Source organism: Bacteroides finegoldii DSM 17565 (assembly GCF_000156195.1).
Lineage (GTDB): Bacteria > Bacteroidota > Bacteroidia > Bacteroidales > Bacteroidaceae > Bacteroides > Bacteroides finegoldii.
Genome location: NZ_GG688326.1, coordinates 105,019 through 162,689, shown reverse-complemented (window position 1 = coordinate 162,689; position 57,671 = coordinate 105,019). Strand labels below are relative to the sequence as shown.

Sequence of the window (57,671 nt, the reverse complement as noted above, 5' to 3'; positions counted from 1 at the left end):
TCAAGTTCGACAGCGAAATCACCCTGCTCACCGTTACCCAAAAGAACGGTCCTACCCTCTTCTGCCCTCCCATCGGACACGTGCAGAAAGGTGGCGATTATCGTGAAAGTTTCCAGCCCGCACATATTGATCCCGCCCATTTGAAAGAAGCGGAAGAGATGGCCGAAAAAGTAACCCGTGCATTGACAGGCGCAGGACTTTGGGGAGTTGAGTTCTTCCTAAGCCACGAGAACGGAGTTTATTTCTCCGAACTTTCTCCTCGTCCGCATGATACTGGTATGGTGACATTGGCGGGTACACAAAACCTGAATGAGTTCGAGCTACATTTACGTGCCGTACTCGGTCTGCCTATTCCCGGCATCAAACAAGAACGGATAGGCGCAAGCGCTGTGATCCTTTCCCCGATTGCCAGCCAGGAACGCCCGCAATATCGTGGCATGGAAGAAGTGACGAAAGAAGAAGATACCTACCTCCGCATATTCGGCAAACCGTTTACCCGCGTCAACCGCCGCATGGGAGTAGTGCTTTGCTATGCTCCGCTGAATGCCGATTTGGATGCCCTGCGTAATAAGGCCAAGAGAATTGCCGAGAAAGTAGAGGTTTATTAAAACCGGAAGGAAAATAAGGAATCATGGAGAATTAGAAGAATAATAGAGAAAATAAAAAGAGGGTGTCAACGGATACCCTCTTTTATTTTCTCTATAAAAAACTACCGCCTATCGTTTCTTGCTCAAAAAACGCTTTGCCAAATACTTACGTAAAGGTTCGTCATAGAATTTCAAGCTTAGATAAGCTAGTACAATACACAATGCATAAACACATAAAGCTACCTGCCAAGTCTCACCCAGCGTATAGAGTTGATTCTTAATCAGCCATGCATAGAACAGATACATCAACGGATAGTGTATCACGTAGATCGGATAAGATATATCTCCCAAGAACTTACATATCTGCGTTGACTGCTTATCCGTCGTACTTCCCGACGCACCCAGCCACACAAGGATAGGGAAAGCAACGACAATGCAAAACGCTTCATACACACCGTTCGTACAAACCGGCTCTGCACCCTCCAAATAAGGAACGGAAAACAGGGCAATCAATGCAAGGGTACATATCCAGAAAGCGCCTTTCACTTTCACAGGTTTGAAGTTGCGGGATAAAAGCATACCTAAAGAGAAAGGGAAAAGCATTCTCAATGATCCGCCCAGAAAGTTCACGCCATCCAACGTCCATCCTACCCCAATGTTTCCATAAGTGGAGACATCAAAGATGGCGAACAACGTCAACGCCACCCCCAGCAATACCACCATCACAGCCAACGCCTTATTAGACAGACGGCGAATGAATAACGCATAAAGGATATTGCCTATATACTCGAAAAACAACGACCAGCACGGCCCGTTCAACGGAAACATCTCGCCATTGCCACGAACCTCATAGCCCGCACCCGGCATGGCAGGAATGAAAAATACCGTGCAAAGAAGAGACAACATCACCATGGATATGGCAACGTGCGTTCCATCCCATTGCACAGAACCCTGAATGCAGAACGTGATAGCTCCCAGAACAGCCCCCAGAACAACCATAGGATGAAGACGTATCAACCGGCGTTTAAAGAAATCTTTCATGGTGAGACTCTTACCCCAACGGTCATCGTAAGCGTAACCGATCACAAAACCCGAAAGGATAAAAAAGAAATCCACGGCTAAATATCCGTGATTCAGAGTTTCAATAGCACTATTACCGGCAAAAGCGAAGCCCTCGAATACGTGATACCATATCACCATAAGAGCTGCCACACCGCGAAGTCCGTCAAGAAGTTCATAATGAGCCTTGGTATCTGAAAAGGCTGAAGCAGAAATGTTCGACATTTGTTTTTCTATTAGTAAGTTAGTATTTTCAGAGGGCAAAGATACGGTTTGCGCTACGAAGTTTCTTTGCTCTAAAGCAAAAAAGCCCGGCTAATCGCTATTTTTTAGCACGTACCCGGCTAAGGGTATAGATGGAAATGCCCAGAAAGGCAGCCACATATTTCAGTTTCACCCGGTTTATCAGTCCGGGATAGCGACGGTTGAACTGTTCGTAACGTTCTTTGGGCGAAAGTTGAAGGCGCTCCACAAACATATGGCTAAGCTCCTTATTCACATTCTGATGCAGGATTCTTCCCCAGTTAGCTATGTCGATATATGTTTCGTAAAGGGCATTCAGCTTGTCGATGTGGATGACGTAGATTTTGCAATCGGAAAGCGTTTCAACGCTTTCTACCGATGGTTGCTGATAGTAGAGCGAATCCATGCCGAACGTAACGTCGCCCTCCTGACTGAACCACGTAGTGGTGTCCTCTCCGTTGTGGTGGAATACGGAACGGGTGATACCCTCTTCAATAAAATAAACCAGACGGTCTGTGACACCTGACTGAACGATACGGGTATCTTTGGGATAATACCTTAATTCCATATTCGCCTGAAGCGCCTGAAGTGCTTCATCGGAAACCGGATAGATTTGCTCGATTTTACGAATGATATTTTCCATTTGGGGGAATGGTGTATTGGGAGTTAATGACGTACTTTAGGATATTTATTATTAAAACGGAAACCAAGACCGAGCATCAGATAATTAGGGGTCTGGAAATTCTGGAGATTGTAGCCAATGTGAAGGAATGAATTCCGGGTGACATTGATCTTCAACGCAAAGACCTGATACAGTCCGCGTAAATCGCCACGCCCCAGCACATTCGTTCCCAAGCCGACACCGATGGTAAAAAACGGCATCACGTATTCGGCCCGTCCGGAAAGTCCCAACGCAAGCTGATGCTGGATGCCCGGCACAAGAAATTTACGACGGGAGGAACCGCTGCCTGCATCGTACTCCACCAGCGCATCTTCGGTGTATACATTGGCACTACCGTCATAGACACCATCCAGCGAAATCCCGAAACGCAACTTATAGTTGAGGTTATACATCGGAGCAAAGTTGAATCCCGCTACAGGATAGCTGCCCGGTGATGCAATCTGTTTCTCGCCTACATAGACACCTTTGCGGCGCCACGAGCCGAACAACACAAGGTCATAACTGATGTGTCGCGGAAAACGGGGAACGTAGGGATGAACCAATGATTTAGTGAGGTCGGCTTCTTCCCGGTTGAAGTTGTACACCAGTCCGATTTTCGCTCCGGTGGTGTTGACACCTGCATTAGGAAACTTGGTGTTGCCGTTGGAGAAATGCGTGAAGTCTCCGCCGATGATAAAGTCGAAATAACGGGAAAGCGACCAGTTAAGGTAGATACCTGCGTTGAGGTAGGCATTCACCCGTGAGCCTACGGCTCCGTTGTAGGAATTGTAATCGTTGTCATAAGGCTGCCATCTGGCAGAGATACCGAAGTTCCATTCGTAATTGAGTGAAAGGCGGGGATGGAAACGGGCAATGCGTGCACCTTGAAAGACGTAGAACGTCATCGGATCACCCAACTGCTTTTTATCGCCAAAAGTGGTGAAGGCCAAGCCGAAACCTTGATAGGCTCCGCCATAGATGCGGTCAGCACAGGTGTTGGGACGATACTTGAAAGAATATTTCAGATGAGCGGCAAATGAACTCTGGATGGGTTTCCACCGTTCGTTCTCACCTTGCAGGAAAGGATTGGTGGGGAATACGTATTGTGGCCGCGCCTCTATCCCCAACCGGTGAATGAAAGGTTGGTCTGCCTCCTGCGCACAAAGCGAAGTAAAAGGGAAAAGCAAGGCGGAACAGATTACAACGATTTCCCATCCGGGTATCTTCACTCTCATAAATAGTCTGGTTAGTCTTTTCTGAACGGAAGTTACAAATGGAGCTTCTCAATAAACTGTGCCACATGATAGCCGTCCATCAATCCATGATGGCAAGTTACGGAAACGGGCATCATCAGTCTTTCTCCGTTGCGGAAATACTTTCCGGTGGAGATTTTGGGGACACTGTCGCCCGAGCGCATATTAGTGGGGTGCTTCATGTCGGTAAATGAGAGCCACGGCACTGCCGAATAATGTATGGCATTGGGATGGAAAGTACCTCCCTTGTTGAGTCCCGTAGTGGCTTGCAAACGTTCCATCTCTGCTTTTGCCCGGCGGATAAAGACGAGTTCGTCCGGATCGTATTCAAAGGCGGCAAAAGAAAAAGTATGGTCGGCACGACTTACAGTGGCTTCGGGCAGAAGGCTGTCATAGCACACCACTTTATCGCCTTCGATGCGGTAACGGAATTCTTCTACCGCAGCAGCGGCAGTCGTTATCCGGTGGAGGACTAACAGGGAAAAGGATATACCTTTGGCTTTGGCTTCCTGATACGTGCGCGTACAGTCTACCTGAACGGTCACTCCGAAAAACGGATCGTCAAAAGCACTGAAATGTTCGTAATGTTCTCTTCTGTTCCAAGTAGCAATATCGATGATCTTCTCTATTTGATTCATTCTAAACACTCTTTTTTAAGTTTCACCACAGAGGGCACAGAGGACACTGAGATTTTATAGAAATTTTATAGAACTTTTTCACCGGATTAATGCAATTGATTCCATTGCTTCCGGTCTTACCTTACCGAAAAAACTCAGTGTCCTTTGTGTCCTCTATGTGAATAAATTACTGATGTTGCTCACGCAACAGGTCGTTCACTGTTTTTACCGGGTTGAAAGTGGAAAGCGGCACTTCTACAAAAACAGTGTTCCAATCACTCATCGCACCATTCCACAAACCGGGAAGTTCAAGAGCTTTCAGCTCCTTGCCGTTTTTCGACTTGTAAGAGATAAAGCCGGTCGCCTTGTCTACGTATTTCACCAAATCGAACTTATGACCTTTATAATCACGTACGGCACATACCAAGTCCACCGGATTGAAGTGCGTACCCTTCTCGAACATTTCCTTTTTCTGCGGATCGTTCATGTCGATCTGCGAGCTCTCAAGAATTTGAAGAGAGATCGTTCCGTCACTGTTGTATGCCAGGAACGGACCGCCACCCGGTTCACCCACATTCTTCACCATTCCGCAAACGCGCATTGGACGGTTCAATTTGTTCTTCAAGTAAATAGCAAGCACTGAATCTTCGAGATCTTTCGTTTCCGGATTCTTGCAAAAAAGTTTCTTTTGCAAGAATTGCAGCATTTCCATCATCTGTTCGTGCGTATATTTTCCGCTGTCGAGCAGTTCGAGATATTCGAATGCCTGTTTCTGTAAGGTAACGAGTACACCGGCAATCAGTTTTTTATAAGTAACGGTGTCCGCTTTCAGTTTATCGGGAACTACATTGTCGATGTTCTTGATGAAGATAACATCCGCATCGAGATCGTTCAGATTCTCGATCAATGCTCCATGACCACCCGGACGGAACAAGAGTTTGCCGTTATCACGGAACGGCTGGTTGTCCATATCAGCGGCAATCGTATCGGTACTCGGCTTCTGTTCGGAGAAGGTGATATTATAATCCACTCCATAACGTTTGGCAAACTCACCGGCTTTCTCTTCCACCAGTTTCTTGAAAAGTTCGCGGTGTTCGGCAGACACGGTAAAATGTACGTTCACTTTGCCACTCTTTCCGGCTGCATACATGGCGCCTTCAGCCAAATGTTCCTCTAATGGAGTGCGTGCGCCTTCGGGATATTTATGGAATTTGAGCAGACCTTTCGGCAGTGCACCATAATTCAAGCCGGCAGTTTCGAGCAATGCGGATACCACAGCTTTATAATTGCCTTCTTCCATCAACCCGGCGATATTCTTCCCGGTAATGCGTCGGCAAGCTGCATCGAGATCGTCATAAAAAGCAAAATCCTTGATACCGGCAAAGAATGCTTGTTCAAACTTGGTTGTCGGTTTGTCATAATCAGCAGAAAGGAACTCGAATAGGTTCTTGAACATACGACTTGCAGCACCCGAAGCCGGTACGAACTTCACAATTGTCTTATCCGTGTTTGTATATGCGTCCCACGCTACCAGATAAGCTTTCTGTTCTTCTGCATTGGGAGCCAATATACCTCTTTCAATGGAAGCAGCCGCATCCAGTTTCAGATAAGGGAAACCTGTCTGGAAGCAAGCCAGTTGCTCTGCTATTTGCGCTTCCGTAATGCCTTTCTTGGCAAGCAACTCTTTGTCCTGTGTCGTTATCATAATATCTAATTTTATTAATTGATGCCCAAAAATACAAAATGTTATTTACTTCTTGCCGAATAACCAATAAAAAAAGTAATTTTACATCGAATTAACAAGATTGAATATGAACGACTTTTTTACATCAGAGGAAAAAAAGGAGCTTTTTTCACTCTATCGGCACTTGATGCAATCTGCCGGAGACAGTATTTCCTGGAAGGATTGCCAAAAATTAAAGAATCATCTTATCAAAGCTGCCCAATATAACGGGCTGCAACGCAATAACTTCGGGATGAATCCCGTTATCAAAGATCTGCAAACGGCAGTCATCGTAGCCGAAGAAATCGGAATGAAAGGTTCGTGCCTTATCGGTATCATGCTGCACGAAATTGTAAAAACGCATATTCTGTCTATCGACGAGGTAAGCGTGGAATACGGAGAGGATGTGGCAAGTATCATCAAGGGATTGGTGAAAACGAACGAGTTGTATGCGAAGAGCCCGGCAATAGAGTCGGAGAATTTCCGTAACCTTCTGCTCTCCTTTGCCGAAGATATGCGTGTGATCCTGATTATGATAGCCGACCGTGTGAATGTAATGCGCCAAATCAAGGATACGGGAAACGAGGAAGACCGGATAAAGGTAGCCAACGAGGCTGCTTATTTGTATGCTCCGTTGGCACATAAGCTAGGGCTCTATAAGCTGAAATCGGAATTAGAAGACTTATCGCTGAAATACACACAACGGGATACTTATTATTTTATAAAGGATAAGTTGAACGAGACGAAGGCGTCACGCGACAAGTATATCGCTGCCTTTATCGAACCAATCAAGAAGAAAGTGACGGAAGCGGGCTTGAAGTTCGACATCAAGGGACGTACCAAATCCATTCATTCGATATGGAACAAGATACAGAAGCAGAAAACCCCGTTTGAGGGTATTTATGATCTGTTCGCTATCCGCATTATCCTGGATTCGGAACCTGACCCGGCAAAAGAAAAGCAGGAATGCTGGCAGGTATATTCTATCGTGACGGATATGTATCAGCCTAACCCGAAGCGTCTGCGCGACTGGCTGTCGATTCCGAAAAGCAACGGTTACGAGTCATTGCATATCACCGTAATGGGACCGGAAGGGAAATGGGTGGAAGTGCAGATACGTACCCGCCGCATGGATGAGATTGCCGAACGGGGACTGGCCGCGCACTGGAGATATAAAGGTATCAAAGGAGAAACGGGCCTGGACGAATGGCTGACTTCGGTACGGGAGGCGTTGGAGAATGCAGACAACGACTCAATGAAGATGATGGATCAGTTCAAGATGGATCTTTACGAAGACGAGGTTTTCGTGTTCACTCCTAAAGGGGATTTGTTCAAGTTGGCAAAAGGGGCTACGGTACTCGACTTTGCCTTTCATATCCATAGCAAACTGGGATGCAAATGTATCGGCGCTAAAGTAAACGGCAAAAATGTCCAACTGAAGCAGAAGTTGAACAGTGGCGACCAGGTGGAAATCATGACTTCAAATACCCAAACTCCGAAACAGGACTGGCTGAACATCGTAACTACCTCCAAAGCCCGCACGAAGATACGGCAGGCGCTCAAAGAAATGGTGGCACGCCAACATGACTTTGCAAAGGAAACACTTGAACGAAAATTCAAAAACCGCAAACTGGAATATGATGAAGCGACCATGATGCGCCTCATCAAGCGTTTGGGCTTTAAAAACGTGACGGAGTTCTATCAAAAGATCGCTGATGGTGCGCTGGATGTAAACGAGATTCTGGACAAATATGTGGAGCAGCAGAAACGGGACAACGACACGCGCGACGAAATAGTCTACCGCAGTGCTGAAGGGTACAACCTGCAAGCGGTACAGGAAGAGACTACCTCCAAAGAGGATGTGCTCGTAATCGACCAGAATCTAAAAGGATTAGAATTCAAATTGGCGAAATGTTGTAACCCTATCTATGGCGATGATGTATTCGGTTTCGTAACGGTAAGCGGCGGGATAAAGATTCACCGGGCAGACTGCCCGAACGCCAATCAGATGCGTGAACGTTTTGGTTATCGAATTGTGAAAGCCCGTTGGGCAGGCAAATCGGAAGGGACACAGTATCCCATTACGCTGCGCGTTGTAGGGCACGATGATATCGGCATTGTGACGAATATTACTTCTATCATATCTAAGGAAAATGGAATCACACTACGCTCCATAGGAATCGATTCAAACGATGGACTGTTCTCCGGTACACTAACGGTCATGGTTAGAGATACAGGTCGCCTGGAAGCGCTAATCAAAAAGCTAAGAACCATAAAAGGAGTGAAACAAGTGAGCCGGAACTAATTTTTTTCACCACAGATTAACACAGATTCTCACAGATTAAAAAGACAAGATACAGTATAGCCGCTCCGAAGGGACTGAGTTCAAAATAAATTGCATTAATTTCACAATCCTGCATTTTGCCTTTTCTTTCTTTAATTTGTGAAAATCTGTGTTAATCTGTGGTGAAGAATTCTATCGCACTTTCTTCCTTTTATAATAAGGATAAGTCACCAAAACAAAGAATATCAAAGCTATCGAAGCTGCTATCTGACCGATATGAAGCATTTTGTCTGTATCCAACTCCATACAGCAGGCAGCTGCGATACCTAAAGAAATCCCCATTTCACTAGCCAATAAATGAGTGGTATTTGCAGTTCCCCGTTGACAATGATGGGATAGCTTCACGAACATAATCAGGAACTCCGGCATGACAAAACCTAATCCAAGTCCCAGGAGCATGGAAGAAACGCCTATCGGAGTACTATTCAACAATGATATGGCAAGAATCTCTAGTCCAAGCCCCATAATTACCAGTCTCAATGTTTTTTCTTTCAAGAAAAAGAGACGAGCAAGCAAGAGAGATACCAAGTAACCGCCCCCCACTCCTACAAAGAAAGGCACTGAAACACCTGTGTTTCCCAATATGGAATCATTCAGGAAAGGATGTACAAGAGGCATCAGCAATCCCGGAACAAACGTAATCAGAATCATATTAATAGCCGGAATCCAACTACGCAACAGTAGAAAACGGTCAAAAGAATAAAGTCTAGTGACAATCGGTGCACGGAAAGGTACATATATTCCCGATACGACAAGAATCCCTAACACTCCGGCAATAACGGATACATACAGCAAATTCCGGATTGGATAACTCTGATAAAGCCAAACTCCGAGAACGATACCTAGAATCATTCCCAAACGGGCTACCCACGAAAAACTGACATTCCCTGCGCTACGGAGCGTAGAGTTGGTGATGTCGATAGCCAACGTGATACTCGCAGTAGTGGCTACACCGAACGCCAATCCTTGTACAGTGCTTAGCAGGATAAGTTCCGTAAGGTTCGTCACAAACGCATAGCCTACCGTCGCTGCCACCATAAGAGCGAAAGCATATATACATACGTGCTTCCGTTTGTAAGCGTCCACCAAATAGGCATGGAAAGGACCGATCAGGAACATTCCCAATGTAAAAAAAAGAAAGATTACTCCTGTCTGTGCCACCGGCACTCCGAGACGGTCTGCCATCTCAACGGAGAGTACCGGAAATAACACATACAAGGACACAAACAACAGCAAATTAGCTATACATATCCGTATAAAATGTGCTGTCCACAATGTAACTGCCATATATTGCTTTAATATTGTTCCTTCTCGTTGGGGAAGTAGCAGTTCTTAACGTCGGACACATAACGACTGATAGCATCGGTCATCACTGTGTACAAATCGGCATAACGACGCAAGAAACGGGGACGGAAACCATTATTCATGCCCAACATATCCTGAATCACCAACACCTGGCCATCTACATGTCCACCGGCACCGATACCAATAATAGGTATAGTCAACTCACCGGCTACACGTTCTGCAAGGGTTGCGGGAATCTTTTCAAGAACAATAGCGAAACAACCTGCTTCTTCCAGCAAATGAGCGTCACGAATCAATTTCTCCGCTTCGGCATCATCTTTGGCGCGCACGGTATAGGTTCCGTATTTGTTGATAGACTGCGGCATTAATCCCAAATGTCCCATCACCGGAATACCTGCACCGACAATGCGTCTCACCGTATCGATGATTTCTTCTCCGCCTTCCATCTTCAAAGCGTCAGCATGACTTTCTTTCATGATGCGGATAGCGGAAGCAAGACCTTCCATCTCATTGCCTTGATAGGAACCGAAAGGCATATCCACCACCACCATAGCACGTTTTACACCACGCACCACAGATTTTGCATGATAGATCATCTGGTCAAGCGTGATAGGCAATGTAGTCACGTTACCTGCCATTACATTGGAAGCGGAATCGCCTACAAGGATTACGTCTATCCCCGCACCGTCCACAATCTGCGCCATCGTGTAATCGTAGGAAGTAAGCATTGAAATCTTTTCGCCTCTCTGTTTCATTTCAACCAAGCGATGTGTCGTCACCTTTCTTGTGTCATCTGATATATAACCAGCCATTTCTTTCTAATTAAAAATTATAAATTAAAAATTAAAATCGAGGCAGCATTGGCGCTACCCGAAAATCGAGGGCAAAGTTATAACATTTAATTCATAACAGAGAAGGAAATGCAAAAAATCCTCTCAATCCCTTGTCAGAGACAGCAATTTTTCATAACTCATTCCGGTAAAGTCATCCATTATATAATGTGCTTTTCCGGTAATGGCTTCGCGGGAATTGGTTGTAGCGAGACCGATCACGGTTGCACCGGAAGTCATTCCCGCCTGCAGACCATGAAAAGAATCTTCAAAGACGTATGTGCTTTCTGGAGTAGCTCCAAATACTTCCATCCCTAGAAGGAAACAATCGGGAGCAGGTTTGGAACGGGCAAACATCTCTCCGGTAAGAATACGGTCTACCATTGCCGGAAACTCGGGATGAGCATTGTAGACGTTCTGCATCTTCTCTTCATTAGAGCTGGTTACTACGGCTATCTTCACACCATGACGGCGGAGTTCGGCGATAAAAGCTTCTACTCCGGGAATATATTCATAGGACATCTGTTTCTCAAAAACATTGAGGTCTGCCGTGATTTTCTGCCGGGCTTCCGGAAGAGCTGAAAAGTATTTCTCGTAGATTTGCGTCAGCGTCTGCCCTTTGATACGGCGTCCGAAATCTTCCTCATTCAGATATTTACGTCCCTGCTCGTCCCAAAAGACGGTGTACTGTGTTTCCGTATCCATAATAACACCGTCGAAGTCGAACAACGCTGCAATTGTTTTCGTTGTATTCATATGAAACTTTCTTTTTACCTAAAACGTTAAACCTTGTGTATCTATGCCTGCAAAGTTCCGAATAATCATCGAATCAGACAAATAATTTGTACCTTTGCAATGCTAAAAAAAACGTAACGGACGTTTTTATCCAACAAATCGACTTTTATTTATCCAACGAATCGACCAACGTATGAGCAAGAACGACCCACATATCTTAGGAAAGGAAAGCATCGGCAAGTTACTGCTACAATATTCCATTCCTGCCATTATCGGAATGACAATTACTTCTATCTACAACATTATTGACAGTATCTTCATCGGACATGGTGTGGGGGCAATGGCCATTGCAGGACTGGCTATCAGTTTTCCTCTGATGAATCTCGTAGTCGCTTTCTGTACATTGGTATCGGCAGGCGGATCAACCCTTGCCTCTATCCGATTGGGACAAAAGGATCTGAAAGGTGCTACGGAAATTCTGTCACACACGCTTATGCTTTGTATCACCAATTCTGTCTTCTTCGGAATATTGTCCTTTATCTTTCTCGATGATATCCTGCTGTTTTTCGGTGCCAGTCACGACACACTTCCATACGCACGCAGTTTCATGCAGGTAATCTTGTTGGGAACTCCTATTACTTATACAATGATAGGATTGAACAATGTGATGCGCGCTACCGGGTATCCGAAGAAAGCAATGCTTACATCGATGGTGACGGTAGTTACCAATATCATCCTCGCTCCTATCTTTATCTTCCACTTTGAATGGGGAATGCGGGGAGCTGCTACGGCAACGGTTATTTCACAGCTCATCGGCATGATATGGGTGGTAAGTCACTTCATGCAGAAAGAGAGTACAGTGCACTTCGAAGGAACAATCTGGAAGATGAAAGGGAGAATCGTAGAGAGCATTTTCGCTATCGGCATGTCACCCTTCCTAATGAATGTTTGCGCTTGCATTATTGTCATTATTATCAATAATAGTCTACAGGAACACGGAGGAGATATGGCTATCGGCGCGTATGGTATCATCAACCGGCTGCTGACTCTTTACGTAATGATTGTATTAGGATTGACGATGGGAATGCAGCCGATTGTCGGCTATAACTTCGGAGCACAGAAACTTAATCGCGTCAAACAGACTTTACGACTGGGAATTCTTTCAGGAGTGGTTATCACTAGTAGCGGATTTCTGATTTGCGAACTATTCCCTCATGCCGTATCAGCTCTCTTCACAGACAGTGACGAATTGATTGATCTGGCAGTAGAAGGGCTTCGCTTGGCAGTACTTATGTTCCCATTCGTAGGAGCACAGATTGTTATCGGTAACTTCTTCCAAAGTATCGGAAAAGCGAAAATAAGCATTTTCTTGTCCCTGACGCGACAGTTGCTTTATCTTCTGCCCTGCCTGTTGCTTTTCCCGAATTGGTGGGGATTGAAAGGTATTTGGATCAGTATGCCGGTGTCGGATGCATTAGCCTTTATCACAGCAGTAATCAGCTTGATGATATATATTAAAAAAGTATCGAAACAACAGCCGATAGCTGAATAAAGAATAGTTACTGTTCATTTTCTCATTTTTATTGTTCAATCAGTCCTAATTAGGGATTTATCAATTGCCCATCCGATTGTAAACTCTATATTTGCATAAAGTTTTCAAAACTACAAACGATTAAACTATGTTGAGAAAGAATTTATATTGGCTTTTATTGTGCCTGTTTCTCGCAGGATGCGGTATGATAGATTACCATCCGTACGATGTCCACATCAGTGGTGAGACAAATGTCAATGCACATAATATGGAAAAGATAGAAGCAAATTGCAAAGGCAAAACTAAAATCTGTTTTGCTGTAATGGGAGATTCACAACGCTGGTATGACGCAACGGAAGACTTCGTAAAAGAGATCAATAAACGGGATGATATTGACTTTGTAATTCATGGAGGAGATATGAGTGATTTTGGAGTGACCAAAGAGTTTCTCTGGCAACGGGATATCATGAACGGGTTAAAAGTACCTTATGTAGCCCTTATCGGAAATCATGATTGTCTGGGAACAGGAGAAGAAACTTATAAAACAGTGTTCGGTCCTACCAACTTCTCTTTTATAGCAGGCAACGTGAAGTTCGTCTGTCTCAATACAAACGCTTTAGAGTATGACTACTCCGAGCCCATTCCAAACTTCACCTTTATGGAAGAAGAGATAACAAACAGAAGTGATGAATTTGAAAAAAGCGTAGTATGTATGCACGCACGCCCATTTACAGGCGTATTCAATGATAATGTGGCAAAGGTTTTTCAGCACTATGTCACTCAGTATAAGGGCCTACAGTTTTGCACGGCTGCACATACCCATCATTTTCGGGATGACATACTCTTTGATGATGGAATACATTATATAACCAGTGATTGTATGGATTACCGTACTTATCTGGTATTCACTATAGCTCCGGAAAGCACCTCTGAAAATCCTGATTATGAATTGGTTGAATACTAAATATATTTTATGGACGGGAGTATTATCAATACTTCTCTCTATCTCCGGTCCAGTCTCGGCTACTTACAGAACAGATACAATTATCAACACGTATAAAGCCGATTCACTGCGCTTCATCATCAAGGCTGACTCAATTATCGCCTTCCAAACCGGAGATTCTTTATTTACGATTATTAAAGCAGACTCCGTATTGCCCGCTGCATCGAAAAAAGTTAAACATACCCGTTACGATAAACGGGTTCACCGTTTCCGCAGAAATTGGGAACGAATCATTCCTACCCACTCTAAGATACAGTTTGCCGGCAACATGGGATTACTTTCTTTTGGTACGGGAGTGGGATTACGGAAAACATAATCAATGGGAGACTGATTTATTGCTTGGATTTATCCCGAAGTATTCTTCAAAAAAGGCTAAAATAACCATGACTCTTAAACAAAACTACATGCCGTGGAGTATTAATATAGGAAAAGGATTCTCTACAGAACCCCTTACTTGTGGCCTATACATGAATACCGTATTTGGGGATCAGTTCTGGGTAAATGAACCGGACCGCTATCCAAAAGGTTATTATGGTTTTTCAAGCAAAGTACGTTTTCACATTTTCATGGGACAACGCCTGACTTACGATATTGACCCGCAACGCAGGTTTCTAGCCAAGTCTGTAACATTTTTCTATGAGATCAGTACTTGTGATCTTTATGTGGTCAGTGCTGCTACTAACAGCTATCTGCGTCCTCGCGATTATCTCAGCTTGTCTTTCGGACTAAAGTTCCAATGGTTATAAACCAAATTACAATGACTTATAATGATGATACATACCCTCACCAACAATCTGCTATTTCGGGGAATTACTCCGGAAAAGCTCTCTGCCAACCTGGAAGAAGTTAATTTTCACGCCCGTTCATATAAGAAAGGGGAAATCTTCGCTTTTATGCAACACGCATTAGCCGAATTAACCCGCAACGACATCACAGTAGAAGAATTAGTTCAATTGACTTTGGAAACAGGCAAACATGGAATATCCGCTATGGCACAACTGGATAAAGCCAATACTAGCAGCTACGGTAACCCCGAAAACTGCCGAACGACACGGTTATATTGACCGCTGGCTGTGCAAAATACCGATACAATATGAAGTTCTTGTCATAAGTATTTTATCCTAAATATTCATCAATCAGGCTCGAATCATGCAGATCGCATCATTCGAGCCTGTTTTCATATTCTCACAATTAGCTATTTCCGAGTATCAGATTGACTTTTTTAGACAATTTAACTACCATTTTTGACAAAAATACATCAAAACAGGTATTTCATTTGTTGCTAAATATATGTAACTTCGCACAGTGAAAAATAATGCGGCATTCTTATAACTTTATAATATATAGCATATGATATTTACAGCAGAAAACACCTTACTTATTGGTTCTATCTTACTTTTCGTCAGCATTGTTGTTGGAAAAACCGGATACCGTTTCGGCGTACCTACTTTGTTACTGTTCCTCGTTGTAGGAATGGCATTCGGAAGTGACGGACTCGGTCTCCAATTCCATAATGCCAAAGAAGCCCAATTTATCGGTATGGTTGCCTTGAGTATCATCCTTTTCTCAGGAGGTATGGACACGAAATTCAAAGAAATCAAACCTATTTTAGGACCGGGTATCGTCTTATCCACTGTCGGAGTATTGCTCACAGCTCTTTTTACGGGGCTCTTCATTTGGTGGCTATCCGGTATGAGTTGGACGAACATTTATTTGCCTATCACCACTTCCCTATTGTTGGCCTCTACCATGTCTTCCACAGATTCGGCTTCGGTCTTCGCTATTCTCCGTTCGCAAAAGATGAATCTGAAGCACAACCTACGTCCTATGCTGGAGTTGGAAAGTGGAAGTAATGACCCGATGGCTTATATGCTTACCATTGTTCTGATACAGTTTATCCAATCAGCGGGTATGGGAGTCGGCGCTATTGCCGCTTCTTTTATCATTCAGTTTATCGTAGGTGCTGCTGCAGGATATATACTCGGGAAACTGGCTATCCGAATGCTGAACAAGCTTAATATCGATAACCAGGCATTATATCCTATCCTGCTATTGGCATTCGTTTTCTTCACTTTCTCCATCACCGATTTAATGAAAGGTAATGGATATCTGGCTGTATACATCGCCGGTATGATGGTAGGTAATAATAAAATTATGCACCGTAAGGAGATTTATACGTTCATGGACGGGCTTACCTGGCTGTTCCAGATCATTATGTTCCTCTGCCTGGGATTGCTAGTCAATCCTCACGAAATGCTAGAAGTAGCCGCTGTCTCTCTGCTGATCGGTATATTCATGATTCTTATCGGTCGCCCGTTAAGCGTATTCCTCTGCCTGCTCCCATTCCGGAAAATCACAATGAAGTCACGCGTTTTTGTATCTTGGGTAGGATTACGCGGCGCAGTTCCTATCATCTTTGCTACTTATCCGGTAGTGGCAGGAGTAGAGGGTTCGAATATTATATTCAATATCGTATTCTTCATTACCATCGTTTCATTGGTCGTACAAGGAACCACAATTTCCTTTGTAGCCCGCATATTACACCTCTCCGAACCTTTGGCAAAGACAGGAAACGATTTCGGGGTGGAACTGCCTGAGGAGATTGACTCTGATCTCAGTGATATGACTGTCACCCGCGAAATGCTGGAAGAGGCAGATACATTGAAAGATATGAACCTGCCAAAAGGTACACTAGTCATGATTGTGAAACGCAAAGATGAATTCCTGATCCCTAACGGAACATTGAAATTGCACGAAGGAGATAAGTTGCTGCTTATTTCCGAGAAATCCAAAGAAGAGTCTGATTCTGAATAACATTTGAAAAGAAATGTAAAATTATATCAGAATTCCTTCGTTAATTAACCGTAAAACTTGATTTTAAAATTCGGTTTACGTTAATGATATATTAATTTTGCGCAGTTTTAAACTAAATGTGCAAAAACAAAATGGAACAAGAACATCAGTTCATTGATTATATTGAGCAAAGTATCATCAAAAACTGGGACAGAGATGCCCTGACCGACTATAAAGGAATTACCCTCCAATATAAGGATGTAGCACGTAAAATTGCTAAATTTCACATTGTTTTGGAAAGTGCCGGAATCCAGCCGGGAGATAAAATAGCGGTTTGCGGACGTAACAGTGCTCATTGGGCAGTTACTTTCTTGGCCACCATCACTTATGGAGCTGTAATTGTTCCTATTTTGCATGAATTCAAAGCAGACAATATTCATAATATCGTCAACCATTCTGAAGCCAAACTACTTTTTGTAGGCGATCAAGCTTGGGAGAACCTGAATGAGGATGCAATGCCTTTATTAGAAGGTATTGCATCATTGGCAGATTTCTCCTCTTTAGTGTCGCGCAACGAAAAGCTCACATACGCTTTCGAACACCGGAATGCCATTTATGGACAACGTTATCCAAAGAACTTCCGTCCTGAACATATCTGTTACCGAAAAGACAGACCGGAAGAACTGGCAATCATCAATTATACATCCGGCACTACAGGGTATTCTAAAGGAGTAATGCTCCCCTATCGCAGTATCTGGTCAAATGTTGCCTACTGTTTTGAAATGCTTCCCGTTAAACCGGGAGATCATATCGTTTCCATGCTTCCTATGGGACATGTATTTGGAATGGTATACGACTTCCTATACGGATTCTCGGCAGGCGCACACATCTATTTCCTGACACGTATGCCGTCTCCTAAGATTATCTCCCAATCGTTTTCGGAGATAAAACCCAGAGTCATCTCCTGCGTACCATTGATTGTAGAAAAGATTATAAAAAAGGATATTCTTCCCAAAGTAGACAGCAAAATCGGTAAACTACTGCTTAAAGTACCCATCGTAAACGATAAGATCAAATCGTTGGCACGACAAGCTGCTATGGAGATATTCGGCGGTAATTTTGATGAAATCATCATCGGCGGCGCTCCTTTCAATGCTGAAGTAGAAGCCTTCCTCAAGAAAATAGGTTTCCCCTACACCATCGCTTACGGTATGACAGAATGTGGTCCGATCATTTGCTCCAGCCGCTGGGAAAACCTGAAACTTGCTTCGTGCGGGAAAGCGACGACGCGAATGGAAGTAAAAATCGATTCCCCGGACCCTAAGACTCATGCAGGAGAAATCATCTGTAAAGGAGCCAATCTTATGTTGGGCTATTATAAAAATCAAGAAGCTACTGCGCAAATCATTGACGTAAATGGCTGGTTGCATACAGGTGATCTCGGCACTATAGACGAAGAAGGGAATGTAACCGTTCGCGGACGTAGCAAAAACCTGCTTCTCACCTCCAGCGGACAGAATATCTATCCCGAAGAAATTGAAAGCAAGCTGAACAACATGCCGTATGTTGCCGAATCACTGATCGTCCTGCAACATGATAAGTTGGTAGCCTTGATCTACCCGGATTTCGACGATGCTTTCGCTCATGGATTGCAGCAGACGGATATTCAGAAAGTAATGGAGCAAAACCGTATTGAATTGAATCAACAGCTTCCTAACTATTCCCAAATAAGCAAGATTAAAATCCATTTTGAAGAATTTGAAAAGACTGCGAAAAAGTCAATCAAACGCTTTATGTATCAGGAAGCAAAAGGGTAATCAAGAACCTTTGACTAATTAAGAGTACATACTTATAACAAATAATAAGATAAGTATTCTCGCAAATAAAAACGGTGGACAGCCTCAACACTGTCCACCGTTTTTTTCTAACCTCTAACAAACTTTATTAAAGTGCGATAAATGAAATAGCCTGTCCGCCTCCGGCAGCCATTCGTATGTTCAACGTATTTTCAGAAGTAACCGTTTGTTCCGTTATCCGGTAATCCGTAGGATTTGATTTCCAATCCGCATTCTCTCCATCCGCATAGATGACAGCTTTATACTGTTTGCCCGGTTCCAGGAAATCCAGTTTTATTTCCAGTGTACGGGGTTTCTCGTTCGTTGCCGCTCCCAAGAAATAGTTACCTTTTGCTTTACGCACGATGGCTACAAATTCACCCGGTTCTCCTGCCAATGCTTTCGATTCGTCGCAATCCGGATCGAAATCGCGGAAGAACTGGAAAGCCGGATGTCCCTCATAATGTTCAATCATATCGGAAGCCATTTGCAAAGGGGAATACAAAATCACCCAGTTAGCAAGCTGTTTCGCCAATGTCGTGTTCACACGGCTGTTTCCTTTATCCTGATCGTTCCATTTCCGGCGACGGGGAGAATCCTTTGTCTGTAAAAACAAAATATCAAAAGTTCCAGGAGTGTAATCCATCGGACCGGATAACAGGCGGGTAAACGGCAACATCACATGATGGGAAGGAGGATTACCTTCGCTCCATGCATTCCATTCCATACCTCTTGCACCTTCACGAGTCATCATGTTAGGCCATGTACGGCGAATACCGGTATCTTTAATCGGCTCGTGTGCATCCACTGTCATTTTGTGACGGGCAGCTGCCTCCACCACTTTCTGATAATGATTAACCCCATACTGTCCATGGTGCGAAAGTCCATTCGGGAAAGCACCCGCATAACCGGTTTTCAGGATATGAATACCATGTTCTGTGTACCATTGCATGGCATGATCCATCTGACGTTCATAGTTGGGGATATTGCCTCCAGTCTCATGATGTCCGATGATTTCAACACCTTTCTCTTTGGCATAATGCACAATCTCGTCAATGTCAAAATCAGCATACGGTTTCGTAAAGTCAAAATTCTGCATACCACCCCAGCTTTCCCATCCTTCGTTCCATCCCTCAAACAAAACACCCTCTATATCATTGGCGGCAGCGAAATCAATATACTTCTTGGCATTGGCGGTAGTGGCTCCATGACGTTCGTCCATCTTCCAAGTCTCCACACCCAAATGCATTCCCCACCACACTCCGACATATTTCAAGGGACGAATCCAATCGGTAGTTTCCAGTACACAAGGTTCGTTCAGATTCAAAATCAAGGAAGAATTAATCAGCCCGACAGCTTCCGGAGCAATCTGGATGGTACGCCAGGAAGTAGTAAAATGATTGCCTTTACGCACTTTGATACCATCCGGCCAAGGAGTTAGCTCAGCTTTCAATGTATATCTTCCGGTCTGCTTCAAAGTCATTTCGGAGAAATCATACAAAGCCGCTTCATGAATACTGCCATAAATACCGTCCGCCGTTTTGAATGTGAAAGGAGTATTGGCAGTTTCCACTTCGGAAATAGGCTGTTGCTTATATAGTAATTCATAAGTCTCCGCACTGGCGGGAATTGACCATGAAGTTCCGTCCTGACGAAAACGAAAAGTTGTCAGTTCATCGGTTATCATCAACGAATCCACTGCGGGAACACTGTACTCATAACGGAACCCTACTCCATCATCAAACACACGGAAACGAAGTGTCAACTCCACCTGATCTTTATTGGTCAGGCTCACCGCCATCTCATTATAATGATCCCTGTTCTTTTTATTCTCTCCCCAAGCCTGTGTCCAAATCTCATCCTTATGATCGAAAGTCGTACTCTTTATCTGAAAGCCTTCTCCTAAAGCAACTCCATTCCCTTCTGTAAACCCCATTGCAGAGTTCTCAATCAATAGTGAATCGCCTACCGAGACATTATAAAACGGAGTACCGTTCTCATCCAGCGTGAAAGACATCTTAATATGGCCGTCCGGTGATTTGACTTCTGTTTTCGGACTGCTACACGCATAACATACCAGCATACACAGAAAAGCTCCGATTGCATAATTTATTTTCATAGCACTATATCTGTTATTTATATATAGTACAATTCAGAAGAGAAAAACACTTATATAATCAAGGTGAATTTCTTTCTAATAAGGAGAATCTCTTTCTTCGGTATGATTTCTATTCTTATTTATGCAACAGAATATCAGTTCCTGGAACAATCTTTCCCATCGACCACACACATCGCACATTCAGTTCCTTATCAAGAATCACAATATCAGCATCCTTACCCTTTGCCAACGTCCCTTTCCGGTCATCCACTCCGATCAAACGGGCAGGAGTCTCGGAAGCCATGCGCACGGCATCTTCCAAAGGTATGTTCGCTTTCTTCACCATAGTACGCACCAAGATATCCATCGTAGCCAAGCTACCGGCCAGTGCTGAATGGTCTGCCATCTTACACACTCCATCCTCTATTATGTAGCGTGGATCAATAGGCACAGTACCGTCACAAGCAGCATAAGCCAGAGCATCCGTGACAAGGCAAGTATTTTCTACCCCTTTCAATTTATAAACTAATTTCAAGATAGTAGCCGGCAAGTGTATGCCGTCCGCAATGACTTCCACCGTCATTCCTTCTGTCAGATATACACTTTCTACCGTACCTTCGTACTTATATTCACGACGTTTATGAAAACCCGGCATAGCATTATAGAAATGAGCGGCATGAGAGAATCCCACTGCATATGCAGCCTTTATCTCATCATATTCGGCTTCGGTATGAGTCACCGCCGTCATAATCCCCTTTGAACGGGTGTATCTGGCAAAATCATGCGCACCGGGCAACTCCGGGCTGATATCCCAACGTCTGATGCAAGACGTATGTTCCAGCAAAGGAATATATTCATTTTCATCCGGTGTTTTCAGAAATCCGTCATATTGTGTTCCCGCCATCTTCGGGTTCAGATAAGGCCCCTCGATATGCAGACCGAGAATCGGAGAGTCTTTCTCCTTCATCAGATTCTCGCATACATCGACCGCCTGATAAAGCCTTTCGAAGGAAGTAGACGACAAAGTAGGAAACATACCGGTAGCTCCATGTTTCAAGTGTGCCATAGTAGCAGCACGGAAAGCCTCCTCCGTCGTTTCCGTAAAATCATGACCACCACCTCCGTGCGCATGCATACTCACGAATCCCGGTACGATTGTCATCCCACGAGCATCAATCACCGTTGCACCGATAACCGCCAAATCACTGTTGGTCACCTCTAATATTTTTCCATCACAAATCAATACGGAACCGTCTTTCAACCATCCTTGCGGAGTCAATATCCGTCCGTTAATTATCTGAGTCAACATAGTCTTCTTATTTATAGGATTTAAAACAGTTTATTGGTTCCCTCTACCAATTGTCCCATTGCCCACACGGCTCTTACATTCAAGTCCTTGTCCAAAGCAATGATATCGGCATCCTTACCACGTTCGAGCGTGCCCTTACGATCCAGCACTCCCATGATACGGGCAGGCGTTTCAGAAATCATTCTAATCACATCCGCCAATGGGATTTCCGCTTTCTGCACCATCGTACGTATCAGACGATCCATCGTCGCCACACTTCCCGCCAAAGCGGAACGGTCGGCTAGTTTACAAACCCCGTCTTCGATAATGACACGGGGGTCAAAAGCCGTTTGACTGTCGCTCGCCGCACAAGCTAACGCATCCGTTATCAGACAAGTACGCTCCACTCCTTTGATCTTGTAAACAAGGCGCAGAATCGTCGGCGGCACGTGGATACCATCGGCCACTACTTCCACTGTCATATCGTCAATCAGATAAATACTCTCCACCGTACCTTCATATTTGTACTCTTTCCGTTTATGGAATCCCGGCATGGCATTATAGAAATGAGTAGCATGGGTATATCCGGCTTCGTATGCCGTCTGTATATCTTCAAACTCAGCCTGCGTATGACCTACTGAAGCCAGCACCCCTTTCGCCGTGATATATTTGCCGAACTGCATGGCTCCGGGAAGTTCCGGCGCAGCGTCCCAACGCTTGATGCAGTGTGTTTCCTCCAACAAGGGAATATATTCTTCCGGGTCCGGATCTTTGATATTCTCCGGAATCTGTCCGCCCGCCATTGCCATATTGAAATAATGGCCTTCAAGATGAAGTCCGAGTACAGGACTGTCCGGTTCCGCCATCATTTTCTCAGTGGTCTCCGCAGCAGCACGGATCATCGGAATGGTAGAAGAAGAAAGAGTAGGAAAAATACTGGTAGTACCATGCTGCATGTGGGCTTTGATTGCCGTACGGAAAGCGTCTTCCGTACCTTCCATAAAGTCTCTTCCACCGCCACCGTGAACGTGGATTTCCACGCCGCCCGGAACGATATACATTCCTTTGGCATCAATCAGTTTGGCTCCGATAATGGCAAGGTCACAATTGGTTACTTCCAGAATTTTATTGTCGCGAATAAGAACTGACCCATCCTTTAGCCAGCCTTGTGGTGTCAGGATGCGTGCATTAATGATTTGTGTTAACATATCATTTTTATTAAATTAATTATAGGTCTACATAAACCGATGACTCTCTTTCGGGGGGAAGTACATCGATTTTTCACTTGCAAAATTACGCTTTTCTATCCAAATTATTGATAAAATCGTCCGCTAAACATCCAATAAGGTACAAAAAAAGAGGTTACCAGTCTTATTGACCGACAACCTCTAAATTTATCTGGAGCGGAAAACGAGACTCGAACTCGCGACCCTAACCTTGGCAAGGTTATGCTCTACCAACTGAGCTATTTCCGCAAACTAAATTTCGTCATTCAGAAATCTGAAAGATTGGTGCCCAGAACAGGACTCGAACCTGCATGCCTCTCGACACACGCACCTGAAACGTGCGCGTCTACCAATTCCGCCACCTGGGCAAAACTTAGTTCCATCATTTCAAAGAAACAAGAGCGGAAAACGAGACTCGAACTCGCGACCCTAACCTTGGCAAGGTTATGCTCTACCAACTGAGCTATTTCCGCATTTTACTTTAACGAACCGTGAAGAGAAGGAGACTCGAACTCCCACGACATAACTGTCACTACCCCCTCAAAGTAGCGCGTCTACCAATTCCGCCACCTCTCCATAATTTTAAAGTTTAACCTTTGTGCCCAGAACAGGACTCGAACCTGCATGCCTCTCGACACACGCACCTGAAACGTGCGCGTCTACCAATTCCGCCACCTGGGCAAAGATTATTGTTCCAACATTTCAAAGAAACATGAGCGGAAAACGAGACTCGAACTCGCGACCCTAACCTTGGCAAGGTTATGCTCTACCAACTGAGCTATTTCCGCATTTTTTCGTTTGCGGTTGCAAAGGTAGGCATTTTCCGTAAACCTGCAAACATTCTGCACACTTTTTTCAAAGAAATCTGCTCACCTTGCACCCGATGCAAAACAATCAATTTGATTATCAACTCATTCGGTCACGATAATCTTCATAAGAAAATTGCTTGTATATTTCAGCTTTCCCCTCTTTGGTCCAGATAGCAATGGCAGGATGATGAATTCCGTTAAACATATTCGTTTTCACCATCGTATAGTGAATCATATCTTCAAACACGATACGCTCTCCGATTTGCAACTTGTGATCGAAACTCCACAGTCCCATATAGTCACCACTCAAACAGGAATTTCCTCCAAGACGATAGATGTATTTCCCCTCATTTCCCATCTCTGCACCACTCACGGCAGGCTGATATGGCATTTCCAGACAGTCCGGCATATGGCAGGTGAAACTGACGTTCAGAATAGCTGTCTTGATTCCACGACTTTCCACAATATCCACCACCTCGGAAGCCAGTACCCCTGTCTGCCAAGTAAAAGCCGATCCGGGTTCCAGAATTATCTGCAAGTGTGGATAACGCGTTCTCAATTCCTTCAACAGTTTTATCAAATGCTCAGTGTCATAATCTTTGCGTGTCATCAGATGTCCGCCCCCCAGATTCAACCATTTAATCTGCGGAAACCAACGGGAAAACTTGCTTTCCAGATGTTCCAATGTACGTTCCAGCTCATACGAGGAGGACTCGCAATGACAATGGCAATGAAAACCTTCAATTCCCTGCGGCAATGTTTCCGGCAGCAAGTCTGCCGTTATTCCAAAACGGGTACCTGGCGCACATGGATTATAAAGTTCTGTTTCCACTTCCGAGTATTCGGGATTTACACGAATACCACATGAGATACCGCTTCCTTCGGTAACCGTCATCGAATAGAAACGTTCGAATTGGGCCATCGAGTTGAATGTGATATGACTACTACAACGCATGATTTCAGGAAAATCCTGCTCCGTATAGGCAGGAGAATACGTATGTGCCTTGCTCCCGAACTCTTCCAGCGCCAAACGAGCTTCATACACCGAACTGGCTGTTGAATGACGTATGTATTCACGGAATATAGGAAAAGAACGCCACATGGCAAACGACTTGAAAGCAAGGATAATCTCCACTCCCGCCCTGTCGGCTACGCTTTTGATCAATGTAAGGTTCTTTCTTAAGAGTTCTTCTTCCATAATATAACAAGGAGAAGGGAACTGTGCAAAATCTATCATCATACTATTTAAATTTTATCTAAAATTCCAAAGTAACGCCTCAATGACGCGGATGCAAAAATACAAATTCAAAAGCAAAGAGAGATTGTTTTATTTTTAATTAAGATATTGCTTTTCGAGAACTTTTTCCTATTTTTAAGCCTTATATTATTTATAAGTAGTTGTATCATCCTAAATAACTGATTGAATATGAATAAAGATTTAAGAAAAGTAGTGATTCTGCTGGCACATCCCAACATTAAAGCCTCACAAGCGAACAAGGCATTAATTGACGCTGTCAGTGACATCGAGGGAGTAGCGGTTTTCAACCTTTACGAATTGTCGGAAGATATCGCTTTCAATGTCGACGAATGGAGTAAAATCATCTCCGACACTTCGGCCGTTATCTACCAGTTTCCTTTCTATTGGATGAGCGCACCGTCATTATTAAAAAAATGGCAGGACGAGGTTTTCACATTCTTATCCAAAACTCCGGCCGTTGCCGGAAAGCCATTGATGGTAGTGACAACTACCGGTTCGGAATACGAGGCCTATCGCAGTGGTGGACGAAACCGATTCACTACGGACGAACTTTTGCGCCCTTATCAGGGAAGTGCAATTCACTCGGGCATGGTATGGCAGACCCCCATTGTGATATATGGAATGGGAACCGCGGATGCGGGAAAGAACATTGCCGAAGGAGCGAACTTGTACAAACAAAGAGTAGAAATGCTTATTAACAGCAGTAATGCGGGAAATAATTGGTAAAAACAAAAGCGTAGCTTTATCCAGTCTAAAGCTATGCTTTAGCATACCTAAAGCACAGCTTTAGAGGAGGTAAAGCATAGCTTCTTCTTCAGTGTCAGTACGGGAAAAAAAACACTCCGACACTGACATTATCAACCCGCCAATAGTGCCTGCCGCCAACGGGAACCAGAATTCCTCCTTTTCCGCTCCTACCATAAAAGGAATAAATCCCAAAACGATAGAAGCAACTGTGAGGAAGATAGGTATTATCTTTGTATTCCATGCCTTCACATAGGTCCGTAACGGTGCAAGACACGGAAAACGCTTACGAACTGCATTATATTCATTCAATATATAAATGCTTGCATTCACCGTGATGCCACAAAGCAGGACAAAGGAAGCAAAACCTCCCTGGTCAAAATTCAGTTTGAACCAATAGAACGTCAGGAACACGCCAATATAAGATACCAGAATCACAAAAATAATAGCCAACGGCTGTTTCAACGAATTAAAAAGAATACTCGTAATAAAGAATAAGAGCCTTACTTATCATATTAGCTTTCAACGTATAAGAGAACCCGCTTTTCTGGTGTTCTTTGGTGAAATAGATATGGATAGATGCCTTACGGGCACTCTCTACGGACGCTTGAAACTGTTTGATTTCCTTAAATCCACTCAGATAGGTTTCCATCCGTTTTATCTGTGTATTCATCTGCTCAAGCGTGCTCCCATTCGGTAGATTCGCATTGGCGTGGAGCACCACTTCTTCATTGCGTGAGAAATAGCTCCCCTCATACACCTTTTGTATGAACAGCCGCAAGCTTCCGCCCAACGCCTTATCCACAATCGGTTTCACCTTTTCCTTATAAGTAGAAGTACCCAACGTTAAAAAAAAAATAGCGTAGTTCTCTTTAACTTTTTGAGTTTCAAAAGATAAGCGGAGCATAGAAAACAGACAGGTAACGATTTGGCGATGAAATAGGGTATGGAAAGGGCAGATTTCCCGTATATGCGTCTCTTTATTCCTGAACTATGGGTGTAAGTCACATGGTTATGGAAAGATATCCACCTTTTAATGGGGTGAGCTGCTGGTAAATATCTGATGGAAATGTCCCGTAAATCACAGGAGAATAGCCATACAACAGGCTTGTACACAATAATTATTGGATAAACGTGGTCCGCTCCTGCGGACAGCAGGGTGTGTTTTCGTTAAACGAAAACCGGACAGTTTAACGGCGGAAACGTCGCCAAACCGTATCCCCCCCCAAAAAAACTCCGGAGTCGCTTTTCCGTACTGGTATCAGAAAAGGAGCCGACAAATCACATAAAGAAGGAAAGTGAACAGTTTTCCAATATTTTAGTCAGAAATCATATCGGAAATTTTGAGCGATACATGTATTTTTGCAAAATAAACAGTACTCCTTGCTGCTTATCCGAAAACATTGCCTATCTTTGTAAAGTCGTGCAAACGACTGACATATATAGTTGATGTGTTTCGCTAACACCTTGTATTAGAAATCTGGTAAATTTCAAAATGGAAGCAGGGCTGAGCAGTAACACTTGTCACATGTATCCGTATGCGAATGACATGCGATATAGGTGTGGGGTACTGTTTTCATTTATTTGCTTCCGGGTTTTACCAGAACCTCTAATACAAATAAGTAAACCGGCTCCACACTTTCTTGTTAGATAGTGTGGCATTCAAGTCCGGTGGCGAAAATGGGGTCAGTCCGAAATGTTGATTTTCAATAATGGAATCCATGTGTGTTGGATAATTGTCGGATAATTGGTCATGAATGAATAGAAATCCGTAAAACTTATCAGCATTCATAAGAAACCATGTGTAGGATTTGGCTATTTTTACGCAGAAAAAACGGATAAGATTATGAAAAACGTAATTGCTATAATAAAAAACGCTTGGGGTGACAGTCTGCCACCGAAAGTCAAAACCGGCTTTATTCCCAACCCCTGTGATTGGGAGAAGAAAAATTATCTGACGAACCCCGGCTCTTACTACCGGCAAAAGGCATCGGTCGGATTCATAGCCATGAAAGGATGGCTTTTCACTATTTTGCGTTTGCCGAGCTGTACCTTTGCTAACCAAGCGTTTTCCTACTGTCCTTTTCTATTCTCTATCCTGAATAATCAGATTCTCGCAATATATAAATTATACAATTACTTTTGGAATGATATGAAGGTGTCTTATCCTGTAAAAGCTGCTATGAAAAAAATAGCATTCATAGCTTTGTTTGCAGGCATGGTATTGTCAACCGGAGCTCAAAATACAAACCGGATAACCGAAGAGGAGCCTGATATAAAGGTAACAAAGGATACGGTATGGAATATGGCTATTGAAAAGAAAGCGGCACCCAAGGTACAATTTCCCCAACCGGGAGACAAAATTGATGTACTGGATCCTATCGTGTACAGTTTATGCTATACCACCGCCTATGATAGGCTTGCCCGGAAATCCGTCAAGGTGAAAACTTACAGGAAAGAGTACGCTCCGTATATCCACGCCGGCTATGACTTTGGCGTAAAGCATTGGAAAGAAATCGTACTAAAAGACTATTCCTCGCTCTGGAAACAATTGAAGGACATTGCAGAGAGTACCGGAATGGAAAGGACCTGCTTCCGCAACGGAGCCCTTATGGGAGCATACTCAACAAATCCCTATCCGGAACTGGATTATATCGACGCCGCAATTTCCGATGTGCTGAAACAGGTAAGGAAGCATATCGCTTCTGAAAATGAGATGTCCCGGCATTATGACACCTTATCCGATAAATGGTTTTCTTTTTTCAATAAAGAGAAAGAACGCTATTACGACATCGCAAATCACAACAGACCTTATTTCCTGTGTCAAGAGCATGCCGACGATGCCCTTATTCTTCCAGAGTGGATAGATACCGTCACAGCAAGCAATGACATCACCCAAGCGGAAGCCCTGGCTTCGGCAATTGCAAAATTTGACTCCCCTGCCGTTCCGGACGGAATCCGCAAACTGAAAGACAACAGGAGGCTCACTCCTGATGAACGAAATGCATTGCTGGCACCTAACGATATGATTTCGTATGCAGTGGGAGTAGCACAGGCTGGCTGGATCATGGAATATAAATGGTTTATAGGAGAAGCCCACAGAGAGGAGTTTGATGCAATGCTACTTTCCCGTGGGAACAGTCCTGCCATCATGGCCGCTTTTGAAGACGGACTGAGGAGTGCCATGACTATAACAGAATGTTTTAAAAATGCGATTCTGTGTCAGGACTGCGACTCGATATGTCTTATGAACAAAGCCATCAAAGCAGAATTGAACAAAGCATACAGACAAGGCGTAGTTTATGGTTATGTCTTTATGAACGGAATGGATGCCGTCGAAATATACAGGGCCGGTGCCGAGTGGGATATTCCTGAAAAACAAACGGCCAGCGGATTGCGGCTTGATAAGGACCGGGTGCTTGAAGGTTTCAGGGATTATCTGGAGGGACATTTGAAAATGGGAGTCGAATATGCCCGGACACTGACCAAGGGACGCAATGCCATTGATTGGCATTTATATGAAAAAGACACGGAGACAATAGACCTGTCTGAAAACGGATTCCAGCCTGCCGTTCCGCTACATATCACGACAGGCACATCAAGCGAGTGGAGCGCCGAACTATCGCAGATGCTTACACTCCCACAAGAAGTTGCCGGGCAGAACATTACGGGCAAGGTGATGGCTACGGTGGTAATTGAGGCCGATGGTGCTGTCAGCAAAGTGGAAATTACAAGCTCGCCGCATCCGGTTTTGAGCGAAACCGTAACGGATTGCATCTACCGCATGAGGTTCATGTCGGCAAAATATGACGGAGAATGCGTCGCATCCGTCGCAGTTATTCCGATATCATTTTGATTATAAACACAATACCACCATTCATCATGAGAAGAATATTATCAACCGTCCTGCTTGCATGTCTCGTACTGGGAGCATGGGCACAAAACAAAAAGAAGATGACAGAAGAAGAGAAAAAAGAGGCCATGGAGCAACTTGAAGTGCTCTATCAGTTCGAGACTGGAGCGGCATTCGGCGAACTTGATTCATTGACAGAGAACCAAGAGTTCAAACAGGAGAGGCTCCCTTGGGAAAAATGGGCGGACAAATTCAAACACGAAAGCTTTAAAAAGAGCCTGTCAAGACTGTTCATGTGTTTTGACAAGGCATTCATAGAGCCGAACAAGGATTCTTCTATCTTTTTCAACCTCATGCTAAGAGGCAAAGAAGAAGATGTATCTTCATATTTCGGCGGTCGGCAAGGATCCGGCCTGTGGGAAAAGTATTATCACGAGGATGAGAACGGGAACTTCACGGGGTTCTGCAAAGAACTTTTCTTCGACCTGGAGACTGATTTGCAGCTTCATTTGACTGACAAGCAGGGTAAACCGGTCTATATACACCCGGAAGAAGACATCTATTTGCTTGAGGGCGGCGACTATGCCAAGAACAAAGACATGTTGAATATATGGTTCGGATTACAGATACCACTGACTGTTCCTTATCAGGAAATTGCAGGCGGACACATCTCCTTGTCTTTCTATATGCCTCAGGAATATGACCGCATCACAGTACCCATAAAGGATTTTGGAGACAAACCGGTGCAGGTGACTTGGGGCAGCAAGACTTTTTCCATAGAAAAGGTTGACAACAACGGCTTCATCATTTCCGCAGACGCAGAGACTCTCGACAAACTGAAAGGCATGAAGCGCCTTTATCACAGGGACGGGAACTGGTACGAGCCGTCCTCTTCAACATCTACAACAGGAGATTTGGACAAGATTCTGAAAAATAGTACAAGGAAAATCACGTTTGAAGAGTGGTTGAAAGAAGAAGGCATCGACCCGAACAACCTGGAAGAGACCTTGAAACACTTTATGGAAGATGAAGCTTCAGAGGAAAATGACGATACAGACGCTGCCGGAGTGATGGGAAAACACTACAGGACAGCCTTGCAGGGGGATAGTCTGTTGCTCTACATGCCGGACGAAAAGAGACGGAAAATTGCCGAGATAACTGTATTTGCCCCATCGGAAGGAGAAGCATCCCGGTTAATAATCAACCGCGAACGATGCAACGAACTTATCGAATGGTTGTGCACCGAAAAATCACCGGACAATAAAAAGCAGGCCGAACCGGAAGAGATGGAGGAAGTGGATTATTTCAGTCCTGATTTCCAGCCAGCCAAGCCCATCAACCCGCAGACAGGAATGCCAGACGAATGGAACATGGTCTTGGCACAATTGCTCAGGAAGCCGGAAGAGGCAGTCGAGCAAGGAATTACAGGAAGAATGATGGCGGAAATAACCATCGGGGCTGACGGCGTTGCCAGCAACGTAAAAATAAACGGAGACCCCCACCCACTATTGGAAAAAGCGGTCTGCGACTGCCTCTACGGCATAAAGTATGTCCCGGCGACATGGAAGGGAAAAGCTATCTCCTTTGTCGCTTCGCTTCCGGTCATCTTTAACTGAATGAAGCCATGGAAGGATATATCCTAATTGTACTACAGGTCCTGATAACCGGGCTGATTATCTGGAGAAGGAAGCAGGACTCCAAAGAGCCATTAGGCTGTCTGGCGGCAGGTTTTATTTTTATGATTGTATTTGCTCTGACCACTGTACTGTTCAGTCTGGGGCATCTTATCATCAATGAAGGACTATTTGCCAATATCTTTGCAAAGAGCAGAGGGCTGCTCACTGCCGCTTCTCCTGTGGAATGGCTGATGGCTGGATTTATCTGTTTGATAATGATACTGGTATCTGCCACCGTCTGCTCTTTGACAGGCTATGCTGTCACAGGCCGTCACCCCAAATTCTGCAAACTGATATGGAAAACACTGGCAGTAATCCTGCTGCTTCCCATCGTGGTATTGGGAATATTGGTTGCGGCATTTGGGTTTGCCTATATTATTTGTATGAGGTTTGCCTCACCCATGTTTGACGATATCGGTTGGGGCTGGATGCTTCTGCTCTTATTTTTCTGCGTGATGTGCCTGCTTGGATTTTCCGGATTCGTCGTTTACCTGTTGGAAATGAACAGCGAGAAATTGAAAGAATACGATGAAAAGGACAACAGACGTTCTTTCAGACCAGTCGATATGAATAATCATGAGAAAGGAGGCACTGTATGATACGAAAACTTATAATCTGTATAGCCGTTCTGGTGGGTTTCTGCCCGATGGCATGGGGAACGGTCGATGATGTACCCAACCCCAAGACATACAATGCGGATAATTGGGTATCCGACCCTGACCATATATTGGACAGTGAAACGAAGAATAAAATCAACGATATATTGCAACAACTGGAAGACTCCCTGACCATAGAAGTGGCAGTTGTAGCCTTGAACAGTATCGGAGGAGAGGAGCCGCATGAATTTGCTGTTACGCTGTTCAACCGGTGGGGTGTCGGCAAGGCGGAAGATGACAACGGACTGCTGATTCTGCTGACTCGGGATATTCGGGATATAACCTTCAAGACCGGGTACGGACTGGAAGGAGCATTGCCGGATGCCATTTGCAAAAGAATACAGATGGAAACCATGGTGCCGCATCTTCGGGAAAATGACTGGAATACAGGAATGATTGAAGGTGTCAAGGCGGTGGCGGAAGTTCTGTACGGAAGTAACTATCAGGCAGCACCACCGGAAGCATGGATAAAAAAGTTCCGGCGTACCACCCCTTCCCTGGTCTTTATCGTATTTGCCCTGATGCTGATACTTATAAACTGGCTTGTATGGAAATCGGCGGTACACAGGATGACGCCCAAAGACGAAGGGACGGAAGCCACTCTGACCTTGCTGGCGACCCGAAAACCCTTTACTGTACGCACCCTGCTCGGACTGTGCTGGCTGGTACCGGTGTGGCCCGCCATTCTGGGTATTGCCTGCTGGTATTTCGGCATCCAGAAACAAAAGACCCTCAGGCGCAGCCGGACATGCCCGAAATGCAACCGGGAAACCCTCCGGGAGATTCCTTTGCACGAGTTGGTAAAGGATACGAAACGGCTGACTGAAAGCGAACGCAAAGAAACAGAACTGAAGACGGCATACATCCGCATCTACCGGTGCTCCGCTTGCAGCGAAGAGGTGAAAATCCGGATACCGCTTAAAAAGGACGGCTATGAATGCTGCCCCTCCTGCGGGCAAATGACGCTGCACAAGAAAGAAAAATATCGGACTATTATTAAAGCCACCACTTTATCAGAAGGACTGATGGAGGCTCGCCATCGATGTATGCATTGCGATGCCGAATACATGGTAGGCTATACAATACCGAAAATCAACACCTCTTCCAGACGTTCGGGAGGCTCAGGCGGTGGCGGAGGCGGCAGTTTCGGAGGAGGATCGTCCGGAGGCGGAGGTTCATCCAGCCGTTTCTAATACAGTATATCAATATTAACAAAAACATGCAAATCATGAAAACTATTTTTATCATGGGAATCTTGAGTTTCTTTTGCGGCATCAGTGCCGCACAGCCTCAATACTGGGGTGAGGGTGCATACGATTTGGAAAATGTGGAGTTCGGAATGAAGGTGGACAAGTATTATTCCAAGGCAAAGCCATATGACGGGGATTATGACGAATCATTCCGCTATTTCATGAAGGAAGAAGTGAAATGTAAAACCCAGGAAGGCAAAAAGGCGGTTATTCAGGAATACAGCTCGGTAGAAACAAACTATGGAGAGGTTCTTGCCCGCTTCGGGAACTTTGAATTCCCGTATACCGGCATGCTGGCGGACAAATCAGGAAAACTGATCGGCATTCTAGCACAGGGAAGGCTGGACGGAGCGGCAAATGTAGATTCCCTGCTATATGCCATTGCAGGAAAGTACGGCCCCCAATGCTTTGTCACAGAAGAGTATTTCGGACATCGGAATTATGGATGGCATGTGAATGACCGGACTATCCAACTATATGTACGCAAGCCGAATCCGGAGCACAAGGATGCCGTGATTTATCTTGAAGAGAACGAAAAGGGAGAACGGAAAATTGTTGGCGGAGGCAGCCAACCTCATACCTGGTATGAAGTGTGCCTAATGGTGACAAAAACGAAATATGATTCGTTCATCGACTGCATCAGCGTCGGTAACTGGTGCAATTTCAATGATCTCTCATCAGATGTCCGAAGCATGGAAATCAATCCGGCAGCAGGCATATACGACACCGGCGAGCTATTTACAGAGGAAGACCTTGTCCCGGACACCGCCAAGGGATATATGAACATCCCGGACGGAGAACTTCCCAAGTTCAAGGAAGGACCGTCCGCGAAATTCCCGGATTTCAGGCTTGCCGTGCGCCATTGGATGGCCTATAATGCCGGCCTCGGAAACCAGGGAAATGCCGAAGGGAATGTAAGTGTATCCTTCACAGTGGGAAAGGACGGCAAAGCGAAGGATGCCAAGGTGGAAAACCGGGAGAGCACATCGTCCGAATTGGAAGTTGCAGCACTATATACCATCCAACGGCTTCCCGAATTTATACCTGCCACCCAAAACGGAAAACCCGTAGCATTCCGCATGACGGTGGCCCTCAGGTTTGAAAACCGATAAATTTTCTCTGCTATGGACAAAAGCTTTTCAATAAGCGGTTATCTCCTTTCACGCCTGCAACCGGACGATCCCCAGGAAGCACGTTTGCGTGTGCTTTGTGTGACCATATCCAAGGATATGCCGGAGGAGAGAAGAGAGCGGCAACTGCGTCCCTTTGCATCGGACATGGAATTCATGAATATGATTGCCGGATGGATGAACGGGCTTCCCGAAGCAATTAGCCATGAACAGCCGGACTTTGAGAGATGGCTGGAGCTGTTCATGACTGCCGGTGAAGCAGAATCCACCCGCTATGTCATGCGTTTGCAAATATGGTACACGCATTATTGCTGCGTAAAAGAGTTACTGACTTTATGCCGATTGCTACAAAGGCATCGTGAAGAACATCTGGAAGCCATCTATCACAGAATGCTCTACTACTTCCGCGAAGCGAGAATACAATGCGGAATGCCTTCCACTTCCGAACCGACAGAAGGCATTGAGGTATCATTCAAACTGCTCGACGCCTCCTACGAACATATCAACCGTAAAATCATTTTGCAAGCGGAAGAACTGCTCGGTATCCATACCGACCATTCTTTCATTCAGAAAGTGATGGAATGCCATAATGAAGCGAAGACAGCAGAAGAATTGGCGGAACTATGCGGAGCAAACAGCACCGTTACCTTCCGTCGGACATTCCTGAGATTGTTTAACTGTCCGGTAGCCCAGTGGCTTCGGCAAAAACGTGCCGAGCAGGTGCTGAAACTGTTGAGGACTACACACCTTCCCTTACCGGAGATTGCCGAAGAATGTGGATTTGCGAACCAGTCTTACCTGTCTGATTTCTGCAAGCGGAATCTCGGTGATACACCGGTAAATATCCGAAGAAACAGGAGCTGACCATTTATTATAAAATGAACGAATATGAAAATTAAAACACTTATCATCATTGGATTGACAGCATTTTTATGCTTATCCGGTGCAACAGCCCATGCACAATCAGACAAACAGATTATCAACATGGATAACCCGGACTATGACATCGATGTGGAACGTTTATGTTCTCCATATATTGATTTCGATAATCCCAAAGAGACCAGCAAAGAAGTAAACTATCACTATGTGAAATACACACAAAACATGAACGTTTCTTTTTCTGAGAGATATCCGATTTTAATACATTATATAAGTATGGATAGTCTCGTTACCAAGAAAAACACATTCCGGTGAAAAAAATCCATCTATAAGCATACTAAATAATCATTTTCTATATTTGCTGTATTACAAATAGATAACAAGCCATTAAAAAAACATGCCTATGGAACAACAAACAATAACCGGTTCGGGACTCTATATCCTTATAGCTGTCCAGCTGCTGTTCTCCATGCTGATACTGTTGCGGATACGCCAGTACCGCAAAAAGCCGACAGGCTGCCTGCCGTCCGTTCTCGTCATCCTCTCCACAGCAGTCTTCACCTCTGTGCTGTATTACATATGGCAAATCGTGTGTGATGAGAACAGCCGTTGGACAGACCTCGGCGGAATGCTTGCCGCAGGATCCTGGCAGGAGTGGGTGGCATGGGCATTTTTCGGACTGTTCGTTGTGCTGTTCACCGCTGCAGGCTGCTCCCTCTTCGGGTTTGCCCTCACCGGTCATCACCCCAAGTTCTGCAAAGAAATGTGGCGGAGCCTCATAGGAATGATGCTCATCCCATTCCTCACACTCGCCCTGCTGGCTGCATCCATGCTGTGCATCAGCCTTTCAGGGATGACACTTTTCACTTGGCTGTTTTCCGAAGCAGCGTTCAGCGACGTGGCGATGCTGGTACTGAGTGCCGCCCTATTCACCTTCGGATATATAGGACTTCTGGCCTTCCTGTTCAAGTTCAACGGCAGTAAGCTGGACGCATACATTTTAGAAGACATAGAGCGTTCTTACAGACGCATCGAAGAAACCAACGAGAAAGGAGGCAAACAATGACCACACTACCTTTTCTTATATTGGGAAGCCTTTCCCTTCTTCTCCTCAACTGGCTGACGTGGAAAGGATTGAAAAATTACCTGCAGCCCAAAGGCAAGACGGCAGCCACTGCTTTGGAACAGCAACTCACGGAGCAGGCATTTGCCTGGCGCACCCTCATCGGCCTGCTGTGGCTGGTTCCCGTATGGCCTGCCATTGCAGCTGTGATGCTATGGTACAGACTGAGATTACGCAAGCAGATACTCAGCCAGAGCCGCACTTGCCCGAAATGCGGAAAAGAGACCCTCCGCAAGATGTCGGCACAGGAGATAAAGAAAGACGCCCGGCTCTTCACCCCACAGGAACGAATGGAACTCAATCTGCAGACCGTCTGCATCCATGTGTACACCTGCACCGCCTGCGGAGAAAAGGTGAAAGTGCGCATCCCTCTTGCGACAGGTCTCTATGAATATTGTCCGGATTGCCATGGTATCACCTTACATCGGAAAGAAGCATACACTGTGGTGGAATCTCCTACTGAATTCTCCGAAGGACTGAAGGAAGCGCGTCATGAATGTAAATACTGCGGTGCTAAATACATCGTAGGGCATAAGATTCACCGTACACATACATCTTCCTGTCACAACTCTTTTGATTTTTGAACAATACCCTTACAGCCTGTTTCCGGCAAACCATGAAACTATACGCAGATATGATGAACAAGCATCCATTCCTCCCCGCTCCGGCAGCCGTTGCCCTATGGTTCGGACTGCTTTGCCTGTCCGCACTCAGCTCCTGTACAGGATGCAGTTACAACCACGAAAAGGCGATGGGAAGCATAGATAACATTCTGGGCAAAGTAGATGCCCTGATGGCCAAGACAGACAGTTTTTTGGAAGAACATCTGCCGGAAGAACCGCCTATAGACTACGAAAAAGAGGGAGTGAACAGGGAACACCTGTTTGTATTTACAGATACGACAATGACCTACAACGGCAAGCCGTTCATGCCGAGAATGACAATAGGAGAACAGTGTGAGATATTCGGACATTACGAACGTCTTGCGGAACCCGGAATATTTATATGGGATTCTTTGGGAATCATTATGGTATCACACGATGAAAGCGGAAAAGACAGTGTCCCTGTAAGCAGAATAATGATTAACTGGAATATAGAATTAGATGATTTTCTATCCGAAGAAAACCTAAAATGGCTAAAGAACCGCTGCCCACGTCAGTATTTTACGGGTAAAATGATTGTCGGAGGAGCAGTTTTGGGCAAAGGTATGCACATTGATAATTTTCTGAAAAAAACAAATCTGAAATTCAATAACAATCCGTTCCCTCTGCTTTACTATTGTCATCTGCATGACTGGGATTACACCAAAGCGCCTATACACAGCAGAGAAAAATATTATACCTATAGAATCAGGAAGTCTGAAGACGGTAATGATATTGAAAACTTTGATATTGCCATTAACTCACGAGGTTTTGGTGACCCTCCGTACGAAGGTCCTGAATATGAAAAGTATATAAATGTAGAAAACGAATAATATACATAATATGAAATCAATGATTATTGCGCTTCTCGTTGCTACATTAAGTCTCAACGGCTATGCACAAACAGATACAAAAAAATAGAATAATAAAAACGAATTTGAATATGAAACTGAAAACACTTTTAATTCTTGTATTAATAACTTTGCCAGGAATGTTCAATAGTTTCAAAGCCCAATTTGTCTATTCAAATAAGTATAATAATTTTGTTATGGCTGCTTATAATGAAGAAATCTTCGACAGACAATACCGCGACTTGGAGAGCAGGATAATTACCTATGATTTGTCTGAAAAGCTGATGTTTTTATCTTCATTTTCGCCGTGTGCAGTCAGGAGTAAGATAGACACGTTGTATTATAAAAATGACACCATATCTCAAGAACTCATAATCAGAAAAATTGATGACAGAAGAATATATTTTGCCTTGTCCTCGCAAAAGATTCACCAAAAGCAAAAAGAAAAATGTGAAGGTTACGCTTCTATATCTGATTATATTGACCTTGCTTCAGAAACAGATTTCGCTGAGGATGGGTCGTTGTATCCAGTCATTGAATATTGGTGTGAAGATTTCCCTTTGTCAATGTCAATAAGAATCAGTCATGATTATAGTATAGCGACAATTTCATTCGCAAAAGAACTGTCTTTACCGTTTATTTATCCTCTAAAGAAAGGAAAATATATAAGATGAAAAATATTCTTGCCATACTGGTAGCTCTTCTGCAACTCCTACTGTCTGATGTGATAATTCAAATCGTATTTGGTTCTTCACTTTTGTGGGAGACATCAGGCTCTGCCGGATCAGACATAATACTGTTCGTTATAGAAGCATATATGGGAGGTCTGTTTTTGCTGACAAACTTATTCATATTGTATGAAAGCAAAATTATAAGTACCATTCTGATACTTTGGCTATGGGGGCTGCTTATGCTTATCGTATTAAGCGCGTCTATCCTGCTGGCATTTATTCCAGGATATGCTATCGGAATTTTTATTGAATATAGAGTTAAACGAAAAATATAGGATTATATTGCTGTAATTCAATGTAATTTGATGCCTTTATCCGGTAAATTATCAAGAAATAACACTAAATAACATAGCGTATGAACAACAAGATTTTAACATTAGGACTGTTATCACTGGCTTTCGAAGTGTCTGGATGTAAGAATACAAGCAGACAAGCCCTTCTGTTGCAAAATGTCGGATTTCCTGTTCATAGAATCCATCGTAATCCCGGACAATACGGTATTGACCGACTGTTTTCTATGCGACAGTGAAACGGATGAAGTAAAATATATCAATTGAATTAACGAAATGATAAAAGCCGGTTCATTAATACTGATATATTTTGAAAATTCCTCAGAAAATAAAACGAACTAAAACAGGCACAACCATGAAATTCGGAAATAATAAAAACAGACAACATCGCAAGAATATCATAGGAGATACCGAGTGTCAGGAAACCGAAATGAGAAAAGGGAAATGGCATAAAAGAAAGTGTTGGACTATAATATTGGGGAGTGCTTTCTTATGGCCACTAACTACTTTTTTTATAGTGTTCTTTAATCAACATAGAGACGTTACATTTACTAATCTGGCACTTGGATTGTTAGCCATTAATATAGTATTTTGTCTGTGTTATTATATAGGACTAAGAGCTATTTGGAATCTTTACCCTAAAATATCTTTGAATAATAAAGAAACATTGAAAAATGTAACCTTACCATATCATTGGAAAGATTTACTTGGTGACAGATTCAAATTTGACAGAATTGATAACAAGCAAATTGTCATTAATAATGATGGAATAGCAGTAAGAGTCTTTTTTTTACTAATTTTCCTTGTCCCGTTCTTAGCTCTTTTATATTGGGGAGTAATCACTCCATCAGAAATTACATCTGAAAGTTACGTTAATGCATTATTATTCCTTGAACCTTTATTCTTTATAATAGTTATTGGACTAAAAGCTTTTTTACAGCCTTGGAGACGAATAGTTTTTGACCGTGATTCCAAAACAATCACTATACCCGGTCGTTTCATGTTTCAAAAAAAAGAAACACTACCTTATGAACAGGTTGTAATCACACTATTTAGTAATCATCATGCGAAGACTTTCAATGGAAAAGGAGAAGAAGAAATAGTAATAGCCAACCCTCAACGTACATTAGGCAGAATACCTTTAGGGATTGCAGGTGGTATAAACGCCGCCAGACAATTCGCACGCTTCATCCAACTATATATGGAGGAGGAAGAAGTGCAGAGCATACCGGAGTTTGAGGAATACAGTCATATTATAGAATCATAAAAAAGAGTCAAACATTATCAACCTTACTTGTAGAATAGAACAATTTTCATATATTTGTAAAGTTGTGTAAAACAGAAACTTTAAGAGCGTGTTGACTAATACCTTGTATTAGAAATCTGGTAAATTTCAAAGGAAGTAAGGAGAAAAAAGGCAACACTTGTGGCTTATACATTATATAGGCCACAAAGTGTATATTGCAAATCTTAATCCCAATTATCCCAGATTTTCATGCAGGAGTTATTCACTTTACGTACTTTATGTGTTTTTGTACACATGGTTAGTTGATACCACAAAAACATAGAATGGAAGAATATTGGATTGAAATTCAAAACAATCTTAGGTTATGGCATTCTAATAGTCCTGCTTGCCGTAACCATTTATCTGTTCCGTAGCGAACAGGTAAAGAGAAACACCCTTCTTCGCAATGAAAGGAAACTAGTTGCTACCTGGCAACTTACAGAGTATTGTTTGGAACATAAAGTCAGCTTTAACAAGATGTATCAGATAGTTAGGGAAGAGTTTCCAAACATGAGTTCTATTCCCGGTTATAGAAAACTTACCCATTTGGGTTTTCTTTACTCTAAGTTTTATGAAGAATACAAGAATCTTTGTTTGTACAACCGTCCGGTGAAGCATCCCTTCTTTTTAGTTGGCCAAGCGGAACATTCCGCCGATCTTCTCACGCATCCTGTCCGTGTCCTCACCGATTTTTGGATTGATCAGCCCGGCGTAGACCTGCGTGGAGATGATGGTCTTGTGCCCGAGGACTTTCTGCAGGGTTTCAAGCGGCATGCCCTTGCTCAGGGCTAGGGTCGCAAAGGTATGACGTGCAAGGTGGGGGCTGAGCCTGATGCTGCATTCTGCCTTTTCACCGATACGTTTCAGACTGTCTTCCATGCATTCCAAATTCCCGACCGGAAAGACCTTGTCGGGAGAATCCTTGAACTTGTCGTCTCCCTTGTACCTTTCTATCAGCTCAACGGCTATCGGCAGAAGTTTGACGACATAGGCGGCTTGGTCTTTACCCTGTTGCCGATAAGCCATACGCCTCCATCCGAATCGGTATACACATTCTTATAGCTTAACGCCTTCAGATCGGCATGGGCCAGACCGCTGAAACACATAAAGACAAACATATCCCGGATAGCCTGCTGACGTTTGTAGTTCAGCTTTACATGTATCACACGCTGAAGATCATCCTCTGAAAGAAACGGGCGTTTCCTATATTCCGGCTTGCATTCGAACTTCTTGAACGGATGTTTGTGGATCCATCCTTCATCCATAGCCAGATACATGAGCCACTTTAAGGTGTTGATACGTTCAAATGCCGTTGACTTTGCCAACCCCCTTACCGAAAGCATCCAGTTGTAGTAGTTCTTTATAAAATCGATGTCCAACGACATCAGGGGGACATCATCCGTTCCCATCTTATCCTTCAAATAACATTGCAGACATCTGCTTTCACATACAAGACCTTCGTATGTACCCTTGGCTTTGGTTTTTCCGATCTGATTCCTGTAATCCTGAATCTTGATATTGAAGATTTCCATCAGGGAATGAATCTCCTCTCCAAGACCGGTATAACGGTCATATACTTTCTTTGCCGTGACAAATGTATCGTGGTCGCAAATATACTGATAGTGTTTTCCTATCCGAACCTTGATATTCTCCAACTCCCTGTTCAAGCATCTTGCCTCTTCCGATTTCCCCTTCGCACAGTTTCCCTTTGCATCCCATAGGGAGAGAGGTATATCACACTTACAACTGAAACTTGCAGTCGTACCATTGATTGTTATTCGTCCCATAACCGGAACACGACCATTTTTAATTGACTGGTTCTTGGTGTAGAACAGAACTTTAAAAATACTTCTCATAACTCAATTATTTTTGTTACAAAATTAATAATCATTGAATTATCTGAGGTTATGCAAAACAGTGCAAGGGATTGAAAAATAGTCCTTTATATATTGTTTAAAGGCACATTGGTCGAGGTAACGATTAAGTAACGAAACTCACGACCAAATGTGCTTTTTTAGCATCGTTTTTCCTGTCGTTAAAAAGAAAGCCTGTAATAATAAGCTGATTTCAAGCAATATTGCGCTTATATGTTACCTTTTCAAAAAATCCTTGCTGTTAAAAACCAACATCACATTTTTTTATCTAAACACCATCATCATTTTTTTCAATCTATGGCCTTCTTTTCATAAACCACATCTTATATCCTCGTGAAGGATGGGTGAAGGCCATAATCCGTGTTTATCAATTCATATCTCATTTTTCATTTTATTTTCTTCATTATTCTATCCCAGCGGGGTTTCTCCGTAAATTTATCTTCCGAATACCAAATACGGGTAGCCTTACCTACAATATATTCTTCCGGCAACATCCCCCAATATCTTGAATCCGGTGAATTTGCCATATTATCACCGGATACAAAATAATAGTTCTTTCTAAAGCGATACTAGGTAGTCGCACTGTCTCCCAGCAATATTTGTCCGTCTTTTATACGTAGTTTCTTCTTCTGTTCCCACCCTATCAACTATCTGTACAAAAGACAGTTTGTACGGTTCATCATTACTGTCTGTTCTTTCTTGGGAATCGGCAAAGGTCCGAACTCACAGATAGTCCATCCAATTTGTTTGTCATACGGAAATGTACTGACCACAATACCATACTGCTCCGGATGATCCAAGTTCGCAAGATCGTGTTGAGCGCTGTAATTTCCCAATTGTTCGTCACATCCACGTATTTTATAAAATCCGCCCCGAATCTCTAACGTATCTCCTGGCAAAACAATACATCGCTTTACGTAATATTGCATTACATCGAACCTTACACTATCCCAACGATTCATTTGATAAGGGAAATTAAAAACCTGTATATCATTTCTCTTGAAATTCCCCAATCCGGGTGTCCGGTGGATAACAACGTCCTCATTATTCAATACAGCAAACACATCAAACAGGCGAGCCCCATTTATCATCTTATTAACCAATATCCGGTCGCCATCCTTCAATGTCGGTTCCATGGCACAGTCTTCTAGTTTCACCTGTTTGCTAGCAATGGGATACAAGCCTATATCGTAAGGTGGATACCTCTTTGCCCAATGAATATCTATGGGGGATTATAAAAGGTGAAAACGATAATCCGCATTTATCAATTTATGTCTCGTTTTTAGATCAAGCAGATGTATGTCAATAAAATAGGTTATGCAAATTACATCCAACAAAAAACGCTCCCAATATAAATGGAAGCGTTGTCTTTATCTTTTTTTAAAATTCACGATATTTTGTGGCAATCCTATTATAAGCTTTTTATTTCTTCAATGGATAGTCCTGTAACTTGAGAAATAGTATCAAGTGGAATATTTAATGATTTCATATTATGTACCATTTCTCTTTTTTCTTCCATACGTCCCTCTGCACGACCCTCTGCACGTTCGGTATATATATTATCTCGTAGAATCACTATGTTATTCAAATGACGATAATAAGCATTTAATTCTTCTTTAGTCATCCTATCCAGTTTCAAGCGTTGACGAGCCTCATCCAATCCCGGCGCTGTTGCACTATCAGGTATATCACCTGTATTCATATAATAAATCCATTCCTCCAATGGACTCCGGGCTACTTGATTGAAATCATTGACCTTCAAAATATAATATTCGGGATAAAGCTGACTGACACTGTCTACTTTGAATGTCTGTTTTTGGAAAGGAGTCAATTCCAAAACATCTCCCTCATGGATTCCGCGGAATTCTGTTTTTCCATGATATACAACATCCTTTCCATTCCCTAAAGAGAAATATATAATATTGACACTATATACTTTCCTTACATTATCATACCCTTCCCCGCGATTTATATATTCAGTGACCAATTTCGAAGTACCGAATAGCATACGTTGGAAATACGCATACTCATTATTATTTTGAACTTCAATCAAAATAAATTCGCCTTTTGAGTTCTCCGCAAGCATATCTACCCAATTATACTTGTCAAACTCGTCCTCTTGATTGCTTTCACTTTCCAACAACTTCTGAATGACTATCTTTTCATTTAGAAGAGTGGTAAGAAAGCCCTCGAGAACTGCAAAATTGGCTTTATTACGCAATAAGCGTTTCATAGCCCAATCGAAACGAATATAATTACTTCCCATAAGTTCGTCTCCTTTCCCGTTTTCTTTTTTTCATACCAACAAAGGTAAGCAGAAAATGTTTGATTTCAAATATATATCCTTCTATTTCTTTCTGTCTAAGAATATTCTATCACCCACTCTCCCAAAGTCCGTGTTATACTATCAAAATTCACTCCAACCTTAACAACCTTGCGATGATCTATCTCGTAAGGAATAGCATATTGTTTACTATTAATTTGAGCCAATGCTTCTTCGGGAGTTCCATCTATCTTAAATTCAAATACATAAATTGCATCGGGCATCTTTATTACCACGTCAGTCCTACCAATGGCATTCAAATCCATTCGCTGTAACATTTCAATCAACAAAGTGGATGTACCGGTAGAGAACCAAAAGCTCTTATAATCTTTTTGCGAAAAGGCATTGAAAAGGCTGAACGGATTGTAAATATCTTCACAATTCTTGCTGAAATGATAACCGTCATACTGCCGTTTCAAATGCCGACAAGCTTCTTCATAGGTTTCATCATTTGCTTGAGCTATCCTCTCAATATCCGGTTGCATCTGACTTAGCAACTCTTGCTCTGTAATACCACAAATAGCACTATAATCATCGCTCATACTGATATTCTGTAAGTTATTCAGCTCACTAAAAAATCAATATGCAACACAGGATAAACAGTCCATTCTTTCTCTAACTGTTCCATAGCCAATCCTTCGAACAACTCTTTCTTTCCGGAAAAATAAGCTTCAAGAGTAGAGATTAGAAGACTTTTTCCAAAACGGCGGGGACGGCTAAGAAAATAAACTTTATCAGTATGAGTCAATTGATAAATTAACGCTGTTTTATCAATATACACACAATTATTATTGCGCAAATCCTCGAAATTCTGTATCCCGATAGGGTATCTTCTAAATATCTCTTTCATATAAACCTAATGCATTAGTTGAAAGAAGTGTTATCATTTTTCACTCATTCACAATGAGCAATTTCAGCATTATATATTCGTTTATAATGAGAAGTTTTATATCTTTGCAATCAAATACTATTAAGATAGTGACGCTATTCCAGGCATATACTGTCACTATGTTTAAACCGGATTATTCGGGCTATTATTTCTAATTTCAACGCTGTGTAGGCAGAGTAAACTCCTGCGAGTCGCAGATCACCCCATTTTCATCTGCCACTGCTACACGGAACGTTACTTCGCCGTCTTTCAATCTATTACCGGCATGTATGGAAGCCGTATAACGAATGCCTTCGCCCGGCAAAATTTCTTCGACCATTACCGAAGGAGAAATGCCGATATGCTTCACCTTGCCTACGGTTTCCACCACCGGAACTACGTTATAAACAGGCTTCCGGTCTTCATTCATAATCTCAAAGATAATCTTACTGTTCTCTCCCGCATCAATCACATGACTGCGATTATCATCTATAAAACGGATTCTACGTAGTTTCAATTGAGAAACAGGCTGCCGAACCGGCTGTTTCTTATATTTCTGCACACGAACCTCACGAACTTCGGGAACGTATGCGTCATCCTCTATCGGCTCTTGTCGCGGTGCGGTCAACGCACTGCCTATCGCCGCACCGGCAATAGTCCCTACAATATTGCCAATAGCAGAGCCACGATAACCACCTCGCCAACCTCGATTATTATCTCCAATCAATCCACCTATCGAACCTCCCAAACTACCTCCGATAGAAGCACCGGCCACGATAGCTCCCGGATTACCCATACGCCCTGATGCACATCCGCTCAAAAGTAAAACGGAAAGCAAAAATACTGTTAGTTGTTTCTTCATGAGCCTTTCTATTTTAATATTTTTATTCTATTACCTTAAAACGAGCGAAACGCAATAATAGTTGTTTCTCTCCCGCATTTTTAAAATGAATAGTTGCTTTTGCATTGTCTCCCGTGCCTTCTACCTTCATCACTTCTCCCAAACCAAAACGTTCATGTTCAATTCTCTGTCCGGCTTGTAATCCTGCAACCGACACCGGACCGGAAGACATCGCTTGAGAACCGCCACTTACCGTGCTTACCTTTTTCAAATTTCTCGGCACACTGGGAGCTATTATCTGAGCTTTCGGTCGCTCCTTTCGTTCCGAAGAAGCACTTCCAAAAGGTGTAGTACGCGATGGAGAAGCAGAATGAGTGAATCCTCCTTCAATCTCCCTGCGGAAACGTCCTGCGCCTTCATCCACCGAACGACTGATTCCCGCTTCGTGTGGCATCTTCAAATAATGGATATCAATATCACGCAAGAAACGACTGGGACTCCCAAGCTCCATCTTTCCATAACGGAAGCGGGTTTTGGCAAAAGACAAGTAGCAATGTTCCTCTGCACGGGTAATGGCGACATAGAACAAACGGCGTTCTTCCTCCAATGCACGGGGAGAATCGCCAACCATCCCACTTGGGAATAGGTTTTCTTCCAGACCGACTACAAAAACATTCTTAAATTCCAACCCTTTGGCGGAATGAACTGTCATCAATGTTATCTTTTCTCCGTCATCCGCTTTGTCGGAATCCTGATCGGTGAGCAACGCAATCTCTGAAAGAAAATCGGTAAGAGATATATTCGGATTGCCTTCCTCCTGCCGCAAAGCACAGAAATCATTCATTCCATTCACCAATTCTTCTATGTTTTCCTTACGGCTCAGGTTCTCCGGAGAAGTATCCTGACACACATCGTTCATAATACCCGATTGACGGATAATATCCACACCTATCTCGTACGCATTCTTATCCGCCTGACCGGTTATAAAACCCTCGATCAATGCACGAAAACCTTGCAGCTTTGCATGAGTACCTTTGTTGATGTTCAGTCCATAGGTCAACGGTTCACAAAGCGTTGACCACAGACTGACTCCATGATCAGTTGCCGCTGATATGATTTTACCGACCGTAGTATCTCCGATACCACGAGCAGGATAATTAATAATTCGTTTGAATGCTTCTTCATCGTTCGGATTCACCACCAAACGGAAATAAGCAATCACATCTTTTATCTCTTTACGTTGGTAGAATGAAAGTCCGCCATAAATTTTATAAGGCATACTCCGTTTCCGAAGAGCTTCCTCAAAAATACGACTTTGTGCATTCGTACGATATAGGATAGCAAAATCAGCATACCCGTAATGATATTCCCGACGAAGTTCAGCTACCTTATTAGCAACGATATCCCCTTCTTCCACATCACTATATGCCTGAAATACACCGATAGCTTCCCCTTTCTCCTTTTCGGAAAATACGGCTTTACGTATCTGGCGCTCATTCTTTTCTATCAAGCTGTTGGCAGCACAAACAATGGTCTGTGTGGAACGATAGTTCTGCTCCAACTTGAAAACTTTCGTATTCGGATATGTCTTCGTAAAGTAAAGGATATTATCAATATCCGCTCCACGAAAAGAGTAAATGCTTTGTGCATCATCGCCAACAACACAAACATGCTGATTTTCTTTCGCCAATTGCAGAACAATGCTATGTTGCGCATAATTAGTATCTTGATACTCATCAACGAGTATATATCGGAATTGGTCTTGATAACGTGCCAATATTTCCGGATAATCACGAAATAAGATATAAGTATATACCAGCAGATCATCAAAATCCATAGCTCCCGCCTGACGACACCTTTCCCAATAACGGGTATAGATATCACGAATAGCAGGCATTTTTACAGCCATATCGCCTTCATATGCTTCTTTATTGGCAGCGTATCCCGTAGGAGTGACCAAATGATTCTTTGCATTGGAGATGCGGGCTTGTACCGTTCCCGGTTTATAAGTCTTTTCGTCCAGTCCCATTTCTTTAATAATAGAACGAAGCAGACTTTTACTATCAGCCGTGTCGTAGATTGTAAACTGGGAGGTAAAGCCGATATATTGCGCCTCAGCACGAAGAATACGGGAGAAGATGGAATGAAATGTACCCATCCACAAGTAACGTGCCCGTTCCGCCCCCACTTGTCGGGCAATACGTTCTTTCATCTCACGTGCCGCCTTATTGGTAAAGGTAAGTGCAAGAATATTCCACGGATTGTAACCGTTCTCCAACAGATAGGCTATTTTATAAGTCAGCACACGTGTCTTACCCGAACCCGCACCGGCTATCACTAGCGAAGGCCCGTCATTGTAAGTCACCGCCGCACACTGACTCTCATTCAATTCCTTTATATAATTGATATCCATAACAGCATTATAAAAACAATGTAGTTTTTTAACAAACTCTCGGCATTCAAATTTGTTCTGAATACAAAAGTATAATATTCATTTGAGAATGACGGTATTTTTATAATTTTTCGTCACTAACTATTTTAACCTAACCCCCAAAGCAATGAAAAAAAGTATATTGTTATCAATTATTTTGAGTTTAAGCCTAGTCGCCTGCATTCCACAGGCTATGGCGCAAAAACAAAGCCGTATGGAAAAACTGCTAAGGTATCTGAACGATAATGATACGGAAAAATGGCAGAAGAACCGAGAAAAGGTAGACAACGACACGAAGGCATATTATGCCGAAGAACTGGCCCTGCTGGATGTCCTCAACGGGTTGTGGAACGAACAAAGTGAACAAGCCGCAACCGATTATTTCGGATGTTACGGGAAAGCGGCCAACGCCTACTTCTCCAACATCTGTGAGGAAGAGAAAATACCGCTTCCGAACGTACAGGACAGAGCGGAACAGGCTATTATCCACATATTGGAGGCTTCGAAAGAACAGATACCTTTCAGCCGTACACTGCTGGACAGTATTCGTTCAAGCGGCTATACGGCAGACTCCGTTATTGCACAGAAGATACGGAATATCCGCGAATTGGCTTTATTGGAAGGTATGCTGACAGCGCCTGCACTCAGCACATATCAGACATATATAGCGGAATATCCGAACGGGAAATTTATCCCACAAATCAATGCTGCCGAAAACAAACGGTTATACGGGATTGTAAAGCATAACCCGTCACAGGAAAATTTCAAAGCTTTTTTTGACGATCCGGCAATGCTAAAGTTTTTCACGGACAAAGAAACGCGCCCGTTTTTGCCAGAAGTCCAAGCTTTATATGATGATTTTCTATTCCATTGTATCGACAGTCTGCGAGAGGGAAACAATGCAACCGCCCTCCGGCAGGTTATTGACGATTATAAACGCAACCCTTATCTGAGTTCCTCAGCACGTACCCATCTGGACGACCTCGAATATCTTAGCGAGAAAGCTGATTTTGAACTTTTGAAACCGGCAATAACCAATTCCGAATCTTTGGGTTTGTTGCAGGCATTCCTCAGTACACATAAGTACAAAGAGTTCCGTGATCAAGCCAATGCGCTACGAGCTCCATTCATTCTACAGACAATCATCTCCACTCCCACTTCCGTAAAATATTACAATGCGGGACGACTGATCAAGTCTGCCGCCAACGACAGCACTGGGAATGTGTCAATCACTTATTCGTACAATGACAAGGGGCAGCTTGTCTCTATATTATCCCTGACTATGAAAAACGGTCAGGTGAGTGAGGAGGTGCAAACAAACAGACTGTATGACCCTCAAGGCCACTGCATTTTTGAAGTGCAGACAAATCCCAAGACCAAAACGGACATTTACCGAAGGACACGCCGTATCGGTGCCGACGGGAGCATCGAGAGCGATTCACTTAAATATATGGACGGAAGGTCGATTATCAGCACATACAATAAACAAGGCTTATTGACTGAAGCCAAAGAATATAATAAGAACGGAGAACTCCAAGCATACACAGCGAACAAGTACGATGAAAAAGGCAGATTGACCGCATCGCAACATCAGAACCTGCTTATGGCTAACCCCGCCGATCAGGTTATCTCCCAAAAAGATACTTATGAATATGACAAATACGGTTATTTAACTCAGATAGCTTATCAGCGTATTTTAGGCAATAACCAGAAAACATCCGGTTACCTGACTTGTATGTATGATAAATATGGCAATCCGATTGACGGAAATTCTTATTATGAATATGATAATACAGGGCAATGGGTCTGCCGTACAAATCGCGGAAATCCCCAAGAGGTGGAACGGGTACAGTATATTTATAAATAAAAGTGAAGATACTGCGAACCTTTTACCAAATGCTTCTGTTATTATAGTATAACAAGCCATTTAAAACTTGTAACATTATGAATACTATATTAATGTCTTTAATTATGATGACCATGACTTACGAAATGCCTAAACTTCCTTACGCAAACAATGCGTTGGAACCTGTAATCAGTCAGCAAACGATAGATTTCCATTACGGGAAACATCTACAAACGTATGTAAATAATCTGAACAGCCTCGTGCCCGGAACCGAATATGAAGGTAAAAAGGTGGAAGAAATCGTTGCCACCGCACCGGACGGAGCTATATTCAATAACGCCGGACAAGTATTGAACCACAATCTATATTTCCTGCAATTTGCCCCCAAACCTGCCAAGAAAGAACCGACAGGCAAACTGGGAGAAGCCATCAAGCGTGACTTCGGCAGCTTTGAAAACTTCAAGAAAGAATTCAATGCGGCAGCGGTAGGATTATTCGGTTCAGGATGGGCCTGGTTGTCCGTTGATAAAAACGGAAAACTGCACATCACCAAAGAAGGAAACGGCAGTAACCCTGTACGTGCCGGATTGAAACCGCTTCTCGGTTTTGACGTGTGGGAACACTCTTACTACTTGGATTACCAGAACCGTCGCGCCGACCATGTCAATGCCCTGTGGAGTATCATCGACTGGGATGTGGTGGAAAACAGAATGTAACGGATTTACTGACTAAACTATACTTGAACAAGGTCGTTGTGATTTTCACAGCGACCTTGTTTAGGCTATATAGATGCCACCAACACAAATATCCGACAGAAAAATGAAAAAAAATCAACCGATGTAGTGTTTTTATGTTTCTTTTTCACTTACTTTGCTCCCGTAAAGACAAAGGGGTGCCCCATGAGGGGCTGAGATTATACCCTAAGAACCTGATGCAGTTAGCACTGACGTAGGGATTGTGTTTCTTCTTATCGCCTTTCCGTAAAAGCACGCTCTTTGTATTTACTTTCAACTTATTTATTCTGATAGGACAATGAAAGTACAAGTGAACAACAAAGAGGTGGAACTTATTCCCAACTCTACCCTTACACAGCTGACGACGCAACTCGAACTTCCCGTTCAAGGCATTGCTATCGCGGTAAACAACAAAATGATTCCCCGTACCGAATGGGAACGTTTCGTATTGCATGAGAATGACAATCTGGTAATTATCAAGGCAGCTTGCGGAGGATAAGAAAATGATTAGTCTGCAATTTATCACACATCAGACCGAACGGTATTCATATTTCGAATCGGCACGTATGGCACTCGAAGGAGGGTGCAAATGGATCCAACTACGCATGAAAGAAGCTCCTCTTGAGGAGGTGGAACAAGTGGCGCTGCAACTGAAGCCACTCTGTAAGGAACACGAAGCTATCTTAGTTCTCGATGATCATGTCGAATTAGTCAAGAAACTGGAAGTGGACGGTGTACATCTGGGAAAGAAGGATATGCCCATCGACCAGGCACGACAGATACTCGGAGAAGCTTTTATCATCGGTGGCACGGCCAATACCTTCGAGGATGTCGTACAACATTACCGCGCCGGAGCCGATTACTTGGGGATCGGTCCCTTCCGCTTCACCACCACTAAAAAGAATTTAAGTCCCCTACTCGGTCTGGAAGGTTACGCTTCCATCCTTTCACAAATGAAAGAAGCAAATATCAACCTTCCGGTAGTAGCTATCGGAGGAATCACCAACGAAGATATCCCCGATATCCTCCGCACAGGAGTCAATGGCATCGCCTTGTCCGGAACGATTCTCCGGGCGGAAAATCCGGTAGAGGAAACACGGAAGATTCTAAGTAATTCATAAATCAACATCTATAATTCTAAATTCCAAAAGACATGGAAAAGTTAGTAATTGCAGGACGTGAATTCAGCTCACGCCTTTTCTTGGGAACAGGAAAATTCAACTCCAATGAAATAATGGAGCAATCTATTTTGGCTTCGGGCACAGAAATGGTAACGGTTGCCATGAAACGTATTGACATGGACAACAAAGAGGACGATATGCTGAAACATATTATCCATCCGAATATCCAGTTATTACCCAACACTTCCGGTGTACGCGATGCGGAAGAGGCTGTGTTTGCCGCACAAATGGCGCGTGAAGCGTTCGGAACGAATTGGCTGAAACTAGAGATTCACCCCGATCCCCGCTACCTGCTCCCCGACTCTATCGAGACACTGAAAGCTACGGAAGAGTTGGTGAAACTAGGTTTCGTCGTATTGCCTTATTGTCAGGCAGACCCCGTGCTTTGTAAACGATTGGAAGAAGCCGGAGCAGCTACCGTTATGCCTCTCGGCGCTCCGATCGGCACAAATAAAGGATTGCAGACCAAAGAATTCCTACAGATTATTATCGAGCAGGCAGGTATCCCTGTTGTCGTTGATGCAGGTATCGGTGCGCCAAGCCATGCCGCTGAAGCAATGGAACTGGGAGCTTCCGCGGTACTGGTAAATACAGCAATTGCCGTTGCCGGAAACCCGGTAGAAATGGCGAAGGCTTTCAAAGCTGCCACCGAAGCCGGAAGACAGGCATACGAAGCGGGATTAGGACTGCAAGCGGACAACTTTATAGCCGAAGCCAGCTCACCGCTGACTGCTTTTTTAGATAAATAATATGAATAAGTAGCCGACTGCTAAAAGAACAATTATGGAACAAAAAATAAAATTTCCCCGCTCTCAGAAAGTATATTTGCCCGGAAAACTTTATCCGAATATCCGCGTTGCCATGCGGAAAGTGGAACAAGTGCCCAGTGTCAGTTTTAAAGGCGAAGAAAAGATTGTAACTCCCAATCCGGAAGTATATATGTATGACACCAGCGGACCGTTCAGTGATACGGAAATGAGTATTGATCTCAAAAAAGGCTTGCCCCGAATGCGTGAAGAATGGATTGTCGGTCGTGGTGATGTGGAGCAACTACCCGAAATCACTTCCGAATACGGACAAATGAGACGGAACGACAAAAGCCTCGACCACCTGCGTTTTGAGCATATCGCTCTGCCTTATCGGGCAAAAAAAGGAGAGGCTATTACTCAAATGGCATACGCCAAAAAGGGAATTATCACCCCAGAGATGGAGTATGTGGCCATCCGTGAAAATATGAATTGCGAAGAGTTAGGAATCAAGACTTATATCACTCCCGAATTTGTCCGCCAGGAGATTGCGGAAGGACGTGCCGTACTGCCCGCCAACATTAATCATCCGGAAGCCGAACCGATGATTATCGGACGTAACTTTCTGGTAAAAATCAATACGAATATCGGAAACTCGGCTACTACTTCGAGCATTGACGAAGAGGTAGAAAAAGCATTATGGAGTTGCAAATGGGGAGGCGATACGTTGATGGATCTCTCTACCGGAGAAAACATTCATGAGACACGTGAATGGATTATCCGCAACTGCCCCGTACCCGTCGGCACAGTCCCTATCTATCAGGCTCTTGAGAAAGTAAACGGTGTGGTGGAAGACCTGACTTGGGAAATTTACCGGGATACTTTGATTGAACAATGCGAACAAGGAGTGGATTACTTTACCATCCATGCAGGTATCCGTCGGCACAATGTCCATCTTGCCGACAAGCGGTTGTGCGGTATTGTCAGTCGCGGAGGAAGTATCATGAGCAAATGGTGTCTGGTGCACGACCGGGAAAGTTTCTTATATGAACACTTTGACGACATCTGCGATATTCTGGCACAGTATGATGTGGCAGTATCTTTGGGCGACGGACTTCGTCCGGGTTCTATCTACGATGCCAATGACGAAGCGCAGTTTGCAGAATTGGATACAATGGGAGAATTAGTGTTACGCGCATGGGATAAGAATGTGCAAGCATTCATCGAAGGCCCCGGACACGTTCCGATGCACAAGATCAAAGAAAATATGGAACGCCAGATTGAGAAATGCCACGATGCGCCGTTCTATACACTCGGCCCTCTGGTAACGGATATTGCTCCGGGATATGATCATATCACTTCCGCCATCGGTGCGGCACAAATCGGATGGTTGGGAACGGCAATGCTTTGCTATGTCACTCCTAAGGAACATCTTGCCCTGCCGGACAAAGAAGACGTACGTGTGGGAGTCATCACTTATAAGATTGCCGCCCATGCCGCCGACCTCGCCAAAGGACATCCGGGAGCACAGGTACGTGATAATGCATTGAGCAAAGCCCGGTATGAGTTCCGTTGGAAAGACCAGTTTGATTTATCACTTGACCCGGAACGTGCACAAAGCTACTTCCGTGCAGGACATCATATCGACGGAGAATACTGTACGATGTGCGGACCTAATTTCTGCGCGATGCGATTGTCACGTGATTTAAAGAAGAACAAAAACTAATCACTAAAAATTATGTTTTCAGACGAATTAGAAAAAATATCTTGGGAAGAGACGACAAAAGCCATCTATTCCAAAACAGATGCAGACGTACGACGTGCATTGGGTAAGAAAGAGCATCTGGACGTCAATGATTTTATGGCATTGATTTCTCCGGCCGCCGCTCCTTACCTGGAAGTGATGGCACGCCTCAGCCAGAAATATACATTGGAACGGTTCGGCAAGACCATCTCTATGTTTGTTCCGCTCTATCTGACTAATTCTTGCACCAACTCTTGTGTGTATTGCGGTTTCCATATCAGTAATCCGATGAAAAGAACCATTCTGACAGAGGAAGAGATTATCAACGAGTACAAGGCTATCAAACGTCTGGCTCCTTTCGAGAATCTCTTGCTAGTGACCGGCGAGAATCCCGCAGCAGCGGGTGTTCCTTATATCGCCCGCGCTTTGGACTTAGCCAAACCTTATTTCAGCAATCTCCAGATTGAGGTAATGCCGCTTAAAGCAGAAGAATACAAGGAGCTGACCAATCATGGCCTGAACGGAGTAATCTGCTTTCAGGAGACTTACAACAAAGCAAATTACAAGACGTACCATCCGAGAGGCATGAAGTCCAAATTTGAATGGCGTGTCAATGGCTTCGACCGTATGGGACAGGCAGGTGTGCACAAAATCGGTATGGGGGTATTGATCGGTCTGGAAGAGTGGCGGACAGATGTTACGATGATGGCTTATCATCTGCGCTATCTGCAGAAGCACTATTGGAAAACGAAATATAGCGTGAACTTCCCGCGTATGCGCCCGTCGGAGAATGGAGGTTTCCAGCCCAATGTCATCATGAACGACCGCGAACTCGCCCAACTCACATTCGCCATGCGTATCTTCGACCATGATGTAGATATCTCTTATTCTACCCGTGAAAGTGCGGAGATACGCAACAACATGGCAACACTGGGTGTAACGACCATGAGTGCGGAAAGTAAGACCGAACCGGGAGGATACTACAGTTATCCCCAAACTTTAGAGCAGTTTCATGTCAACGATGAACGGAAGGCCGTTGAAGTGGAACGTGATTTGAAAAAGCTGGGACGTGAACCTATTTGGAAGGATTGGGACCAGTCGTTCGATTTCAAAAGATAGGCCGATGCGATACGACAGACAAATTATACTTCCTGAGATTGGGGAAGAGGGACAGAATAAGTTGCAAAAGGCAAAAGTGCTGATTGTAGGTGTGGGAGGGTTAGGCTCTCCCATCGCTCTTTATCTGGCGGGTGCAGGCGTAGGCTGTCTTGGTCTGGTAGACGATGATTCAGTAAGTATCAGCAATCTGCAACGACAGGTCCTTTATTCCGAAGAGGAGCTGGGAAAGCCGAAAGCCGTATGTGCCTCCCAACGTTTGACCTCGCTCAACAGTGAGATTGAGACAAGACACTACTCTGCCCGACTGACTGCGGAAAACGCAGACCGTATTATCCAAGAATATGATATAGTGGTGGACGGCTGTGATAATTTCGATACCCGTTATCTGATTAACGATATCTGCATCAAGCAGGGAAAGCCGTATGTATATGGCGCTATCTGCGGATTTGAAGGACAAGTCTCGGTTTTCAATTACGGAAACCGAAAGAAAAGTTATCGTGATCTTTATCCTGACGAAGAAGAAATGAAACGAATGTCACCTCCCTCTAAAGGAGTAATGGGAATTACGCCCGCCGTTGTAGGAAGTATTGAAGCAACAGAAGTTCTAAAGATAATCTGTGGTTTCGGTGACGTTTTAGCCGGTGAACTATGGACAATTGACCTGCGGACATTGCAATCTAACAAATTTTCACTATAAAGGTTGGTTTCTGATATAGTTAATTAGTAACTTTGCTAAAGAATCCAATTTTAACAAAGGGAAATGAAATTAATTGTAGTCACCACACCCACTTTCTTCGTTGAAGAAGACAAGATTATCACTGCTCTTTTTGAAGAGGGATTGGATATTCTACATCTTAGAAAACCGGAAACTCCGGCCATGTACTCTGAACGGTTACTGACTCTTATTCCGGAGAAATATCATCGCCGTATTGTCACGCACGAGCATTTCTATATGAAAGAGGAGTTCAATTTGATGGGGATTCATCTGAATGCCCGCAATCCCAAGGAGCCACATGATTATGACGGGCATATCAGTTGTTCATGCCATTCTGTGGAGGAAGTGAAAAACAGAAAACATTTTTATGACTACGTTTTCATGAGTCCTATTTACGACAGTATCTCTAAAGTGAACTATTATTCGACGTATACCGCCGAAGAATTACGTGAAGCACAAAAAGCTAAAATCATCGACTCGAAAGTAATGGCATTAGGCGGTATCAATGAGGAGAATCTGCTTGAGATTAAGGACTTCGGCTTTGGCGGTGCCGTTATATTGGGGGATCTTTGGAATAAATTCGATGCTTGTTCCGATCGTGATTATCTGGCTGTAATCAAGCATTTCAAGAAACTGAAAAAGCTATCGGATTGAGCGAATAAAGAGCCGGGCTTGTATTTTATATTGCAATCACTAGATTTAGGGATATTCAGTAAATGTTCCTCTTTCTAAAAAATCAAGAGAAAAGCTCACGTAAAGCAAAGCTTTTCTCTTGATTTTTTCGTTCAACTCTCCCAGTCTTCTATCTTTTTTGTAGAATATTGTTTACATATTCTTGTTTTTTCCTTCCCACCCATGCATTATGTACATGTCTTTTTTAGGGGAAGTTAAAACCTCTCCTGTTTTTCCTGTTATTTTAGTCAGATTATGCTGCCTTTCTTT

At 43.6% G+C, this 57,671-nt stretch carries 46 protein-coding genes, 6 tRNA genes, 6 pseudogenes and 1 riboswitch (1 of these 59 running past the window's edge); of the genes and pseudogenes, 32 read left to right on the top strand and 26 right to left on the bottom strand.

Annotated elements, in window-relative coordinates; genetic code table 11:
- Positions 1-608, top strand: partial view of a formate-dependent phosphoribosylglycinamide formyltransferase gene (gene purT, locus BACFIN_RS06835; protein WP_022276405.1) — the 3' portion only. 559 nt of this gene lie to the left of the window's left edge; the window shows 608 of its 1,167 coding nt (coding positions 560-1,167); its start codon lies beyond the left edge, outside the window; its stop codon occupies positions 606-608.
- Between the two features lie 108 nt (positions 609-716).
- Here the strand turns inward: purT and BACFIN_RS06840 are convergent, their stop codons facing one another.
- From BACFIN_RS06840 to BACFIN_RS06860, 5 genes are all read right to left on the bottom strand, one after another.
- A complete protein-coding gene (locus tag BACFIN_RS06840) occupies positions 717-1,871 on the bottom strand; it encodes an acyltransferase family protein (protein ID WP_007755239.1) in 1,155 nt (384 codons plus the stop codon).
- A gap of 97 nt (positions 1,872-1,968) precedes the next feature.
- Positions 1,969-2,532 carry a Crp/Fnr family transcriptional regulator gene (locus BACFIN_RS06845; protein ID WP_007755234.1) on the bottom strand — a complete coding sequence of 188 codons (564 nt, stop codon included), beginning with the start codon at positions 2,530-2,532 and terminating at the stop codon, positions 1,969-1,971.
- Between the two features lie 23 nt (positions 2,533-2,555).
- Positions 2,556-3,785: an acyloxyacyl hydrolase gene (locus BACFIN_RS06850; protein ID WP_007755231.1), complete on the bottom strand. Its 1,230-nt coding sequence runs from the start codon at positions 3,783-3,785 to the stop codon at positions 2,556-2,558.
- Positions 3,786-3,817: 32 nt separating this feature from the next.
- Positions 3,818-4,441, bottom strand: a complete 624-nt coding sequence (locus BACFIN_RS06855) for a chloramphenicol acetyltransferase (RefSeq protein WP_007755219.1) — start codon at positions 4,439-4,441, stop codon at positions 3,818-3,820.
- A 166-nt stretch (positions 4,442-4,607) separates the two neighbouring features.
- The gene (locus tag BACFIN_RS06860; RefSeq protein ID WP_007755218.1) at positions 4,608-6,125 is read right to left on the bottom strand and encodes a DUF4301 family protein; all 1,518 of its coding nucleotides are present in this window, start codon (positions 6,123-6,125) and stop codon (positions 4,608-4,610) included.
- Between the two features lie 106 nt (positions 6,126-6,231).
- Here BACFIN_RS06860 and BACFIN_RS06865 point away from each other — a divergent pair, with 106 nt between their 5' ends.
- Positions 6,232-8,448 (top strand): RelA/SpoT family protein, encoded by a 2,217-nt coding sequence (locus tag BACFIN_RS06865; protein ID WP_007755215.1) that lies wholly within the window; start codon positions 6,232-6,234, stop codon positions 8,446-8,448.
- Positions 8,449-8,619: 171 nt separating this feature from the next.
- On the opposite strand, the gene BACFIN_RS06870 is transcribed toward BACFIN_RS06865, so the two are convergent.
- The 3 genes from BACFIN_RS06870 to BACFIN_RS06880 all read right to left on the bottom strand — a co-directional run bounded on the left by BACFIN_RS06870 (position 8,620) and on the right by BACFIN_RS06880 (position 11,378).
- A complete protein-coding gene (locus tag BACFIN_RS06870; protein ID WP_007755213.1) occupies positions 8,620-9,774 on the bottom strand; it encodes an MFS transporter in 1,155 nt (384 codons plus the stop codon).
- 8 nt (positions 9,775-9,782) lie between these two features.
- On the bottom strand, positions 9,783-10,604 hold the full coding sequence (gene panB, locus BACFIN_RS06875) for a 3-methyl-2-oxobutanoate hydroxymethyltransferase (protein ID WP_007755208.1): 822 nt from the start codon (positions 10,602-10,604) through the stop codon (positions 9,783-9,785).
- Positions 10,605-10,727: 123 nt separating this feature from the next.
- Positions 10,728-11,378, bottom strand: a complete 651-nt coding sequence (locus BACFIN_RS06880; RefSeq protein WP_007755205.1) for an HAD family hydrolase — start codon at positions 11,376-11,378, stop codon at positions 10,728-10,730.
- Positions 11,379-11,550: 172 nt separating this feature from the next.
- Between BACFIN_RS06880 and BACFIN_RS06885 the strand changes: the two genes are divergently transcribed.
- The 6 genes and pseudogenes from BACFIN_RS06885 to BACFIN_RS06905 all read left to right on the top strand — a co-directional run bounded on the left by BACFIN_RS06885 (position 11,551) and on the right by BACFIN_RS06905 (position 18,501).
- The gene (locus BACFIN_RS06885) at positions 11,551-12,909 is read left to right on the top strand and encodes an MATE family efflux transporter (protein WP_007755202.1); all 1,359 of its coding nucleotides are present in this window, start codon (positions 11,551-11,553) and stop codon (positions 12,907-12,909) included.
- Positions 12,910-13,036: 127 nt separating this feature from the next.
- Positions 13,037-13,852 carry a metallophosphoesterase family protein gene (locus BACFIN_RS06890; RefSeq protein WP_007755200.1) on the top strand — a complete coding sequence of 272 codons (816 nt, stop codon included), beginning with the start codon at positions 13,037-13,039 and terminating at the stop codon, positions 13,850-13,852.
- Positions 13,833-14,637 (top strand): annotated as a pseudogene (locus BACFIN_RS20875) (hypothetical protein). The gene BACFIN_RS06890 and the pseudogene BACFIN_RS20875 overlap by 20 nt, the downstream one beginning before the upstream one ends.
- A 21-nt stretch (positions 14,638-14,658) precedes the next feature.
- Positions 14,659-14,928 (top strand): annotated as a pseudogene (locus tag BACFIN_RS23355) (hypothetical protein); the annotation flags it as partial.
- 313 nt (positions 14,929-15,241) lie between these two features.
- Positions 15,242-16,705, top strand: coding sequence for a potassium/proton antiporter (locus BACFIN_RS06900; protein WP_007755174.1), 1,464 nt, complete (start codon positions 15,242-15,244; stop codon positions 16,703-16,705).
- Positions 16,706-16,836: 131 nt separating this feature from the next.
- Positions 16,837-18,501 (top strand): long-chain fatty acid--CoA ligase, encoded by a 1,665-nt coding sequence (locus BACFIN_RS06905; protein ID WP_007760871.1) that lies wholly within the window; start codon positions 16,837-16,839, stop codon positions 18,499-18,501.
- Between the two features lie 127 nt (positions 18,502-18,628).
- Here the strand turns inward: BACFIN_RS06905 and BACFIN_RS06910 are convergent, their stop codons facing one another.
- From BACFIN_RS06910 to nspC, 10 genes are all read right to left on the bottom strand, one after another.
- Positions 18,629-20,638, bottom strand: a complete 2,010-nt coding sequence (locus tag BACFIN_RS06910; RefSeq protein ID WP_007755168.1) for a glycoside hydrolase family 97 protein — start codon at positions 20,636-20,638, stop codon at positions 18,629-18,631.
- Between the two features lie 115 nt (positions 20,639-20,753).
- On the bottom strand, positions 20,754-21,926 hold the full coding sequence (gene nagA, locus BACFIN_RS06915; RefSeq protein WP_007755164.1) for an N-acetylglucosamine-6-phosphate deacetylase: 1,173 nt from the start codon (positions 21,924-21,926) through the stop codon (positions 20,754-20,756).
- Between the two features lie 20 nt (positions 21,927-21,946).
- On the bottom strand, positions 21,947-23,113 hold the full coding sequence (gene nagA / locus BACFIN_RS06920) for an N-acetylglucosamine-6-phosphate deacetylase (RefSeq protein WP_007755161.1): 1,167 nt from the start codon (positions 23,111-23,113) through the stop codon (positions 21,947-21,949).
- 191 nt (positions 23,114-23,304) lie between these two features.
- Positions 23,305-23,380: transfer RNA gene (locus BACFIN_RS06925), tRNA-Gly, on the bottom strand.
- A 34-nt stretch (positions 23,381-23,414) separates the two neighbouring features.
- Positions 23,415-23,499: transfer RNA gene (locus BACFIN_RS06930), tRNA-Leu, on the bottom strand.
- Positions 23,500-23,531: 32 nt separating this feature from the next.
- Positions 23,532-23,604: transfer RNA gene (locus tag BACFIN_RS06935), tRNA-Gly, on the bottom strand.
- A 19-nt stretch (positions 23,605-23,623) separates the two neighbouring features.
- A tRNA-Leu gene (locus tag BACFIN_RS06940) sits at positions 23,624-23,707 on the bottom strand.
- A 23-nt stretch (positions 23,708-23,730) separates the two neighbouring features.
- Positions 23,731-23,812 (bottom strand) — tRNA-Leu (locus BACFIN_RS06945).
- A gap of 34 nt (positions 23,813-23,846) precedes the next feature.
- Positions 23,847-23,919, bottom strand: a tRNA-Gly gene (locus tag BACFIN_RS06950).
- Positions 23,920-24,037: 118 nt separating this feature from the next.
- Entirely contained in the window at positions 24,038-25,177 is a 1,140-nt protein-coding gene (nspC, locus tag BACFIN_RS06955; protein WP_032839749.1) for a carboxynorspermidine decarboxylase, read from the bottom strand.
- A gap of 189 nt (positions 25,178-25,366) precedes the next feature.
- On the opposite strand from nspC, the gene BACFIN_RS06960 reads away from it, so the two are divergent.
- The gene (locus tag BACFIN_RS06960) at positions 25,367-25,924 is read left to right on the top strand and encodes an NAD(P)H-dependent oxidoreductase (protein ID WP_007755155.1); all 558 of its coding nucleotides are present in this window, start codon (positions 25,367-25,369) and stop codon (positions 25,922-25,924) included.
- A 60-nt stretch (positions 25,925-25,984) separates the two neighbouring features.
- Here the strand turns inward: BACFIN_RS06960 and BACFIN_RS21860 are convergent.
- Positions 25,985-26,858 (bottom strand): annotated as a pseudogene (locus BACFIN_RS21860) (efflux RND transporter permease subunit).
- 930 nt (positions 26,859-27,788) lie between these two features.
- Between BACFIN_RS21860 and BACFIN_RS06975 the strand changes: the two are divergent.
- The 14 genes from BACFIN_RS06975 (at position 27,789) to BACFIN_RS07030 (ending at position 40,289) form a co-directional block, all read left to right on the top strand.
- Entirely contained in the window at positions 27,789-29,798 is a 2,010-nt protein-coding gene (locus tag BACFIN_RS06975) for an energy transducer TonB (RefSeq protein ID WP_007755143.1), read from the top strand.
- 26 nt (positions 29,799-29,824) lie between these two features.
- On the top strand, positions 29,825-31,411 hold the full coding sequence (locus BACFIN_RS06980; RefSeq protein WP_007755141.1) for an energy transducer TonB: 1,587 nt from the start codon (positions 29,825-29,827) through the stop codon (positions 31,409-31,411).
- Between the two features lie 8 nt (positions 31,412-31,419).
- Complete coding sequence (locus BACFIN_RS06985; RefSeq protein ID WP_007755139.1) at positions 31,420-32,070, top strand: hypothetical protein; 651 nt, start codon at positions 31,420-31,422, stop codon at positions 32,068-32,070.
- On the top strand, positions 32,067-33,320 hold the full coding sequence (locus BACFIN_RS06990) for a TPM domain-containing protein (protein WP_007755137.1): 1,254 nt from the start codon (positions 32,067-32,069) through the stop codon (positions 33,318-33,320). The genes BACFIN_RS06985 and BACFIN_RS06990 overlap by 4 nt, the downstream gene beginning before the upstream one ends.
- 35 nt (positions 33,321-33,355) lie before the next feature.
- Positions 33,356-34,489 carry an energy transducer TonB gene (locus BACFIN_RS06995; protein ID WP_230325642.1) on the top strand — a complete coding sequence of 378 codons (1,134 nt, stop codon included), beginning with the start codon at positions 33,356-33,358 and terminating at the stop codon, positions 34,487-34,489.
- 12 nt (positions 34,490-34,501) lie between these two features.
- Complete coding sequence (locus BACFIN_RS07000; protein WP_007755132.1) at positions 34,502-35,371, top strand: helix-turn-helix domain-containing protein; 870 nt, start codon at positions 34,502-34,504, stop codon at positions 35,369-35,371.
- Between the two features lie 24 nt (positions 35,372-35,395).
- On the top strand, positions 35,396-35,701 hold the full coding sequence (locus tag BACFIN_RS07005; RefSeq protein ID WP_007755129.1) for a hypothetical protein: 306 nt from the start codon (positions 35,396-35,398) through the stop codon (positions 35,699-35,701).
- Positions 35,702-35,789: 88 nt separating this feature from the next.
- A complete protein-coding gene (locus tag BACFIN_RS07010; RefSeq protein WP_229091157.1) occupies positions 35,790-36,452 on the top strand; it encodes a hypothetical protein in 663 nt (220 codons plus the stop codon).
- Positions 36,449-37,093, top strand: coding sequence for a hypothetical protein (locus tag BACFIN_RS07015; protein WP_007755124.1), 645 nt, complete (start codon positions 36,449-36,451; stop codon positions 37,091-37,093). The genes BACFIN_RS07010 and BACFIN_RS07015 overlap by 4 nt, the downstream gene beginning before the upstream one ends.
- A 53-nt stretch (positions 37,094-37,146) precedes the next feature.
- Positions 37,147-37,983 carry a DUF7738 domain-containing protein gene (locus BACFIN_RS07020; RefSeq protein ID WP_232281657.1) on the top strand — a complete coding sequence of 279 codons (837 nt, stop codon included), beginning with the start codon at positions 37,147-37,149 and terminating at the stop codon, positions 37,981-37,983.
- A gap of 110 nt (positions 37,984-38,093) precedes the next feature.
- On the top strand, positions 38,094-38,675 hold the full coding sequence (locus tag BACFIN_RS21850; RefSeq protein WP_148326697.1) for a hypothetical protein: 582 nt from the start codon (positions 38,094-38,096) through the stop codon (positions 38,673-38,675).
- Positions 38,672-39,007 carry a hypothetical protein gene (locus BACFIN_RS07025; protein WP_007755119.1) on the top strand — a complete coding sequence of 112 codons (336 nt, stop codon included), beginning with the start codon at positions 38,672-38,674 and terminating at the stop codon, positions 39,005-39,007. Before BACFIN_RS21850 ends, BACFIN_RS07025 begins: the two co-directional genes overlap by 4 nt.
- Before the next feature lie 80 nt (positions 39,008-39,087).
- Positions 39,088-39,261: a hypothetical protein gene (locus tag BACFIN_RS22690; protein ID WP_022275275.1), complete on the top strand. Its 174-nt coding sequence runs from the start codon at positions 39,088-39,090 to the stop codon at positions 39,259-39,261.
- A gap of 116 nt (positions 39,262-39,377) precedes the next feature.
- Entirely contained in the window at positions 39,378-40,289 is a 912-nt protein-coding gene (locus tag BACFIN_RS07030; protein WP_007755117.1) for a hypothetical protein, read from the top strand.
- A gap of 645 nt (positions 40,290-40,934) precedes the next feature.
- On the opposite strand, the pseudogene BACFIN_RS20870 reads toward BACFIN_RS07030, so the two are convergent.
- The 7 genes and pseudogenes from BACFIN_RS20870 to BACFIN_RS07050 all read right to left on the bottom strand — a co-directional run bounded on the left by BACFIN_RS20870 (position 40,935) and on the right by BACFIN_RS07050 (position 48,626).
- Positions 40,935-42,163: pseudogene (locus BACFIN_RS20870) on the bottom strand (site-specific integrase).
- Between the two features lie 404 nt (positions 42,164-42,567).
- Positions 42,568-42,726 (bottom strand): annotated as a pseudogene (locus tag BACFIN_RS22380) (S26 family signal peptidase); the annotation flags it as partial.
- Positions 42,727-42,828: 102 nt separating this feature from the next.
- Positions 42,829-43,338 (bottom strand): S26 family signal peptidase, encoded by a 510-nt coding sequence (locus BACFIN_RS22375; RefSeq protein WP_157037697.1) that lies wholly within the window; start codon positions 43,336-43,338, stop codon positions 42,829-42,831.
- A gap of 254 nt (positions 43,339-43,592) precedes the next feature.
- The gene (locus BACFIN_RS07035) at positions 43,593-44,447 is read right to left on the bottom strand and encodes an Rpn family recombination-promoting nuclease/putative transposase (RefSeq protein WP_007755098.1); all 855 of its coding nucleotides are present in this window, start codon (positions 44,445-44,447) and stop codon (positions 43,593-43,595) included.
- Positions 44,448-44,542: 95 nt separating this feature from the next.
- Positions 44,543-45,354 (bottom strand): annotated as a pseudogene (locus BACFIN_RS21845) (AAA family ATPase).
- Between the two features lie 196 nt (positions 45,355-45,550).
- On the bottom strand, positions 45,551-46,234 hold the full coding sequence (locus BACFIN_RS07045) for a hypothetical protein (protein WP_007755091.1): 684 nt from the start codon (positions 46,232-46,234) through the stop codon (positions 45,551-45,553).
- A 22-nt stretch (positions 46,235-46,256) separates the two neighbouring features.
- A complete protein-coding gene (locus tag BACFIN_RS07050; protein WP_007755083.1) occupies positions 46,257-48,626 on the bottom strand; it encodes an ATP-dependent helicase in 2,370 nt (789 codons plus the stop codon).
- Positions 48,627-48,771: 145 nt separating this feature from the next.
- Here BACFIN_RS07050 and BACFIN_RS07055 point away from each other — a divergent pair, with 145 nt between their 5' ends.
- From BACFIN_RS07055 to BACFIN_RS07095, 9 genes are all read left to right on the top strand, one after another.
- Positions 48,772-50,511 carry a hypothetical protein gene (locus BACFIN_RS07055; RefSeq protein WP_007755080.1) on the top strand — a complete coding sequence of 580 codons (1,740 nt, stop codon included), beginning with the start codon at positions 48,772-48,774 and terminating at the stop codon, positions 50,509-50,511.
- Between the two features lie 77 nt (positions 50,512-50,588).
- Positions 50,589-51,206 carry a superoxide dismutase gene (locus BACFIN_RS07060; protein ID WP_007755077.1) on the top strand — a complete coding sequence of 206 codons (618 nt, stop codon included), beginning with the start codon at positions 50,589-50,591 and terminating at the stop codon, positions 51,204-51,206.
- 162 nt (positions 51,207-51,368) lie between these two features.
- Positions 51,369-51,462, top strand: a riboswitch (TPP riboswitch).
- 60 nt (positions 51,463-51,522) lie between these two features.
- A complete protein-coding gene (thiS, locus tag BACFIN_RS07065) occupies positions 51,523-51,723 on the top strand; it encodes a sulfur carrier protein ThiS (RefSeq protein ID WP_007755075.1) in 201 nt (66 codons plus the stop codon).
- Positions 51,724-51,727: 4 nt separating this feature from the next.
- Positions 51,728-52,345, top strand: coding sequence for a thiamine phosphate synthase (locus BACFIN_RS07070; protein ID WP_007755072.1), 618 nt, complete (start codon positions 51,728-51,730; stop codon positions 52,343-52,345).
- A gap of 32 nt (positions 52,346-52,377) precedes the next feature.
- Complete coding sequence (locus BACFIN_RS07075; protein ID WP_007755069.1) at positions 52,378-53,154, top strand: thiazole synthase; 777 nt, start codon at positions 52,378-52,380, stop codon at positions 53,152-53,154.
- A gap of 34 nt (positions 53,155-53,188) precedes the next feature.
- The gene (thiC, locus tag BACFIN_RS07080; protein ID WP_007755058.1) at positions 53,189-54,877 is read left to right on the top strand and encodes a phosphomethylpyrimidine synthase ThiC; all 1,689 of its coding nucleotides are present in this window, start codon (positions 53,189-53,191) and stop codon (positions 54,875-54,877) included.
- 12 nt (positions 54,878-54,889) lie between these two features.
- Complete coding sequence (gene thiH / locus BACFIN_RS07085) at positions 54,890-56,014, top strand: 2-iminoacetate synthase ThiH (RefSeq protein ID WP_007755056.1); 1,125 nt, start codon at positions 54,890-54,892, stop codon at positions 56,012-56,014.
- A 4-nt stretch (positions 56,015-56,018) separates the two neighbouring features.
- Positions 56,019-56,711, top strand: coding sequence for a HesA/MoeB/ThiF family protein (locus BACFIN_RS07090; RefSeq protein ID WP_007755054.1), 693 nt, complete (start codon positions 56,019-56,021; stop codon positions 56,709-56,711).
- A gap of 63 nt (positions 56,712-56,774) precedes the next feature.
- The gene (locus BACFIN_RS07095) at positions 56,775-57,383 is read left to right on the top strand and encodes a thiamine phosphate synthase (RefSeq protein WP_007755052.1); all 609 of its coding nucleotides are present in this window, start codon (positions 56,775-56,777) and stop codon (positions 57,381-57,383) included.
- Positions 57,384-57,671: the final 288 nt, after the last annotated feature.

Coding starts and splice junctions, on each gene's coding strand:
- BACFIN_RS06840 (WP_007755239.1), bottom strand. CDS start 1,871: ATGTCGAACATTTCTGCTTCAGCCTTTTCAGATACCAAGGCTCATTAT.
- BACFIN_RS06845 (WP_007755234.1), bottom strand. CDS start 2,532: ATGGAAAATATCATTCGTAAAATCGAGCAAATCTATCCGGTTTCCGAT.
- BACFIN_RS06850 (WP_007755231.1), bottom strand. CDS start 3,785: ATGAGAGTGAAGATACCCGGATGGGAAATCGTTGTAATCTGTTCCGCC.
- BACFIN_RS06855 (WP_007755219.1), bottom strand. CDS start 4,441: ATGAATCAAATAGAGAAGATCATCGATATTGCTACTTGGAACAGAAGA.
- BACFIN_RS06860 (WP_007755218.1), bottom strand. CDS start 6,125: ATGATAACGACACAGGACAAAGAGTTGCTTGCCAAGAAAGGCATTACG.
- BACFIN_RS06865 (WP_007755215.1), top strand. CDS start 6,232: ATGAACGACTTTTTTACATCAGAGGAAAAAAAGGAGCTTTTTTCACTC.
- BACFIN_RS06870 (WP_007755213.1), bottom strand. CDS start 9,774: ATGGCAGTTACATTGTGGACAGCACATTTTATACGGATATGTATAGCT.
- panB (WP_007755208.1), bottom strand. CDS start 10,604: ATGGCTGGTTATATATCAGATGACACAAGAAAGGTGACGACACATCGC.
- BACFIN_RS06880 (WP_007755205.1), bottom strand. CDS start 11,378: ATGAATACAACGAAAACAATTGCAGCGTTGTTCGACTTCGACGGTGTT.
- BACFIN_RS06885 (WP_007755202.1), top strand. CDS start 11,551: ATGAGCAAGAACGACCCACATATCTTAGGAAAGGAAAGCATCGGCAAG.
- BACFIN_RS06890 (WP_007755200.1), top strand. CDS start 13,037: ATGTTGAGAAAGAATTTATATTGGCTTTTATTGTGCCTGTTTCTCGCA.
- BACFIN_RS06900 (WP_007755174.1), top strand. CDS start 15,242: ATGATATTTACAGCAGAAAACACCTTACTTATTGGTTCTATCTTACTT.
- BACFIN_RS06905 (WP_007760871.1), top strand. CDS start 16,837: ATGGAACAAGAACATCAGTTCATTGATTATATTGAGCAAAGTATCATC.
- BACFIN_RS06910 (WP_007755168.1), bottom strand. CDS start 20,638: ATGAAAATAAATTATGCAATCGGAGCTTTTCTGTGTATGCTGGTATGT.
- nagA (WP_007755164.1), bottom strand. CDS start 21,926: ATGTTGACTCAGATAATTAACGGACGGATATTGACTCCGCAAGGATGG.
- nagA (WP_007755161.1), bottom strand. CDS start 23,113: ATGTTAACACAAATCATTAATGCACGCATCCTGACACCACAAGGCTGG.
- nspC (WP_032839749.1), bottom strand. CDS start 25,177: ATGATAGATTTTGCACAGTTCCCTTCTCCTTGTTATATTATGGAAGAA.
- BACFIN_RS06960 (WP_007755155.1), top strand. CDS start 25,367: ATGAATAAAGATTTAAGAAAAGTAGTGATTCTGCTGGCACATCCCAAC.
- BACFIN_RS06975 (WP_007755143.1), top strand. CDS start 27,789: ATGAAAAACGTAATTGCTATAATAAAAAACGCTTGGGGTGACAGTCTG.
- BACFIN_RS06980 (WP_007755141.1), top strand. CDS start 29,825: ATGAGAAGAATATTATCAACCGTCCTGCTTGCATGTCTCGTACTGGGA.
- BACFIN_RS06985 (WP_007755139.1), top strand. CDS start 31,420: ATGGAAGGATATATCCTAATTGTACTACAGGTCCTGATAACCGGGCTG.
- BACFIN_RS06990 (WP_007755137.1), top strand. CDS start 32,067: ATGATACGAAAACTTATAATCTGTATAGCCGTTCTGGTGGGTTTCTGC.
- BACFIN_RS06995 (WP_230325642.1), top strand. CDS start 33,356: ATGAAAACTATTTTTATCATGGGAATCTTGAGTTTCTTTTGCGGCATC.
- BACFIN_RS07000 (WP_007755132.1), top strand. CDS start 34,502: ATGGACAAAAGCTTTTCAATAAGCGGTTATCTCCTTTCACGCCTGCAA.
- BACFIN_RS07005 (WP_007755129.1), top strand. CDS start 35,396: ATGAAAATTAAAACACTTATCATCATTGGATTGACAGCATTTTTATGC.
- BACFIN_RS07010 (WP_229091157.1), top strand. CDS start 35,790: ATGGAACAACAAACAATAACCGGTTCGGGACTCTATATCCTTATAGCT.
- BACFIN_RS07015 (WP_007755124.1), top strand. CDS start 36,449: ATGACCACACTACCTTTTCTTATATTGGGAAGCCTTTCCCTTCTTCTC.
- BACFIN_RS07020 (WP_232281657.1), top strand. CDS start 37,147: ATGAACAAGCATCCATTCCTCCCCGCTCCGGCAGCCGTTGCCCTATGG.
- BACFIN_RS21850 (WP_148326697.1), top strand. CDS start 38,094: ATGAAACTGAAAACACTTTTAATTCTTGTATTAATAACTTTGCCAGGA.
- BACFIN_RS07025 (WP_007755119.1), top strand. CDS start 38,672: ATGAAAAATATTCTTGCCATACTGGTAGCTCTTCTGCAACTCCTACTG.
- BACFIN_RS22690 (WP_022275275.1), top strand. CDS start 39,088: ATGAACAACAAGATTTTAACATTAGGACTGTTATCACTGGCTTTCGAA.
- BACFIN_RS07030 (WP_007755117.1), top strand. CDS start 39,378: ATGAAATTCGGAAATAATAAAAACAGACAACATCGCAAGAATATCATA.
- BACFIN_RS07035 (WP_007755098.1), bottom strand. CDS start 44,447: ATGGGAAGTAATTATATTCGTTTCGATTGGGCTATGAAACGCTTATTG.
- BACFIN_RS07045 (WP_007755091.1), bottom strand. CDS start 46,234: ATGAAGAAACAACTAACAGTATTTTTGCTTTCCGTTTTACTTTTGAGC.
- BACFIN_RS07050 (WP_007755083.1), bottom strand. CDS start 48,626: ATGGATATCAATTATATAAAGGAATTGAATGAGAGTCAGTGTGCGGCG.
- BACFIN_RS07055 (WP_007755080.1), top strand. CDS start 48,772: ATGAAAAAAAGTATATTGTTATCAATTATTTTGAGTTTAAGCCTAGTC.
- BACFIN_RS07060 (WP_007755077.1), top strand. CDS start 50,589: ATGAATACTATATTAATGTCTTTAATTATGATGACCATGACTTACGAA.
- thiS (WP_007755075.1), top strand. CDS start 51,523: ATGAAAGTACAAGTGAACAACAAAGAGGTGGAACTTATTCCCAACTCT.
- BACFIN_RS07070 (WP_007755072.1), top strand. CDS start 51,728: ATGATTAGTCTGCAATTTATCACACATCAGACCGAACGGTATTCATAT.
- BACFIN_RS07075 (WP_007755069.1), top strand. CDS start 52,378: ATGGAAAAGTTAGTAATTGCAGGACGTGAATTCAGCTCACGCCTTTTC.
- thiC (WP_007755058.1), top strand. CDS start 53,189: ATGGAACAAAAAATAAAATTTCCCCGCTCTCAGAAAGTATATTTGCCC.
- thiH (WP_007755056.1), top strand. CDS start 54,890: ATGTTTTCAGACGAATTAGAAAAAATATCTTGGGAAGAGACGACAAAA.
- BACFIN_RS07090 (WP_007755054.1), top strand. CDS start 56,019: ATGCGATACGACAGACAAATTATACTTCCTGAGATTGGGGAAGAGGGA.
- BACFIN_RS07095 (WP_007755052.1), top strand. CDS start 56,775: ATGAAATTAATTGTAGTCACCACACCCACTTTCTTCGTTGAAGAAGAC.